51 protein-coding genes (2 of these 51 only partly in view) are annotated in these 56,189 nt (G+C 72.0%); 17 read left to right on the top strand and 34 right to left on the bottom strand.

Annotation, left to right across the window (positions count from 1 at the left end; all coding sequences use genetic code 11):
* From ACIQMX_RS34780 to ACIQMX_RS34800, 5 genes are all read right to left on the bottom strand, one after another.
* Positions 1-1,025: the beginning of a glycoside hydrolase family 9 protein gene (locus tag ACIQMX_RS34780; protein ID WP_402484119.1), read on the bottom strand. It extends 1,402 nt beyond the left edge of the window; the window shows 1,025 of its 2,427 coding nt (coding positions 1-1,025); its start codon is at positions 1,023-1,025; its stop codon lies beyond the left edge, outside the window.
* A 143-nt stretch (positions 1,026-1,168) separates the two neighbouring features.
* On the bottom strand, positions 1,169-1,405 hold the full coding sequence (locus ACIQMX_RS34785; RefSeq protein ID WP_363070166.1) for a hypothetical protein: 237 nt from the start codon (positions 1,403-1,405) through the stop codon (positions 1,169-1,171).
* Positions 1,406-1,412: 7 nt separating this feature from the next.
* Entirely contained in the window at positions 1,413-2,090 is a 678-nt protein-coding gene (locus ACIQMX_RS34790) for a TNT domain-containing protein (RefSeq protein ID WP_363070168.1), read from the bottom strand.
* Positions 2,091-2,312: 222 nt separating this feature from the next.
* Entirely contained in the window at positions 2,313-4,142 is a 1,830-nt protein-coding gene (locus tag ACIQMX_RS34795; protein WP_363070269.1) for a SpoIIE family protein phosphatase, read from the bottom strand.
* A gap of 251 nt (positions 4,143-4,393) precedes the next feature.
* Entirely contained in the window at positions 4,394-4,555 is a 162-nt protein-coding gene (locus ACIQMX_RS34800; RefSeq protein ID WP_187284885.1) for a hypothetical protein, read from the bottom strand.
* Positions 4,556-4,841: 286 nt separating this feature from the next.
* Here ACIQMX_RS34800 and ACIQMX_RS34805 point away from each other — a divergent pair, with 286 nt between their 5' ends.
* On the top strand, positions 4,842-6,743 hold the full coding sequence (locus ACIQMX_RS34805) for an ABC transporter ATP-binding protein (protein ID WP_363070170.1): 1,902 nt from the start codon (positions 4,842-4,844) through the stop codon (positions 6,741-6,743).
* Between the two features lie 106 nt (positions 6,744-6,849).
* Here ACIQMX_RS34805 and ACIQMX_RS34810 read toward each other — a convergent pair whose 3' ends face one another.
* Together ACIQMX_RS34810 and ACIQMX_RS34815 are read right to left on the bottom strand one after the other, a co-directional pair.
* Positions 6,850-7,728, bottom strand: a complete 879-nt coding sequence (locus ACIQMX_RS34810; protein WP_363070172.1) for a PepSY domain-containing protein — start codon at positions 7,726-7,728, stop codon at positions 6,850-6,852.
* A gap of 78 nt (positions 7,729-7,806) precedes the next feature.
* Positions 7,807-9,204 (bottom strand): APC family permease, encoded by a 1,398-nt coding sequence (locus ACIQMX_RS34815; protein WP_402484123.1) that lies wholly within the window; start codon positions 9,202-9,204, stop codon positions 7,807-7,809.
* Positions 9,205-9,572: 368 nt separating this feature from the next.
* Here ACIQMX_RS34815 and ACIQMX_RS34820 point away from each other — a divergent pair, with 368 nt between their 5' ends.
* Positions 9,573-9,890: a hypothetical protein gene (locus ACIQMX_RS34820; RefSeq protein WP_402484125.1), complete on the top strand. Its 318-nt coding sequence runs from the start codon at positions 9,573-9,575 to the stop codon at positions 9,888-9,890.
* A gap of 26 nt (positions 9,891-9,916) precedes the next feature.
* On the opposite strand, the gene ACIQMX_RS34825 is transcribed toward ACIQMX_RS34820, so the two are convergent.
* The 8 genes from ACIQMX_RS34825 to ACIQMX_RS34860 form a co-directional block, all read right to left on the bottom strand.
* Entirely contained in the window at positions 9,917-11,506 is a 1,590-nt protein-coding gene (locus tag ACIQMX_RS34825; RefSeq protein WP_402484127.1) for a hypothetical protein, read from the bottom strand.
* 139 nt (positions 11,507-11,645) lie between these two features.
* Complete coding sequence (locus ACIQMX_RS34830) at positions 11,646-12,371, bottom strand: hypothetical protein (RefSeq protein ID WP_402484129.1); 726 nt, start codon at positions 12,369-12,371, stop codon at positions 11,646-11,648.
* A 231-nt stretch (positions 12,372-12,602) separates the two neighbouring features.
* Positions 12,603-12,797, bottom strand: coding sequence for a hypothetical protein (locus ACIQMX_RS34835; RefSeq protein WP_363070180.1), 195 nt, complete (start codon positions 12,795-12,797; stop codon positions 12,603-12,605).
* Positions 12,798-13,026: 229 nt separating this feature from the next.
* Positions 13,027-13,914: a phosphatidylinositol-specific phospholipase C/glycerophosphodiester phosphodiesterase family protein gene (locus ACIQMX_RS34840; RefSeq protein WP_402484132.1), complete on the bottom strand. Its 888-nt coding sequence runs from the start codon at positions 13,912-13,914 to the stop codon at positions 13,027-13,029.
* A gap of 239 nt (positions 13,915-14,153) precedes the next feature.
* Positions 14,154-15,272: an acyl-CoA dehydrogenase family protein gene (locus ACIQMX_RS34845; protein ID WP_402484134.1), complete on the bottom strand. Its 1,119-nt coding sequence runs from the start codon at positions 15,270-15,272 to the stop codon at positions 14,154-14,156.
* Positions 15,269-16,456, bottom strand: coding sequence for an acyl-CoA dehydrogenase family protein (locus ACIQMX_RS34850; protein ID WP_363070186.1), 1,188 nt, complete (start codon positions 16,454-16,456; stop codon positions 15,269-15,271). Before ACIQMX_RS34850 ends, ACIQMX_RS34845 begins: the two co-directional genes overlap by 4 nt.
* Positions 16,453-17,421, bottom strand: coding sequence for an NADPH:quinone oxidoreductase family protein (locus ACIQMX_RS34855; protein WP_363070188.1), 969 nt, complete (start codon positions 17,419-17,421; stop codon positions 16,453-16,455). Before ACIQMX_RS34855 ends, ACIQMX_RS34850 begins: the two co-directional genes overlap by 4 nt.
* A gap of 178 nt (positions 17,422-17,599) precedes the next feature.
* The gene (locus tag ACIQMX_RS34860; protein WP_402484137.1) at positions 17,600-20,269 is read right to left on the bottom strand and encodes a beta-N-acetylglucosaminidase domain-containing protein; all 2,670 of its coding nucleotides are present in this window, start codon (positions 20,267-20,269) and stop codon (positions 17,600-17,602) included.
* A 212-nt stretch (positions 20,270-20,481) separates the two neighbouring features.
* Here ACIQMX_RS34860 and ACIQMX_RS34865 point away from each other — a divergent pair, with 212 nt between their 5' ends.
* On the top strand, positions 20,482-21,411 hold the full coding sequence (locus tag ACIQMX_RS34865; RefSeq protein ID WP_402484139.1) for an SDR family oxidoreductase: 930 nt from the start codon (positions 20,482-20,484) through the stop codon (positions 21,409-21,411).
* 13 nt (positions 21,412-21,424) lie between these two features.
* On the opposite strand, the gene ACIQMX_RS34870 is transcribed toward ACIQMX_RS34865, so the two are convergent.
* The 3 genes from ACIQMX_RS34870 to ACIQMX_RS34880 all read right to left on the bottom strand — a co-directional run bounded on the left by ACIQMX_RS34870 (position 21,425) and on the right by ACIQMX_RS34880 (position 24,098).
* The gene (locus tag ACIQMX_RS34870; protein ID WP_363070194.1) at positions 21,425-22,282 is read right to left on the bottom strand and encodes an enoyl-CoA hydratase/isomerase family protein; all 858 of its coding nucleotides are present in this window, start codon (positions 22,280-22,282) and stop codon (positions 21,425-21,427) included.
* 66 nt (positions 22,283-22,348) lie between these two features.
* Positions 22,349-23,080: a PIG-L deacetylase family protein gene (locus tag ACIQMX_RS34875; protein ID WP_363070196.1), complete on the bottom strand. Its 732-nt coding sequence runs from the start codon at positions 23,078-23,080 to the stop codon at positions 22,349-22,351.
* Positions 23,081-23,819: 739 nt separating this feature from the next.
* Positions 23,820-24,098, bottom strand: coding sequence for a metal-sensitive transcriptional regulator (locus ACIQMX_RS34880; RefSeq protein WP_148015298.1), 279 nt, complete (start codon positions 24,096-24,098; stop codon positions 23,820-23,822).
* 100 nt (positions 24,099-24,198) lie between these two features.
* Between ACIQMX_RS34880 and ACIQMX_RS34885 the strand changes: the two genes are divergently transcribed.
* On the top strand, positions 24,199-24,771 hold the full coding sequence (locus ACIQMX_RS34885) for a rhodanese-like domain-containing protein (RefSeq protein WP_402484141.1): 573 nt from the start codon (positions 24,199-24,201) through the stop codon (positions 24,769-24,771).
* 66 nt (positions 24,772-24,837) lie between these two features.
* Here ACIQMX_RS34885 and ACIQMX_RS34890 read toward each other — a convergent pair whose 3' ends face one another.
* A complete protein-coding gene (locus ACIQMX_RS34890) occupies positions 24,838-26,133 on the bottom strand; it encodes an alpha/beta fold hydrolase (protein WP_402484143.1) in 1,296 nt (431 codons plus the stop codon).
* Positions 26,134-26,237: 104 nt separating this feature from the next.
* Between ACIQMX_RS34890 and ACIQMX_RS34895 the strand changes: the two genes are divergently transcribed.
* Positions 26,238-27,401 (top strand): ABC transporter ATP-binding protein, encoded by a 1,164-nt coding sequence (locus ACIQMX_RS34895; protein WP_402484145.1) that lies wholly within the window; start codon positions 26,238-26,240, stop codon positions 27,399-27,401.
* Positions 27,402-27,481: 80 nt separating this feature from the next.
* Here the strand turns inward: ACIQMX_RS34895 and ACIQMX_RS34900 are convergent, their stop codons facing one another.
* Positions 27,482-28,630, bottom strand: coding sequence for a serine hydrolase domain-containing protein (locus tag ACIQMX_RS34900; RefSeq protein ID WP_363070204.1), 1,149 nt, complete (start codon positions 28,628-28,630; stop codon positions 27,482-27,484).
* A gap of 361 nt (positions 28,631-28,991) precedes the next feature.
* Here ACIQMX_RS34900 and ACIQMX_RS34905 point away from each other — a divergent pair, with 361 nt between their 5' ends.
* Together ACIQMX_RS34905 and ACIQMX_RS34910 are read left to right on the top strand one after the other, a co-directional pair.
* Positions 28,992-30,143: a Gfo/Idh/MocA family protein gene (locus ACIQMX_RS34905; protein ID WP_402484179.1), complete on the top strand. Its 1,152-nt coding sequence runs from the start codon at positions 28,992-28,994 to the stop codon at positions 30,141-30,143.
* Positions 30,140-31,069 (top strand): PmoA family protein, encoded by a 930-nt coding sequence (locus ACIQMX_RS34910; protein WP_402484148.1) that lies wholly within the window; start codon positions 30,140-30,142, stop codon positions 31,067-31,069. Before ACIQMX_RS34905 ends, ACIQMX_RS34910 begins: the two co-directional genes overlap by 4 nt.
* 64 nt (positions 31,070-31,133) lie before the next feature.
* Here the strand turns inward: ACIQMX_RS34910 and ACIQMX_RS34915 are convergent, their stop codons facing one another.
* Genes ACIQMX_RS34915 through ACIQMX_RS34925 form a run of 3 tightly spaced genes read right to left on the bottom strand, consistent with a single transcriptional unit; the run spans position 31,134 to position 33,438 of the window.
* A complete protein-coding gene (locus ACIQMX_RS34915) occupies positions 31,134-32,090 on the bottom strand; it encodes an ABC transporter substrate-binding protein (protein ID WP_402484150.1) in 957 nt (318 codons plus the stop codon).
* Positions 32,087-32,764: an ABC transporter permease gene (locus ACIQMX_RS34920; protein ID WP_402484151.1), complete on the bottom strand. Its 678-nt coding sequence runs from the start codon at positions 32,762-32,764 to the stop codon at positions 32,087-32,089. Before ACIQMX_RS34920 ends, ACIQMX_RS34915 begins: the two co-directional genes overlap by 4 nt.
* Positions 32,761-33,438: an ABC transporter permease gene (locus ACIQMX_RS34925; RefSeq protein WP_402484153.1), complete on the bottom strand. Its 678-nt coding sequence runs from the start codon at positions 33,436-33,438 to the stop codon at positions 32,761-32,763. The genes ACIQMX_RS34920 and ACIQMX_RS34925 overlap by 4 nt, the downstream gene beginning before the upstream one ends.
* Before the next feature lie 253 nt (positions 33,439-33,691).
* On the opposite strand from ACIQMX_RS34925, the gene ACIQMX_RS34930 reads away from it, so the two are divergent.
* From ACIQMX_RS34930 to ACIQMX_RS34940, 3 genes are all read left to right on the top strand, one after another.
* The gene (locus tag ACIQMX_RS34930) at positions 33,692-34,084 is read left to right on the top strand and encodes a nuclear transport factor 2 family protein (protein ID WP_363070213.1); all 393 of its coding nucleotides are present in this window, start codon (positions 33,692-33,694) and stop codon (positions 34,082-34,084) included.
* A gap of 90 nt (positions 34,085-34,174) precedes the next feature.
* Positions 34,175-34,849 (top strand): formylglycine-generating enzyme family protein, encoded by a 675-nt coding sequence (locus ACIQMX_RS34935; protein WP_363070215.1) that lies wholly within the window; start codon positions 34,175-34,177, stop codon positions 34,847-34,849.
* A gap of 85 nt (positions 34,850-34,934) precedes the next feature.
* Positions 34,935-35,123: a hypothetical protein gene (locus ACIQMX_RS34940; RefSeq protein ID WP_363070217.1), complete on the top strand. Its 189-nt coding sequence runs from the start codon at positions 34,935-34,937 to the stop codon at positions 35,121-35,123.
* Between the two features lie 87 nt (positions 35,124-35,210).
* Here the strand turns inward: ACIQMX_RS34940 and ACIQMX_RS34945 are convergent, their stop codons facing one another.
* Genes ACIQMX_RS34945 through ACIQMX_RS34960 form a run of 4 tightly spaced genes read right to left on the bottom strand, consistent with a single transcriptional unit; the run spans position 35,211 to position 39,614 of the window.
* Positions 35,211-36,356, bottom strand: a complete 1,146-nt coding sequence (locus tag ACIQMX_RS34945) for an enolase C-terminal domain-like protein (protein WP_402484156.1) — start codon at positions 36,354-36,356, stop codon at positions 35,211-35,213.
* Entirely contained in the window at positions 36,353-37,537 is a 1,185-nt protein-coding gene (locus ACIQMX_RS34950; protein WP_402484158.1) for a PLP-dependent cysteine synthase family protein, read from the bottom strand. Before ACIQMX_RS34950 ends, ACIQMX_RS34945 begins: the two co-directional genes overlap by 4 nt.
* Entirely contained in the window at positions 37,534-38,358 is an 825-nt protein-coding gene (locus ACIQMX_RS34955; RefSeq protein ID WP_363070275.1) for a Rossmann-like domain-containing protein, read from the bottom strand. The genes ACIQMX_RS34950 and ACIQMX_RS34955 overlap by 4 nt, the downstream gene beginning before the upstream one ends.
* Positions 38,358-39,614 carry an ATP-grasp domain-containing protein gene (locus tag ACIQMX_RS34960; protein WP_402484160.1) on the bottom strand — a complete coding sequence of 419 codons (1,257 nt, stop codon included), beginning with the start codon at positions 39,612-39,614 and terminating at the stop codon, positions 38,358-38,360. The genes ACIQMX_RS34955 and ACIQMX_RS34960 overlap by 1 nt, the downstream gene beginning before the upstream one ends.
* A 292-nt stretch (positions 39,615-39,906) precedes the next feature.
* On the opposite strand from ACIQMX_RS34960, the gene ACIQMX_RS34965 reads away from it, so the two are divergent.
* The 3 genes from ACIQMX_RS34965 (at position 39,907) to ACIQMX_RS34975 (ending at position 43,550) form a co-directional block, all read left to right on the top strand.
* Positions 39,907-41,187, top strand: a complete 1,281-nt coding sequence (locus tag ACIQMX_RS34965; protein WP_402484162.1) for a phosphoribosyltransferase family protein — start codon at positions 39,907-39,909, stop codon at positions 41,185-41,187.
* A gap of 255 nt (positions 41,188-41,442) precedes the next feature.
* Positions 41,443-42,507, top strand: coding sequence for a tetratricopeptide repeat protein (locus ACIQMX_RS34970; RefSeq protein ID WP_363070227.1), 1,065 nt, complete (start codon positions 41,443-41,445; stop codon positions 42,505-42,507).
* Entirely contained in the window at positions 42,504-43,550 is a 1,047-nt protein-coding gene (locus tag ACIQMX_RS34975) for a polyprenyl synthetase family protein (protein ID WP_402484164.1), read from the top strand. The genes ACIQMX_RS34970 and ACIQMX_RS34975 overlap by 4 nt, the downstream gene beginning before the upstream one ends.
* A 57-nt stretch (positions 43,551-43,607) precedes the next feature.
* Here ACIQMX_RS34975 and ACIQMX_RS34980 read toward each other — a convergent pair whose 3' ends face one another.
* Positions 43,608-44,039, bottom strand: coding sequence for a DUF2000 family protein (locus ACIQMX_RS34980; RefSeq protein ID WP_402484165.1), 432 nt, complete (start codon positions 44,037-44,039; stop codon positions 43,608-43,610).
* A gap of 113 nt (positions 44,040-44,152) precedes the next feature.
* Between ACIQMX_RS34980 and ACIQMX_RS34985 the strand changes: the two genes are divergently transcribed.
* The gene (locus tag ACIQMX_RS34985) at positions 44,153-44,968 is read left to right on the top strand and encodes an AraC family transcriptional regulator (RefSeq protein ID WP_363070233.1); all 816 of its coding nucleotides are present in this window, start codon (positions 44,153-44,155) and stop codon (positions 44,966-44,968) included.
* Between the two features lie 348 nt (positions 44,969-45,316).
* Here ACIQMX_RS34985 and ACIQMX_RS34990 read toward each other — a convergent pair whose 3' ends face one another.
* From ACIQMX_RS34990 to ACIQMX_RS35000, 3 genes are all read right to left on the bottom strand, one after another.
* Positions 45,317-45,826, bottom strand: coding sequence for a DUF664 domain-containing protein (locus tag ACIQMX_RS34990; RefSeq protein WP_363070235.1), 510 nt, complete (start codon positions 45,824-45,826; stop codon positions 45,317-45,319).
* Between the two features lie 279 nt (positions 45,827-46,105).
* A complete protein-coding gene (locus tag ACIQMX_RS34995; RefSeq protein ID WP_363070237.1) occupies positions 46,106-46,423 on the bottom strand; it encodes a YkvA family protein in 318 nt (105 codons plus the stop codon).
* Between the two features lie 194 nt (positions 46,424-46,617).
* Entirely contained in the window at positions 46,618-46,872 is a 255-nt protein-coding gene (locus tag ACIQMX_RS35000; RefSeq protein WP_363070239.1) for a WhiB family transcriptional regulator, read from the bottom strand.
* Between the two features lie 211 nt (positions 46,873-47,083).
* On the opposite strand from ACIQMX_RS35000, the gene ACIQMX_RS35005 reads away from it, so the two are divergent.
* Positions 47,084-49,141, top strand: coding sequence for a SpoIIE family protein phosphatase (locus ACIQMX_RS35005; RefSeq protein WP_363070277.1), 2,058 nt, complete (start codon positions 47,084-47,086; stop codon positions 49,139-49,141).
* A gap of 83 nt (positions 49,142-49,224) precedes the next feature.
* On the opposite strand, the gene ACIQMX_RS35010 is transcribed toward ACIQMX_RS35005, so the two are convergent.
* Positions 49,225-49,689 (bottom strand): hypothetical protein, encoded by a 465-nt coding sequence (locus ACIQMX_RS35010; protein ID WP_363070241.1) that lies wholly within the window; start codon positions 49,687-49,689, stop codon positions 49,225-49,227.
* Between the two features lie 210 nt (positions 49,690-49,899).
* Between ACIQMX_RS35010 and ACIQMX_RS35015 the strand changes: the two genes are divergently transcribed.
* On the top strand, positions 49,900-50,817 hold the full coding sequence (locus ACIQMX_RS35015) for a carbohydrate kinase family protein (protein ID WP_363070243.1): 918 nt from the start codon (positions 49,900-49,902) through the stop codon (positions 50,815-50,817).
* A 93-nt stretch (positions 50,818-50,910) separates the two neighbouring features.
* On the opposite strand, the gene ACIQMX_RS35020 is transcribed toward ACIQMX_RS35015, so the two are convergent.
* Both ACIQMX_RS35020 and ACIQMX_RS35025 read right to left on the bottom strand, forming a co-directional pair.
* The gene (locus ACIQMX_RS35020; protein WP_402484169.1) at positions 50,911-53,910 is read right to left on the bottom strand and encodes a carbohydrate binding domain-containing protein; all 3,000 of its coding nucleotides are present in this window, start codon (positions 53,908-53,910) and stop codon (positions 50,911-50,913) included.
* A gap of 288 nt (positions 53,911-54,198) precedes the next feature.
* Positions 54,199-54,798, bottom strand: a complete 600-nt coding sequence (locus ACIQMX_RS35025; protein WP_363076443.1) for a TetR/AcrR family transcriptional regulator — start codon at positions 54,796-54,798, stop codon at positions 54,199-54,201.
* Between the two features lie 125 nt (positions 54,799-54,923).
* Here ACIQMX_RS35025 and ACIQMX_RS35030 point away from each other — a divergent pair, with 125 nt between their 5' ends.
* Positions 54,924-56,189, top strand: the 5' portion of a protein-coding gene (locus ACIQMX_RS35030; RefSeq protein WP_363076445.1) for a glycoside hydrolase family 3 N-terminal domain-containing protein. The gene runs 1,026 nt beyond the window's last position; 1,266 of the gene's 2,292 nt are visible here — the first part of the coding sequence; its start codon is at positions 54,924-54,926; its stop codon lies beyond the right edge, outside the window.

Genomic DNA, 56,189 nt, shown 5'->3' on the forward strand with positions numbered 1-56,189 from the left:
AGCCAGCGGTTCGCGTCGTCGACGTACTTCTGCTTGCCCGTCAGCTGCGCGAGCAGCACGTACGCCCCGTAGGAGCTGTCGTCCCAGGACAGCGTCCAGCGGTAGGACCGGGTGCTGCTCTGCGGCTCGGTCGAGAGGTTGTCGTAGTACGACTCGGCCTTGGCCAGGTACGAGGCGTCACCGGTGGCCTTGTACAGCCAGATCGCTCCCCAGACCAGCTCGTCGTTGTACCCGCTCCAGGAGTTGTAGTACGCCTGCGCGTCGGTGATGCAGGCGCTGTACTTCCCGCGGTAGGTGTCCGCGAAGGTGTACAGCTGCTTCGCGTGGGTGACCAGCTTCGCGGCGTACGCCGGGTCACTGTCGGCGAACACCATGGACGAGGACGCCAGGGCCGCGGCTGTCTGGCCGGCCAGATCGGTGCCGGGGCAGGAGGCGTCGATCTTGTAGGCGGGCCGCTTCATCGGCATCACCTCGGCCGGGCCCCACCATTTGTGGTCGTCCCCGCCGTTGCCCACCTGCCCGTAGAGGACGTTGGGTGACGGATGCGCCTTGAGGAAGTAGTCGTTGACGAAGCGGAGGTTGTTCTTCAGGTACGGAAGCTGGCCCGAGGCGGCATACGCGTCCTTCAGCTCCGCACCACCCCACGCGAGCATGGTGGTGGAGAAGGCCATCGGCAGACCGAACTTGACGTGGTCGCCTGCGTCGTACCAGCCGCCCGTCAGGTCCAGACCGACGTCCTTGCCGTCGTCGAGCGCGGAATCGCCCCGCCAGCCGACCCGGTTGGTGTCGGGGAGCGTGCCGGACTGCTGCGCCTCGTAGAACAGCACCGACTTCTGCAGCGCCTCGCCGTAGTCGAAGGCCGGGGCGGCAGCCGCGTGGCCCGACAGGGACAGCGGCAGCAGCAGGCCGGCACCGAGGGCGAGGGCCAGAGCGATGGCGCCGGGGCGGCCGGGCCGGTAGGAGGATGGGCCGTCGCCGGCCCCTCGGAGTCGTCTTCGCAGGTCGGCAAAAGTGAGCGGGCGCAACGGAACAGCCCCTTCCGTACGTCGGTGGGGGCGCCGGCACCGCAACCGCGTGGGAGCGCTCCCATAGGCGTTGCTCATAAAGCCAGTTGCCGAGGGAACCTGTCAACACTTCTGACAGGAACACCTCAGCAAATCGGTCCGTCCTACGGAAGGAGCAGCCGGAACAGGTGCGCACACGCCTGCGCTTCAGCCGGATGACGGGCGATCACCTCGTACGCGCCCCGCTCGTACGCACCGGTCTCCCACCCCCCGTCGGACGACTGCCTCACAAACAGGAAGTCGGTGGGGGTGGGGACGGGTTCATGGACCCCTTCGATGCGGTAGTAGCCGTCGGCCACACCCGCGGCACGCAGCGCGTCCCTCAATTCCCGGCGGTCCACGGTCGCGTTACGCGCCGGCGGGCGTCAGGTAGTCGTGCTCCAGCAGCCACTTGACGTTCAGCCGCTGCCCCTCGCCCGGGTCGAGGAAGACGGCGTCGAGCTTGATCTGCTGACCGCCGCCGGGCTGCTCGAACCACGGCGCGATGCTGCCCTGCCACACCCAGAACGGCTTGGCGACCTTGTACACACGGTAGTCGCAGGCGACGGCCGCGTCCCGGGTGTTGAGGTTCTGCGGGGGCAGCGCGCGCTCGGCGTACGCATCGCCGGCCGGGGCCAGGTAGGCGCCGTACTCCGATCCGAAGCGGTCCAGGCGCTGACCGGATCGGAGCTTGACGGGCTCCTTGTCGATCTGGCCGTTGACCTCGCCGAAGCCGTCGTTGGGCGGGTACTTCCAGCTGCCCGTGTCCGCGGGCCCTTCCCAGTACTTCTTCAGGAAGGCCTGCGGGGAGAGGTCTCCCGTGCGCTGGTAGCCCTTGAGGAGCGGACCGACCGGGGCGAGCTTCGCGTTCGGCAGCCACTTCGGGCCGAGGCGTGCGTCGTCGCGGAACTCGCCGGTGCAGGGCTCGTGCCGGGCCGCGACGCCGGCCGCAGGAGCCTCCGGCTTCGCGGCGGCGCCGGCCGCGGGCGCCGTGATCAGTCCGGCAGTGATGCCGAGCGCGGCACATACGGTGCGCATGCGGTGCATTCAGGGGTCCCCTCGGTGCTGATGATCAAAGCTGAGGTGACACAGGGTATCCGCATGATCACCCAACGGGTTCACGGCATGCCGTGCTGCTCTGGGGCGGGGCAGCGCTCTCGGTACGCAGGTGGGGGCACCGTGCCTCGGTGCAAGTCGTCGGCGGGTGTCATCTGCCGGCGACGTCAGCCGTCCGGCGACGACCTGCGCCAAGGCCCCGTGCCCCCGGCGTCAGTCCGTCGCGGTGTCGCCGGCGTCCGCGGGAGGCGCTTCGGTCAGTGCGAACCAGGCCGTCTTGCCCTCGGGTTCGGGGCGCACGCCCCACTGGTCGGCCAGGATGTCGAGCAGCATCAGGCCCCGGCCCGACGAGGCGAGTTCGCCGGGAGTCCGCTGATGGGGCAGTTCGTCGCCGCGGTCCATGACCTCGACGAGCAGCCGGCGATGGCCGGTCTCGCCGGTGACGTACGCGTTGAGCGCGCCGTCCTGGTCGGTGTGGACGAGCACGTTGCCGAGGAGCTCGGTGGTCAGGAGCACCGCGGTGTCCACCTGGTCGGGCCGCGCCCAGTCGTGCAGGAGCGCCTTCAGTTCGGCCCGGGCCTCGGAGAGCCCCTCGCCCTGGTCCTGGCCCACGGTCAGCATCAGCCGGCGCCGGCTGACCTCCGCCCGCGCCTTCCCGGGGTCCCGGCGCAGGAGCAGCAGGGCGATGTCGTCACCGTCCCGTACGCTCTCGCCGTCCCCGGCCCCGGCCCCGGTCTCGGTCTCGGTGCTGAGAGCGGCCGCCATCAGGCGGTCGGCCATTGCTTCGAGGTCTTCGACGGGACCGGGCGAGAACGCGTCGCGCACCCGGACCCAGCCGGTGTACATGTCGTGGCCGCCGTTCTCGATGAGCCCGTCCGTGCACAGCATGAGGACCTCGTCGTCGTGCAGCCGCACGATGTCGACGGGGTAGTCCTCCTCGCCGGGCATCAGGCCCAGCGGCAGGCCCCCGCTGGTGTGCTTGATCAGGCAGGTGCCGTCCGGCGTGCGCAGCACCGGGTGCGGATGCCCGGCCCGTGCGATGTGCAGGTCGCCGGTGGACGGGTCGGCCTCTATGTAGAGGCAGGTGGCGAACCGGTCCTCGTCGAGGGTGGTCAGGAAGCGTGAAGCGCGCGCCAGTACAGCATCCGGCCCGTGCCCCTCCGCGGCGTACGCGTGCACGGCGGTGCGCAGCTGCGCCATCAGACCGGCGGCGTGCACGTCGTGTCCCTGGACGTCGCCGATGACCAGGGCCAGCCGGCCGTTGGGCAGGTCGATGCTGTCGTACCAGTCCCCGCCGACCATGAGCCCTCCCCCGGTCGGCACATAGCGCGTGGCCACGCTGAGTCCGGTCATGGCGGGGCCGTCCGTGCGCATGCTGCGGCGCAGGCCGCGGGAGAGTTCCAGTTCGGCCCTGCTGGCCCGGGCGCGCTCGAGTACCTGGGCGAGCATGCGTCCGGTCAGGGTCAGCAGTGCGCGCTCGGCGGCGGTGAACTCCACCGGCTTGCGGAAGGCCGCGAGCCACACTCCGGTGATCCGTCCGGCGGTCGCGAGCGGGACGAACGCCCACGCCTCACGGTTCTTGCGGGCGGACATCTGCCAGGTCGCCGGGAAGCGGCGGCGGTACTCCTCCTGTGAGGCGAGGTACACGGCCCGGCCGGTTCTGGCGACCTCGGCGGCCGGGTAGCCGGTCGTCATCGGCATCCGGAAGCCGCGGTCGGCCCCGCCCGGCCGGAAACCGTACTGTCCCAGTGTGCTCAGGGTCCGCTCGCCCAGGCCGAACACGCACTGGCCGTCCAGCGGAAATTCGGGGGCGTACAGAGCGGCCACCAGCTTCAGCGCCTCGTCGAGCGAGTCCGCCTCGGCGACGGCGTGCCCCGCGGAGAGCAGGTGGGAGTCGCGCCGCCTGGCATCCTCCGCCCCGTCGGCGGGCAGCTGCGGGTCCTGGAGGCCGGGACGGGGTGCCCGCATGTTGTTCAGGGCATCGATCTGGTCCAGCTCGGCCCCGACCCCGTCCGGCGGCGGCTCATGCCGTTCACCACCCATCCGGCGTCCCTTCGTCGCGATGTCGTCGCCGACTGTTCGTTCCATGCTCCGACGGGAGAGCCCGGTCCGCAGTACGAGGCGTCGCGAGAGCGGCGGGGCACGCGGTGTCGTGCCCCGCCGTGACGAGGGAAATCAGGGGTGCGCGGGAGGGGGCTTCGCCGCGGCATCCGGGGTCGCCCGGAACCGGAACACGCCGCCCGGTCGCCGGTCCGGCGCCGCCCCACGAGGAAGCCGGGTGCCTCCCCCAGCCGCTACCGGTACGCCGCGGCCCTGCGGACGTCACTGAAGTCGATGGCCCGGTCGGCCTCGCGCAGCGTCTCCTCCGCCACCCGGCGCACCTCGGCCGGCACGTCCCCGTGTTCTTCCACGAGTCCGGCGTAGATCGGTGCCTCGGAACTGTCGGTGAAACTCACGTCGCACTGCCTCAATCGGTTGTGTTTGCCATCGTTCGGCCGGAAACAGGGGCCGATTCTACGTGGTCCGCCCGCGCCGTCGCCGACTGCACCGGGTATTGGGCACACACCCCGCCTACCTGCGCTCTTGCCGGAATCATTGATCATGTGAGGCCGGTCTCTCCCTGCCTTGAGCGGAAATCCGTTGACCTCAAGTCCGCTTGAGCTCATAGCGTTCTCCCTGCGCCCCGGTCCGTGTCCGGCCACCGGGAGCCGCACCGGCTTTCTCGCACCCCGGAGGCACCGCATGAGTATGGAAGTCACCGCCTGGTCGTCGCTGCACAGCGCGATGAACGCGCAACAGGACCGCAGACCGTTCTCCCGGGCCACCGTCCGGAGGATCGCCGCCTTCGCCCGGCCGCGCCGGCGGGAGCTGTACCGCTTCCTGTTGCTGAGCGTCGTCATGGCTCTGCTGGCGGTGGCGACTCCGGTACTGGCCGGCCGGGTGGTCGACGCGATCGTCCAGGGCAAGGAGAGCGGCACCGTCACCCGCCTCGCGCTGCTGATCGCCGTCATCGCGGTGGCGGAGGCGGGGCTGGGCCTGCTGACCCGTCTGCTGTCGGCCACGCTCGGCGAGGGACTGATCCTGGATCTGCGTACGGCCGTCTTCGACCACGTCCAGCGGATGCCGGTCGCCTTCTTCACGCGTACCCGCACGGGCGCGCTGGTGAGCCGTCTGAACAACGACGTGATCGGGGCGCAGCGGGCGTTCAGCAACACCCTGTCCGGTGTGGTCTCCAATGTGGTGACCCTGGTGCTGACGCTCACGGTGATGCTGACCATCTCCTGGCAGATCACCCTCCTCGCCCTGGTGCTGCTTCCGGTGTTCGTCCTGCCCGCCCGCCGGATGGGCTCCCGGATGGCGCGGATGCAGCGCGAGGCGGCCGCGCACAACGCGGCCATGGGCACGCAGATGACCGAGCGGTTCTCGGCCCCGGGCGCCACCCTCGTCAAGCTCTTCGGGCGGCCCGACGACGAGTCCGCCGAGTTCGCCGCCCGGGCGAGCCGGGTCCGTGACATCGGCATCCGTACGGCCATGGCGCAGTCCACGTTCATCACGGCGCTCACCCTGGTCTCCGCGCTCGCGCTGGCGCTCGTCTACGGGCTCGGCGGCTACTACGCGCTGCGCGGCAGCCTGGAGCCCGGCGCGGTCGTGGCCCTGGCCCTGCTGCTGACCCGGCTCTATGCGCCGCTGACCGCGCTGGCCGGTGCGCGGGTCGAGGTGATGAGCGCGCTGGTGAGCTTCGAGCGCGTCTTCGAGATCCTCGACCTGAAGCCGCTGATCGCCGAGAAGGCGGATGCGCGCACGGTGCCGGAGGGTCCGGTGTCCGTGGAGTTCGACGGTGTCTCCTTCGGGTATCCGTCGGCGGACAAGGTCTCGCTCGCCTCGCTCGAGGAGGTCGCGACGCTCGACTCCCGTGGTGGGACGGAGGTCCTGCACGAGGTCTCCTTCCGTGCCGAGCCCGGCCGGATGGTGGCCCTGGTCGGCTCGTCCGGCGCGGGCAAGTCGACGATCGCGCAGTTGCTGCCCCGGCTGTACGACGCCGATTCCGGTGCCGTACGCCTCGGCGGTGTCGACGTACGCGATCTGACCGCCGCCTCGATCCGCGAGACGCTCGGGATGGTCACCCAGGACGGGCACCTCTTCCACGAGTCGGTCCGGGCCAATCTGACACTGGCCAGGCCCGGCGCGACCGAGGACGAGATCTGGGACGCGCTGCGGCGCTCCCGGCTCGACGGTCTGGTGGCCTCGCTGCCCGACGGGCTCGACACGGTGGTGGGCGAGCGCGGGTACCGGCTCTCCGGCGGTGAGCGTCAGCGGCTGACGATCGCGCGGCTGCTGCTGGCCCGCCAGCGTGTGGTCATCCTCGACGAGGCGACCGCGCACCTCGACTCCACGTCGGAGGCGGCGGTGCAGGAGGCCCTGGCCGAGGCGCTGGAGGGGCGCACGGCCGTGGTGATCGCGCACCGGCTGTCGACCGTGCGGGCGGCGGACCTGATCCTCGTCGTCGAGGAGGGCCGGGTGGTCGAGCGCGGGACCCACACCGAGCTGCTGGCCGCGGGCGGCCGGTACGAGGAGCTGTACCGGACACAGTTCGCCGCGCCGGAGGCCGGAACGGCGCGGGAGGCGCACTCGGAGTCCGTCTGATCCGGGCGCGGGTCGGGAGCCCGTACCCGGCGCACAGGAATGCCCCCGGTCCGTGCGAACCGGGGGCCTTTCGTGCGTGCGGCGGGGTGCCGGGCCGGGGCCCGGGTCAGTCGGTGTCGGTCTCCTCGGCGGTGACGGAGCCGGTGGCCGCGTCCACGTCCACCGTGGTCTTGTTCCAGCTCTTGTCCACGACGTCCACCGACCAGACGAGGACGTTCTTGTCGTTCTCGTCCAGTTCCAGGGAGGTGACGGTGCCCTTCTTCTTGTCCGTCGCCGCCTTGGCCGCCTGCTGCGGTGTCTGCTTCGCCTTGGCGACCCAGCCGGCCGTGCGGCTCTTGTCCTCGGCGTCCTGACCGGTGTCCTCGGTGGACTTGACGACCTTGCCGGAGACGGCGTCGATACGCACGGTGTGCTCGGTCCCGTCCGTGGCGGCGACCGTGGCGACCCACTCCGGGCCGGTGGCGGCCGGCGAGGCGGAGGCGTCGCTGGGCGAGGCACCGGTTGCCGTCGGGGACGCGCTCGCGCTGCCGGACGGCGAGGCGCTCCCGGACGGGGAGGCGGTTCCGGACGGGGACGCGCTCGCGCTGGGCGACGCGCTCTCCCGGTCGGTGTCGTCGTCCGACTTGCCCGGGCCCCGCAGATCGAGATCGACCACCTTGCCGCCGCTGACGGCGCCTTCGGCCGTCGTGACGGCCTTGTCGAAGGTGATCTTGGTGGAGTCCAGGAGCTTCTTGCGGTCCTTCTGGTCCTGGGTCAGCGCGGCGGTGGCGGACGCGCTCTTGCTCGCGCTGTACGAGGGCGTGGTGGTCCGTTCCGGGACGGCACGCGCGGCCTCCGAGGTGGCCGTACCCGTCGAGGTGTCGCCGCTGTCCTGGCCGCAGCCCGTGAGCAGGGCGGCGGCCAGGAGGACGCCTGCGGCGCCGGCGGCGCGCACGCGCCGGGTGCGGAGGAATCCGGTGTTCTCAGGTGGGGAGTCACATGTCATGTCCGGATGCCTAACCCCATGGCAGGTCCGGCATGACGTGCCACCGCCCGGTGTCACCCGATCACCGGAGAACCTGCCTCAGACCTGCGTGTCCTCGGGGATGCTCACCAGCCATCGGGTCGCACGGCGGGGCCTCAGGTAGAGGGCCCAGTACAGCGTGGCGACCGCGGTGATCCCGCGGGTCCAGAGCAGGTACTCGGCCTCCTGCCGGCTCAGGATGTAGGCGAGGACGAGGATGAGCAGCACCGGAACGGCGGGCCAGAGCGGCATGCGCCAGGCGGGTGCGTCACGGTGGGCGCCGCGGCGGCAGAGCAGCGCGGCGACGGCCACCAGCAGGTACATGGCGGTGACGGAGACGCCGGTCACTCCGTACAGGGTGTCGAGGCTGACGAAGCAGAGGGCCGCTCCCGGAATGCCCACGAGGAGCGTCGCCACCCACGGCGAGCCGAAGCGGCCGAGCCGGGACAGGGCCCGGTTGACCGGGGCGGGCCATGCCTGGTCCCGGGCGGAGGCGAACAGCACCCGGGAGTTCTGGATGACCATGACGATCCCGGCGTTGATGATGGCGAGGGCTACGCAGAGGCTGACGAACGTACCGACGGCCGGGTTGGACCACGCCTCGACCATGCCGCTCAGGTCGCCGGAGGTCAGGGCCGCGAGGTCGGGGGCGCCCATGGTGATGGCGATGACGGGGACGAGGATGACGGCCGTCGAGATCGCGAGCGTGGCGAGGACCGTACGGGCCACGTTGCGTCGCGGGTTCTCCAGTTCCTCGGAGAGGTAGACGGCCGTGGAGAAGCCCTGGGTGATGAAGAGGGCGATGGCGAGCCCGGAGACGACCGTCATGGCGGTGACGGTCGAGCTCGTGCCGCCCGGCGAGGCGACGGAACCGTGCACCAGCGCGTCGGCGCCCCGCTCGGAGTGGGCGAACCCGAGGACGGCGACGACTCCGGCGGCGATCACCTCCAGGACCAGGAAGATGCCGGTGATCCAGGCGTTGGCGCGCAGGTCGAGGAGGCCCGCGAGGGTGGCGAGCAGCATGACGCCCGCTCCGGCCAGGGAGGCGGGGATGTGTACGAGGGGTGCGAGGTAGTCGGCGGTCCCCATGGCGATGACCGGGGGCACGATCATGACGACGAGCAGGGAGAGCACGAACACGAGCCAGCCGGCGAGACGGCCCGCCATCGTCGACACCATGGCGTACTCGCCGCCTGCGCTGGGAATGAGGGTGCCCAGCTCCGAGTAGCAGAAGGCCACCGCGATACAGAGCAGCGAGCCGATGGCGATGGTGAGCGCGGTGTAGGTGCCGAGGCCGGCGAACAGGTCCGGAACCACCACGAAGAGGGTGGAGGCGGGCGTCACGCAGGACAGCGTGAGCAGGGTCCCGCCGACGACGCCGATGGAACGCTTGAGCTTTTGCGGGGTGGGTCCGGTCGCGGGGGCGAGTGCCTGTGGAGCGCTGAGCGTGTCGGTCATCGAGTCGGGTTCCGATCAACAGGTGCGGTGTCAGAGCGCGGGAGCGGTATCGCCTCCGGACAAGGTGTGGTGGATGGTTCCGGTGCTCCCAGCGCGTCATGCAATACCGACGCGTTCCGCAGGTCAATAGCAGTTTTCCTACGGAATTCGTCGCCTGGAGATGGTTCATCAACGATTTGACGCCAAGAGCGAGGCAGGGCAACGGGATAGGCGGCTGCGGGAACCGCAGTGCGGGCGCGCGAAAAAGTTCGCTGGAATCCACCCGGGTTTCGCCGGCCGGACCTGTGGTCGAGCCCTGCGGGCCGCGCGGTTCGGGGACTTGTCACCCGTGGGTCGCGATACGCCGGTTTTGGTGCGAGCCTGGACGTATGACCTGGGCGTCCTGGACGACACGCGGAGTTTACTCGGGGCACGGCGGCGTGCTCACCGAGGAGGTCGGGCCGCTGTCCGGCGACCTGACCGTGCACACCACTTGGGCGGAGGGCACGGCACAGATCACTGTGCAGTACACCGATGCCGCCGACTGGTTCACGATGGCGGGGAGCCCTGTGCCCTGCCCGTCGGAGGAGGCCAGCCGTTCGCTGCACGAGGCGGTGGTGGAAGCCGTCCGGCGGGGTGCGGCGGCCACGGTTCCCACCACTCTGCCCGGGCCGGACCGGGCGGCGGGGGAACCCGCCGCGGAGTAGCCGGCCCGGGCAGCCTCGCCCGCGCGTCATCCGGTGTCGCGGACCGCCACGATTCCGTTGAAGACGCCGACGTACGCCGTGCCGTCGGGACCGATGGTGACCGGCGCCCAGTTGTTGTCGTACGAGAGTCCCGTGCCGGTGAGCTTGGACCAACGGCGTTGTCCGGTGCGGTAGTCGACGGCGGTGAGGTACCAGGCGTCGATGCCGAGAGCGTTGGGCTGCTTCTCGTAGAAGTAGAGCAGGCCGTTGGCGGTGGACAGTTTGGGCACGGTGGAGGGTGAGCGGACGGCGCTCTCCCAGACCGTGTCGCAGCCGCTGCCGTCGGGACGTACGTCGATACGGGCGACTCCGCCGACGACGCTGCGGCCGAGAAGGAGCGTACTGACGTTCTCGTAGCCGTAGTTGTTCTCGACGACGAGGCTGTTGCCCCAGCTGATCATGGAGTTGTCGGTCGTGGAGGCTCCGGAGCCGAACACCGGGACCTTGCAGACGAGCCGGCGGTCGTCGGGGACGTCCGGGGCGCGGCGGTAGACGAGTACGTTCATCCGGTCGTCGGCGTTGTCGGTGATGGCGACGTAGTCGTCCCCGTCGCCGAAGAGGTCCGGGGTGGTGCCCGAACCCTGGTTCACCGAGCCGGGCTTCGTGCCGGTCCCGCGGTCGTACGTCTGCCGCCACTGCACGCGCGGGGTGCCGTCGGACGCCGCAGCGAAGCTGTAGAGGGCGTGATCGGTGACGATCGAGACGCCGTCCTCGGCGACGGAGAACGAGTTCTGGATCTCCTCGCCGGTGAGCTGCACGGACCGGATGGCGGAGGTCTGCGGGTCGACCGTGCCGACCCTGCCGAGACGGGTCACCCACCAGACGCGTCCCTGCCAGTCGGGCATGACGGAGGTGACGGGGTCGCAGGTGCCGCTCGGGTAGAGGTTCGTCCAGCTGACGCAGTCGTGCGGCACCTGGCCGGTGAGGTCCCAGTCGTCGACGACGGTGAACCGCCAGCTGCCGTCGGCCGCCTGTTCGTGCGCGATCCGCTGGATGTGCTGGCGGGAGTCGGCGAGAACCACCCGGTCCTGGTTGTCGAGGTAGAAGTAGGCGCCGCCCGAGGTGTCCTTGAATATCTTCGAGAAGTCGAGCCGGGTGATGGCCTCGACGGTCGAGGATCGCTGCGGCAGCGCGTACTCGGCGAGGGTGTCGAGGGTGCGCGGGTCCAGGAGCTTGAGCAGGAATCCGGTGAACGTGCCGCATACCGTGATCAGCCGGCCCGCCGCGTCGAAGGTGGCGGTGGCGCACTCGCCGCCCAGCGGAGCGATCTGTTCGCTCCTGACCTCGGGGTCGCGGCCGAGCGGACCGGAGTACGGGTGCGTGCCGCTGCCCGCCGCGTCGCCGTGCATGCCACTGCGGCCGTTCGGGGCGAGGAAGGGGTGCTGGGGCGGGGCCTGCCCGGGCACGGGCGCGGCCGTGGCCGGGCCGCCCGTGTAGTCGCTGACCAGCCGGTGCCCGGGGGCGCGGGGTATCTCGGCCGCTGCGGCCGGCGCGCCGGAGACCATGAACGCCGAGGCGCAGAGGGCAAGTGCCAGGGCAAGCGCGCGGAAGGGTCTGCTTCTGGGCTGCGGGGACATCGGACTCCTCGGTCGGGGGCGGGGGGTCGCGCCGCCGACCGACGCTAGGACGAGGCCCTTGAGGTGTCCATGGAAATGCCCTGTGTTTCATGGACGCTTCACGCGGGCGCAATGCCACCGGCCGGTGCCACGCCGGAACTCAGCGCCGCCCGCCGGTACGCCGGTCGAGCATCTCGCGCCTGATCACGGCCGCTGTGCTTCTGGCCCGGTCCGAGGCGGCCCGGCGGTCGGCCTGGGCGGGCACGAAGCGATGCAGCGGATTCACGCAGAGCGCGCAGGGCGAGTCGGTGGTGATCAGCCTGCCGTCCTCGCACCTCGGTTCGGCGCAGAGCCCCGGCCGGAGCAGCTGCTCAGCGATGTCCCAGGGCTGCCTGCGGCGCCCTTCCTCGTCCTTCTCCTGAAGCGTGTGGGACCAGCGGGCGTTCCACCGGCGCTCGACCCGGTCCAGCAGCTGGTCGGGGGTGCGCCGGCCGAGCTCCCGCCGGATCAGCGCCACGAGTTCGCCCGGAATTCCGCTGCGGAACTCCCGTATGAGCGGCGGCGGCATCGCGTGCAGGAGGTATCCGACCGGATCGGCCCCCGGTCGCTGCCATCGCCTGCACTGGCAGTCGCCGTCGGCCGCGAGCGGCGTACCGCAGCGGGCGCACACGCCGCGGCAGTCGCCGCAGATCCCGCCGTCGAGACCGTCCAGGTGCCGGGCCGGCGCCCGACCGCACTCCTGGCAGCACGAGGCGCAGAGTCCGCAGAGGCGTTCACTTCCGCGGGCCGTCGTCCAGGGCCGCTGCTGACAACGGCAGCAGCGGCTGCTCCTGCAGTGCTCGTGATGGACGGCGCCCGGATCGCGTCCGGGAAGAGGGAATGACATGGCTGCGCTCTCCGGGGCCCGGCTCGGTGCGACGCCCGGCGGACGTCCCAGGTCCGGGCGAGGCCACGGTCCGGCCCGGCCCGTGCCCCACCGGACCGTTTCACACCCGGATGTCCCTGGTCACCGCATGGGCGCAGGATGCGCGCTGTTGACCGTAGTGATCATGTTCCGGTCCCGGCCCGGACCGTTCGTGCACGCTTGAGGGTCACTGCTTGACCCCCGCCCCCGAGGTCAGGGCCTGATGCTGCTGACGACGTCCGCGGTGGCCGTGATGCCTTCCTGGATGGTGGGGGCCATGCTCGTGCCTGCGAGGAAGAACCCGAGGAGGGCGCAGACCAGCGCGTGCGAGACCTTGAGTCCGCCGTTGCGGAGGAAGATCACCGCGAGAATCAGCAGAAGCAGCACCAGTGAGATCGAAATGGCCATGGCCAACCTCCTCCGCCGCGCCGGAATTGCGGCATTCGGCGTCAGTTTGGCGTAGCGGAGGAGCCATCCGGCGCACTGGCGTGTCCGCCAAACGGGTACGCCTGCGGCGGGCCGGTCCGTGGTCGCCGGCACGGGGTCATGCGTGTGGATCATGCCGGCCCCGCGAGCCCGGCATGATCCGAACGCGAAGTCCCTGGGGGCCGTCCCGCGATTCCCGGTGGTACGGCCCTCAGCGGGCGTGCCGGTCGTGGGCACGGAGGAAGCGGGCGAGTCCCGTGAGGTCGTCGGTGTTCAGGTGGTCCACCCCGGCGGCCAGCAACTCCGCCCAGACCGCTTCGCGTTCGGGTCCCGGGGCATCGGGTGTGGCCCAGAAGCGCACGCGCTGCCCCGCACCGTGCGCGGCGGCGGTGATCGCGCGCAGGGCGTCCCGTTCGGCGGGCGGGACGGGGCCGGCGCCGAGCCAGCCGAACGTCCCCGTCCAGCTGCTGCTGACGAGCGGGACGAACGAGGCCGTGGCCGCGGTACCGAGGTCGTCGAGCCGGCCGTCGTAGAAGGCGTACCGGGTGCGCTGGGCCTCCATCGGGGCGCGTGCGGCCCGGTCGCCCGAGATCACGGCGGTGACGGCCCCGGGCCGTACCCGGCCGTGCTGGAAGGAGGTCAGCATCTGCCGGTGGCGGCGGAGTTGGCGGTCGAGCTCCGCGTAGGCGGCCGCACCGTCCGTCTTGATGTCGATCAGCAGCTGCACCGGCGTGCGGTCGCCGCGGAACACGGTCCCGTGGTTGGCCCGCACCCGGGCGAGGAGCGGACCGAGGTAGAGCGCGGAGAGTGTGCGGGCGGGGTCGAGGCCGGTGGCCTCGTGGGCGACGAGCAGTTCGCCTTCCACCAGGAAGATGTCGGCCTCGACACTGGTGAAGCCCTGGGCCAGCGCGTCGTGGAGCGGGCGGGGGTGCAGGTAGTCGTTGTGCGCGTGCGCCCTGAGCAGCGGCGGGGGGCCCGGGACGCCGGTCCGCGGGCGCGCGGCTTCGTTCGCGGTGGCCGGCTGGTGGGGTACGAGGGTGGCCGCGGCCGCGGTGGCCAGGGCGGTGGTGACGACGCGGCGACGAGTGGGGAACGCCATGGAATCTCCCGGTTGCGAGGCGTGCCGGATGGGCGGACGCGACCGAGTATGGAAGCGTCGCGCCGCAACAGGGGTGCCGGCGAAGAGAGTTGGCTCGATCGCCGCCCACCGGTCAGCCTGTGTTCCGCCCACCGTGACCGGTTCCGCACGATGCGGGCCCGGCCGCCTTCGCCGGTGCGCGCGCACGACGGAGCGGGGGTACGTGAGCACGTACCCCCGCTCCGGTCCGGACGATGCCGCTACGGCGCCGGCAGCTCCATCAGGGCGGCGACGGTCTCGCGGTGACGGCCCGCCGTCCCGAAGGCGTTCGCGTCCGCCTTGGCGCGCTTCAGATACAGGTGCGCCGGGTGCTCCCAGGTCATCCCGATGCCGCCGTGCAGCTGGACACACTCCTCCGCCGCGTGGACGGCGACCTTGGAGCAGTACGCCTGCGCCACGGCCACGGCCAGCGGCGCGTCGGGGCTGCCCGTCGCCAGCGCGTCGGCCGCGTTCCGTGCCGCGGCCCGGGCCGACACGACCTCCAGCCAGAGCTGCGCCATGCGGTGTTTCAGCGACTGGAAGGATCCGACCGGGCGGTTGAACTGATGGCGCTCCCGGGTGTGCCGGACCGTCTCGGTCAGGCACCATTCGGCCAGTCCGAGCTGTTCGGAGGCGAGCAGCCCGGCACCGGCCAGCAGCCCCCGGTCGACCGCGGACCGTGCCGCGCCGGCGTCCGCGAGGCGGGTGCCGGCGGCGCCGGTGAGGGTGACGGCGGCGAGCGGGCGGGTGAGGTCGAGCGGGACGAGCGGCTGGACGGTGACACCGGGTGCGTCCGCGTCGACGGCGTAGAGGCCGTCGGTGGTGGGGACCAGGAACACGTCGGCGGCGGCCGCGTCTGCGACCGGCCCGAGTGTCCCGTCGAGCGCGGCGGTCACCACCGGCGTGTCGGACGCCGCGGCGGAGAAGGGCACGGCGAGCACCGCGACCTTGCGGCCCGCGGCCAGTCCGGCGAGGAGTCCGGCCACGGCTCCGTCTTCGGAGCCGAGCGCCAGCAGCGTCTCGGTGGCGGCGACGGAGCTGGTCAGGTAGGGCGCGGGGGCGACGCTGCGTCCGAGTTCCTCGACGACGACGGCGGCCTCGCGATGGGTGGCGCCCTGTCCGCCCAGCTTTTCGGGCACCAGCAGGCCGGCGGCTCCGATGCCGGTCGCGAGAGCCTTCCAGAGCTGCGGGTCGTACGGCGTGTCGGACTCGGTGCGGGCGATCACCGCCGGCGCGTCGGCACGGTCGGCGAGCAGGGAGCGGACCGCGGCCCTCAGATCCTCCTCAGCCTCCGAGTACAGGAGGTCGGGCGCCTGGGTCGGTTCGGTCTGTACGGTCATCGGGACAGGTCCTTCCAGGCGACGTCCTTGTCGTTGCGCGGCTCGGCAGGCAGACCGAGCACGCGTTCGGCGACGATGTTGAGCAGTACCTCGCTCGTACCGCCCTCGATGGAGTTGCCCTTGGAGCGGAGGTAGCGGTAGCCGGCGTCGCGTCCGGTGAAGTCCACGTGGTCCGGACGCCGCATGGTCCAGTCGCTGTACAGCAGCCCGTCGTCGCCGAGGAGTTCGACTTCGAGGCCGCTGATCTCCTGGTTGAGGCGGGCGAAGGCGAGCTTCATGCCGGAGCCCTCGGGGCCCGGCTGTCCGGCGACGAGCTGCTGGCGCAGGCGTTCACCGGCCAGACGGGCGACCTCGGCCTCGACCCAGAGGGTGAGCAGGCGCTGGTGCAGGTCGTGGGTGCGCAGTTCGGGGCGTTCGCGCCAGGTCCGCGCGATGGGGCCGATCATGCCGCCCTCGCGGGGAATGCGGGATCCGCCGATGGAGACGCGTTCGTTCATCAGGGTCGTCTGCGCGACCTTCCAGCCCTCGCCGACCGCGCCGAGGCGGCGGCTGTCGGGGATGCGCACCCCGGTGAGGAAGACCTCGTTGAACTCGGCCTCGCCGGTGATCTGGCGCAGCGGCCGCACCTCGACGCCGGGGTCGGTCATGTCGCAGATGAAGTAGCTGATGCCGCGGTGCTTGGGCACGTCCGGGTCGGTGCGGGCGATGAGGATCGCCCAGCGGGCCACATGGGCGCTGGACGTCCAGACCTTCTGTCCGTCGACCACCCACTCCTCCCCGTCGCGCACCGCGCGCGTGCCGAGGGCGGCCAGGTCGGAGCCGGCGCCCGGCTCACTGAAGAGCTGGCACCACACCTCCTCGCCGACCCACAGGGGGCGCAGGAAGCGCTGTTTCTGCTCGTCGGTGCCGAAGCCGAGGATGGTCGGGGCCGCCATGCCGAGTCCGATGCCGATGCGGCGCGGGTCGTTGTCCGGGGCGTTCGCCGCGGCGAGTTCGGCGTCGACGACGGGCTGGAGGGAGCGCGGCGCGTCGAGGCCGCCGAGTCCGGCCGGGTAGTGCACCCAGGCGAGTCCGGCGTCGAAGCGCGCCTTGAGGAAGTCGGTGTGGTCCGTGGTGGCCGGGGGGTACGCGGCGAGCAGTTCCCGGGTGAGGCGGCGCAGTTGCGCGGCGTCGGGGGCGGTCATCGGGCGGCTCCTGACGGGAGGACGACGATGCGGCCGGTACTGGTGCCGTCGGCGACGCGCTGGACGGCGGCCGCTGCCCCGTCCATCGGGACCCGCTCGCTGATGAGCGGCTTGATGCCACCCTGCCCGGCGAGCCGGGTGAGCTCCTCGTGGCAGTCGCGGACCGCCTGCGGGTCCTTGGTGTTGTACAGGCCCCAGTGGAGACCGACGACGGAGTAGTTCTTCACCAGGGCGTGGTTGAGTCCGGGGGTGGGAATGTCGCCGCTGGCGAAGCCGACGACGATCACCCGGCCCTCGAAGGCGATGCACTTCACGGACTTGGCGTACGCCTCGCCGCCGACCGGGTCGTAGACCACGTCGGCGCCACGGCCGCCGGTGAAGTCCTTGACCGCGGCGACGATGTCCTCGGTGCGCCGGTCGATGACCAGGTCGCAGCCGAGTTCGGCGGCGGTCTTGGCCTTCTCGGGGCCTCCGACCACACCGATGACAGTGGCGCCGGCGGCCTTGCCGAGCTGGACGGCCGCGCTGCCGACGCCGCCTGCCGCGGCGTGGACGAGGAGGGTCTCGCCCGCCTGGAGGCGCGCCCGGCGGTGCAGTCCGAACCAGCCGGTCTGGTAGCCGATGTGCAGGGCCGCCGCCTCCGCGTCGTCGAGCCCCTCCGGAGCCGGCCGCAGCGTCGCCTCGTCCGCGACGACGTACTGGGCGAACCCGCCGTCCGGCAGGGCGGGCGTGGCGAGCACCCGGCGCCCGTCCTCGGTCCGGCCGCAGATCTCCACGCCGGGGGTGAACGGCAGCGGGGGCCGTACCTGGTACTGGCCGCGGCAGAGCAGCGCGTCGGGGAAGTTGATGTTCGCCGCGAGCACCTCGATGAGCACCTGCCCGTCGCCGGGCGTCGGCCGGTCCGTTTCCTCCAGCCGCATCACCTCGCTCGGCTCGCCGTTCCGGTGCACTCGCCATGCCTGCATGAGGGGCCTCCACAACACTGTCGGCATTACCACTGCTCCGCCGCATACTAAGCGGTCGCTTGCCCCTGTGGGAACAACCTGCGGGTGGTCGATTCGACCGCGGGCCGACATGGGTGTGCGCCCGGCCCCGCCCCTGGAGGTGCGGCGGCGCCGGGCGCACTGGGCAACCGTGCGGCCGCTACTTCCCGACCACGACCTCCGCGATCACGGGCGCCGCGGAGCCGGTGTGCCAGGCGAGGCGTACCGCGTCGGCGGTCCGGCCCGCCGCGTCGACGCTCGTGTACGGGCCGTCGAGTGTGCCGATGGTCTGCCAGCTTCCGTCCGCGTTCCGCAGCTGGATGTCGGCGGCGGCCCGTGAACCGGCCGGCTGGAGGACGGTGACCGAGCCGACCGCACGTGCGGCGACCAGACCCACCTCCAGCGTCTCGCCCGGCTCCGGTGCGCGCGCGGCACGGTACGCGGTGGCCGGGTCGCCGTCGGCCGCCGAGCGCAGCGCCGATCCGTCGGCAGCCGGCGGGTTGCCCGTGATCTCCCCGTCCGTGGTCGCCACGTGGAACTCACGGACGACGAGCCAGCTGTTCTGTCCGGCGGTCGCGCGGGCCCGGACATAGCGGGCCTCGGTGCCGGCGGGGACGGCCGCGGTGACGTCAGGCTTGCCGGAGAACCCCGTCAGCTGCGTCCAGTTCTGCCCGTCCACCGAGTACTCCAGCACTCCCGCGTGGAGGTAGTCCTCGGTGCTGCCGGGCTTGCCCATGGCGAGCGTGACGTCGCCGATGTCCCGGGCCTCCCCGAGGTCCACGGTGAGCTGGTCGCCCGCCGCGGGCGCCCCGTCGCTCCAGTAGTAGGTGGAGTCGTCGCCGTCGAGCATCCGGGCGAGGGTGTTGCTCTGGTATGTGCCCAGGCTCGTCGACGCCGTGGGCCGGCCGCTCACGCCGAGGATCCGGTCGTGCGCGGCGGTGGCCGCCTCGATGAACCCGTCCAGCTTCCCGTCGCCGACGAGGACCGGCACCTTGCCTCCGCCGAGCCCGGTGTACGTGAACGACTTCGCGCGCTCGACCTGCGCGGGCAGCTGCTGGCGGAGCGCCCAGGCCCGGTCGCCGTCTCCGCCGCGTGCCGCCTCGACCATGCTCAGGGCGGTGCGGGCGGCGGTCGCCCAGGACGCGGTGGCGTCCAGCCAGGGGCCCGAGTCCGCGATGAAGCCGCGGTCCGGAAGGTCCGCGCGCAGCCGCGCCGGGGCGGCGCCGAGGCCGGCGAGCACCGAGGTCAGCCGCTTGGCGTCCCCGGACTCCCAGTAGCGGGCGAACTCGGCGGACAGTTCCGGCGCCTTGTCGGTGTTGAGCGCCGAGCTGTAGTTGACGTCGGCGAAGGCGCGCAGGGCCTGTTCGGTGCGGGCGTCGCCGCCCGCGTACTCCTTGAGCCCCTTGCCCCACGAGGTGCGCGGGTCGTAGGCCGCGTCGTTCCAGGCGTAGTCCGCCACCGTGTACAGCGAGAGCTTCGAGGCGTACGGCTGGATCATCGGGTTGGCGGTGATCCCGGCCAGCCAGCCCGGCAGGCCCTTCTCGCGGCCGTTGAACGGGCCGAGCAGCAGCCGGTTCGTCGCGTAGTCGTTGACGGGGTAGTTGTCCCAGGTCAGGATCGGGTGGCCGAACACCTTGCGGGCCGCGTCGGCCTGGGCGACCGTCATGGTCGGCGCGACCACGCCGACACCGGTCCACTCGACCAGCACGTCCGGGTCGAGCTGCTCGGCGAGAGCCGTCTTGTACGGGGACGGACTGACGTTGTAGTACTCGGTGGGGACCATCTGGAGCGGCTCGGCGCCGGGGTGGGTGGCGATGAACTCCTGGTTGACCTTGTTCAGGAGGTACGCCTGCGCGGCGCCCGCCGCACCGCCGCCGGTGCCCCATTTCGCCTTGTCGGCGTCACAGTTCCAGTCGGTGTAGCTGATGTCGTCGAGCGGCACCGCGAAGGTCCGCACACCGATGTCCCAGATCGTCTGGAACTTGTCGACGAGCGCTTTCGCGTCCGCGTCGGAGCTGTAGCAGACCGACAGGCCCGGCGAGAGCGCGTAGGTGAACTCGACGTGCCGCTGGACCGCCCGGTCGGTGAGCTCCTTGATCTGCGCCAGCTGGTCGGCGGGGTAGGCGTCGCGCCACTTCTCGCGCAGGTAGGCGTCGTCCTTGGGCGAGTACACGTAGATGTTCATCTTGTGCTCGCCGTAGTAGTCGAGCTGGTCCAGGCGGGCCTCGTGGGACCACGGGGTGCCGTAGAAGCCCTCGATGACACCGCGCAGCGCGGTGCCGGGCCAGTCGCGCACCGCGATTCCGCCGACGCGGGCCCCGGGCTGCGCTCGCTGCGGGAGGATCTGGCGGAGGGTCTGCGCGGCGTAGTACGTCCCGGTGCCGTCCTTGCCGGCGAGGACGATGCGGCCCGCCCCGATGCCGAGGACGTACCCGTCGGCGGGCAGCCCGGACGGCCCTTCGAGCTTGAGGGCGGCCAGCGCGCCGGCGTCGCCGATGTGGACGTTGAGCCCGGCGGGGGCCGGCCGCGTGGAGCGGACGACCCGCCGTGCGCCCGCCTTGCGCAGGGCCGCGGTCACCACGGCGAGGGCCGGCTCGTCGGCCGCCTGCCCGGTGACCAGGGTGACGGTGGGCGTGATCGTGATCCGGTCGGACCGGTTCCTGACGGACTGCGGGGTGGGGGTGATGGCCGGGGCGTCCTGGGCCTTGGCCGGGACACCGCCCGGTCGGTTACCGGCCGCCTGGGCGGCGGGCCCGGTGGTCAGCAGACCACCGGCGAACAGGGCCGCCGCCGCGGCCATCGCGGTGAGACGGGGTGGGCGAGGCGTCACAGATCCTCCATCGGTCACTCAAGTCACCAGAGTCGCGCAACACAACATCACCGAATTCAACATCCTGGCACTTACATGTCAATGGTCTGGACAACATCAGCGCTTGGACCTGGACTTTCATCTCGGATGCCTGGATTTTTGTCTCACAGAAGCCAGGCTTCGACCCCTCACAAGCCTGGCCCCGTCACGGCAGAAGCGGTACTCATGCCTCCATGACGGAGAACATGAACACCCCCGGAATCACCGCTCCGCCCCCGCTCGGCGCGAGCGCCCTGCCGCCCGGTACGTACGACGGGAGCGTGGTGCTGGTGACCGGCGGCGGCTCGGGCCTCGGCAAGGCCGTCGCGGCCGAGTTCGCACGGCTGGGGGCGCATCTGGTGCTCGTCGGCCGCAACGCCGGACGGCTGAGGGCCGCCCGGGAGGAGCTGGCGCCGCTGACCGGGGGCCGGATCCTGGCCGTTCCGGGCGACATCCGCGATCCGGAAAGAGTCGCGGATGTCTTCGACGCGGCCGAAGCCGAACTGGGCCCGCCCGACGTCCTCGTCAACAACGCGGCGGCCAACTTCCCGTCACCCGCCGAGGACCTGTCCCCCAACGCCTGGCGGGCCGTACTGGACATCACGCTGACCGGCACCTGGTTCATGACCCGGGAGTTCGGGCGACGCCACCTCGCCGCCGGGACCGGTGGCTCGATCGTGTGCGTCGGCGCCTCGTACGCCTGGACGGGCGGCCCCGGTTACGCACACTCCGCGGCGGCGAAGGCCGGGGTGAAGAACCTGGTCGAGACCCTTGCCGTGGAGTGGGGGCCGTACGGACTCCGCGTCAACGGCCTGGTGCCGGGCCTGATGCCGCACGAGGACATGACCGGCGACATCCGCGCCCACCTGGACCGGGACGGCGCGGCAGAAGGCACCGGGAACGGGGAACTCGCCGCGCGCCAGCCCGCACTGCGGGTGGGCCTGCCACGCGAACTGGGCTGGGCGGCCACCTTCCTGGCCTCGCCGTACGCCTCGTTCATTTCCGGCCATTCGCTGGTGGTGGACGGGGCGAACTGGCAGCGGCGTTCGCTCGTCGCACCACCCGTGGTGCCGGTACGCGAACAGCTGGGGCGCGGGCCCTTCACCCTGCCCGGCATCGCGTGAGCGGAGTTCCGGGTCAGATCCCGTCGAAGTGCGGCGGGCGGCGGGCCGCCTTCGCGGCGTAGCCCTCGGCCGCGTCCTGCGAAGTGAGGGTGAGCGCAGCCGCCAGGGCCGTACGGTCCAGCGCCTCGCCGAGGCCGGCGTCGGCGTACGCGTCGACGGAGCGCTTGATGTGACGTACGGCCAGGGGCGCGTTCGCCGCGACCGCCTCGGCGACGGACCGGGCGGTGCGCTCCAGTTCGGCGAGCGGCGTGACCGTCTGGAGCAGCCCGATCCGCTCCGCGGTCGCCGCGTCGATCCGGCGGCCGGTGAGCGCGAGGTACTTCGCCCAGCCCGCACCCGCCTCGCGGGCGATCCGCATGTCGCCACCGGCGTCGACCGCCACCCCGATCCCGGCCTCCGGCAGCGCGAACACGGCGTCGTCTGCGGCGATCCGGATGTCGGCCATGAGCGCGAGCTCGAAGCCGAAGCCGAGGCAGTAGCCCTGCACGGCGGCGATCACCGGCTGCGGAAGCCCGGCGAAGGCGGCGAAACGCTCGTGCACCCAGCGGATGCCCTCGTAGTAGCGCTGGGTGCGCTCGGCTGCGGTACGGCCCGTGATGTCGCCGCCGGGCGCGGTGACATCGATCCCGGCGCAGAAGGCCCGGCCCTCGCCCCGCAGCAGGACCGCACGGACCGAGTCGTCGAAGCGGATCCGGTCGGCCATGATGCCGAGCTGTCTGCTCGACTCCCAGCTCCAGCCGTTGAGCTGCCGCGGCCGGCACAGCGTGAGCAGGCCGACGCCGTTCTCGATCCGGAGCGACATCCGCTCCTGGCCGTGCGGGATGTCGTGGTCCAGAATGTCGAGCACGGCCGCCCCCCGATAGGCTGACACATCGTCAGATCTTCTCGCGCGGCACAGGGTACGGCGACGCGCCTTCGGTGGCCAGAGGGCCCGCACTCAGCGCGCGAAGAGCTCGAACGTGACCGCCGGGCGGCCTCCGAAGCGCTCGGCGGAAGCCTGCGCGTTACCGGCGAGGAAGGTGCGGCAGTACGCCTCGGGGTCCTCGTCCGTGAGGGCCTCGATGTACGTACGGTGCGCGAGCAGCGACTGCACGGACCGTTCGAGGCCCGCCGTCGCGTCGACCGCGTGGGTGGGCGTGGACGATCCGGCGACGGCCACCCAGCGCACACCGTCCCACGGCGCGAGGCCCTGCTCGGTGAGCTCCGGGAAGATCCAGCGATTGCCGGCGTCGGCCGCCGCGTCCAGTACGGCGCGCCCGACCGCACGGTGATCAGGGGTGTTCCAGGCGACACCGCCCCAGGTATCGCGGTGGTTCAGCGTGATCACCAGCTCCGGCCGGTGGCGGCGGACGGCTGCCGCGATGTCCCGGCGCAGACCGATGCCGTACTCGATCACCCCGTCGTGGTGATCGAGGAACTCGACGCGGGCGACCCCGACGGCCGCAGCGCTCGCGCGCTGCTCCCGCTCGCGCAGCGGCGCGCACTTCTCCGGTTCGAGCGTGTCGATCCCGGCCTCTCCGCGCGTGACCAGGAGGTAGGTGATGTCACGCCCCTCGTCGGTCCAGCCCGCGACGGCCGCCGCGCAGCCGTACTCCAGGTCGTCGGGGTGGGCGACGACGGCGAGGGCGCGCCGCCAGTCCGCGGGCATGGGTTCGAGCTGCTCCGTCATGTCGGCAGGCTAAGGGCTGTCCCGCGATTCCCGGTGGATCAGCGCGCGGCGTCGGACGCGGTGCGTCGCACGGCGGAGAGGCGCGCGCATGCCGGAGGCATTCGGGCGTTCCGACAACACGCCACGGTGCGGCATCCGACGCCGCGCGCCCGCCGGGACCTCCGCGAATCCGGGGACAGCCTCCGACCGCACGGCACACCTGGTACGGGCCTTCCGCGGGGCACGCCGGGCATGGACCCGGCGCCGCGCACCTGCCGTTGTCCGCGCTCGCGGACGGTACCCCGCTGCCCGCACCCGCCGGCCTGCCGGTAGTGGCGATCTGCCGCTCCGGCAACCGGTCGCGCCGGGCGGCCCGGATCCTCGCGGGCCACGGGGTGCCCGCCGTCGGCGCCCACGGCGGGATGACCGCCTGGGCCGCCCCGGAATTCCCGGTGCGGGAGCGGCGCGGAGATTCGGGCGGGCACTGGACCGGGCGCTCGTCGCCCCGCTCACGGCGACGGCGGTACCGGGGCCCGGGACGGGCAGCGACCGGCCGCCAAGGTCTCCATGGAGTCTCCGCAACGGATCTGCGGCGCCGCACTGCCGGCGGCCGCCGCCTTCGCGCTCATCGGCTCCGCCGTCCGAACGGTGGCGGCCCGTCGCGCAGAACGCCGCCGGTCCGTCGCACAGGACGGCTTCCGCCTGTCGGTGGGCAAGTCCCCGGGCGGTCGTCCGAACGGTGCGGGACGCCCGCACCGCCTCAGGCCAGCGAGAGGAAGAGCTTCTCCAGCCGGGCGCGCATCTGGTCCCGGTCCGCGGGTTCGCTGCCACCGTCGGCCATGCAGTGCTGAAGTCCCGTCGCGATGATCGCGAAGCCCGCGCGGTCGAGGGCCCGCGAAACGGCGGCCATCTGGGTGATGACGTCCTCGCAGTCGCGCCCTTCCTCAATCATCCTGATGATTCCGGTGAGCTGACCCTGTGCACGGCGCAGGCGATTGAGCACCGACTTGAGTTCATCGGCCGCCATGTCGAGTTCCACACATCCTCCTTTTTATACCCCAAGGGGTATTCTAGCCCGTCCGGGGCAGGAGAGACGGAGTCTCTGCCTCACACCCGGTGAACGAAAGGAAACACTGCTCGTGACCAGCCCCGTATCCCTCTCCCCCACCCAGGCCGCCGCCCGTCTCGCGGAGTTCACCGTGATCGACGTGCGCGCCCCCGGCGAATACGCCTCGGGGCACGTCCCCGGCGCCCTCAACATCCCGCTCGACCGCCTCTCCGAGGCGGTGCCCGCTCTCAAATCGGCCTCTGCCCGCGGCGCCCTGCTCGTGGTGTGCGCCTCCGGCGTCCGCTCCACGCGGGCCTGCGACATCCTCTCGGCGGCCGACATCGACGCGGCGACACTGTCCGGCGGCACCTCCGCCTGGGAGGGCGAGGGCCACGGCCTGGACCGCCCCGAGGGCGGCCGGACCACCTGGCCGATGGAGCGCCAGGTGCGACTCGCCGCCGGCTCGCTCGTGGTGGCCGGACTGCTCGCGGGTGTGCGCAGTCCGGCCGCGCGCTGGCTGTCCGCCGGTGTCGGAGCCGGTCTCGTCTTCTCCGCCGTGACCAACACCTGCGGCATGGCGGCGGTGCTGGCGAGGCTCCCGCACAACCGCGCTCCCCACGCGGCCGCGAACCTCGACGCGACACTGGACGCGCTCCAGGGCTGAGTCACCACGACGGGTACGGGCCGGCCGCGCGTCCGCCGCGGCCGGCCCGTACCCGTGACGGAGGACTCAGACCTCGTCGCGGACCAGGGCCAGGAGCCGGTCGAGCACGCGCGGTCCGCCGGCCCGCAGTCCGTCGTGCTCGAACTCGTCGGTCACCCAGGTGCGCAGCCCCCGGATGGCGGCGGCGGTGCGCAGCGCGTGCGCGGTGTCCACGTACATGTCGTCGTGGTACACGGCTGCGGCCACCGGGACCTCGTTGGCGGCCAGGCGCTCGGTGTCGTACAGCGGCTCCCAGTCACCGCGGGTGGCGAGCAGCTCCGCGGTCTCGCGCAGCGGGCGCAGCGCCGGGTCGACGTCGAAGTGCCAGGGGTGGATGCTCTCGCCGGTGAACAGGACCGGGCCGTCGCCCTTGAGGGCGGCCTCCGCGTCGAACTGCGGGAACTCCGCCCGGACCCGCTCGGCCGCCCAGCCGGTGGGACGCTCGTCCTGGCCGTAGATGGCCTCGTGCAGGACCGCGTACAGCGGGTGCCCTGCGAACGAGTTGGCGGTGCGCATGGCCTCCTGGAACGTGTCGGAGAGTTCGGTCCCGTGCGCGGTGGTGACGAAGGCGTTCTCCATCAGGTAGTGCAGCTGGTGGCTGCCGTTGCTCCCGCCGAGCATGATGCCCAGGGACTGGAACCCCTCGGGCGTCAGCCGGTGTCCGGCGCTCTCCGGCCGGTGCTCCGCAAGGTGAGCGGTGATCTCCCGGGCGCGTTCGACGTCCTGCGGGTAGCGGCGGTAGTGCGCGGCGACCTTGCGCTCGATCCGCGGGTACGCGGCCCGGTAGACGTCGTCCGCGTGGGCGTCGAGGGAGGGCAGACCGCCCGTGATCAGGACGGCGCTGAGGCCCTCCGGCGCGGACGACAGATAGCGGACCGCGCAGAAGCCGCCGAAGGACTGGCCGAGGACGGTCCAGGGTGCGCCGCCCGTCAGCTGCGGGCGGATCAGCTCGCAGTCGCGCACGATGCTGTCGGACCGGAAGTGCGCGAGGTAGTCGGCCTGCTCACGCGGACCGCCGCGCAGCGGCAGGGTCTGCCGGTTGGCCGGGGTGGACAGGCCGGTGCCGCGCTGGTCCAGGAGCAGGACCCGGAACTCCTTCACCGCCCGGCCCAGCCAGGCCTCCGCCCCGGTGAAACGCCGGGCGCCGAAACCGGGGCCGCCCTCCAGATACACCAGCCACGGCAGCTCCTCACCGGCCCGGGAGCCCGCCACCACCTCGCGGCCGAAGACCTCGATCTGCTCACCGCCCGGGTCGGTGTGATCGAGCGGAACCGTGAAGTAACGGTCGGTGAGGACGAGGCCGGGCAGGCGATAGCTGTTCAAGGGGGCTCCTGTATCGATGGTTCACGGACAGTTCAGCACATAGCCGTTCCCCGGACGGCCCCGGCCCGTGTGCAGCGGCCCCGTGCGGCTCCTACCGTTCATCCATGATCCGGTTCGAGCAGGTCGGCAAGGTCTATCCGGACGGGACGACCGCGGTCGACGAACTGTCCTTCGAGGTCAACGAGGGTGAACTGGTCACCCTGGTCGGACCCTCGGGCTGCGGGAAGACCACCACGATGATGATGGTGAACCGGCTGATCGAACCGACCTCGGGCCGGATCCTGGTGGACGGCGAGGACATCGCGAAGGTCGACCCCGTGAAACTGCGCCGCCGGATCGGCTACGTCATCCAGCAGGTGGGACTCTTCCCACACCGCACCGTCCTCGACAACACCGCGACGGTCCCGGCCCTGGTCGGCTGGAAGCGGTCCCGGGCGCGGGCGCGAGCTGCCGAGCTCCTCGATCTGGTGGGCCTGGACCCCGGTACGTACGGCTCGCGGTATCCCGCCCAGCTCTCCGGCGGCCAGCGCCAGCGGGTCGGGGTGGCACGCGCCCTGGCTGCGGATCCGCCGGTGCTGCTGATGGACGAACCGTTCGGCGCGGTGGACCCGGTGGTGCGGGAGCGGCTGCAGAACGAGTTCCTGAGCCTGCAGGCCACGGTCAGGAAGACGGTCCTGATGGTCACCCATGACATCGAGGAGGCGGTGCGGATGGGCGACCGGATCGCGGTGTACGGGGAAGGGCGCATCGAGCAGTTCGACCGCCCGGGCGCCGTGCTCGGGTCACCGGCGACCCCGTACGTGGCGCAGTTCGTGGGCGCGGACCGCGGGTTGAAGCGGCTGTCCGTCACCACGATCGAGCCGGAGGACCTGGAGGAGCCGCCGGTCGCCCGGCTGGACGAGCGAGCCTCGGTGGCGGCGGCCCGGCTCGGCGCCACCGGTGCGCGATGGGCGGTGGTGCTGAACGGCGACGGCGAGCTGCACGGCTGGGTGGCGGCGGACTCGCTCCGTATCGCCGGTGAGCACGGAACAGTGGCGGAACTGGCCCGCCGGATGGATGCCTGGGTGCCGGTGGGAGCCCCGCTCAAGCAGGCCTTCAGCGAGATGCTCCAGCATGACGCCGGCTGGGTGGCGGTCCTGGACGGGGCGCGGTTCCTGGGAGTGCTGACCCCGGCCAAGCTCCATGAGGCCCTGCGCCGTTCGGTGGACGCGGACGCACAGGGCGTGGCACGTGACGAGGTGCGGTTCGACTCGGTGGCGGACGCCTGAGGGGCCCACGGGCCGCGTGCTGGGGTGGCGGGTTCACTCCGTGGCCGAAGCCCGGCAGGGCCCGCCCGGACGCAGACGGTTCACTCGGCGGCGACGTGGCTCCAGAAGTCCCGCATCGTGCGGGGATGCCTGGGGCCGGCCATCTCCACCTGGGTGAGCATGATGGCGACCGTGCCGGTGGCCGGGATGATGTGCGCCGCGGTGCCGGTCCCACCGACCCAGCCGTAGCGGCCCGGTACGTTCCAGGATTCGGTCCGCTCGACGTCCACCGAGCCGCCGAACCCCCAGCCCTGCCCCTCGGTGAACAGTCCGCTCGCCTCGCGCTGGGCGGATGTCAGGTGGTCGGTCGTCATCTGCCGCACCGACGCGGGTGTCAGCAGAGCACGGCCACCCACCGTCCCGCCGGCGAGCAGCATCCGGCCGAAGGCGCACCAGTCGGCGGCGGTCGAGACCAGGCCGCCGGCCGCCGAGGGGAAGGCCGGCTCGCTGCTCCACTGCCCGTCGGGTGCATCGACGCGTTCGAGGTCCCCGGCCTCGCCGGCGCGGTAGTAGCCGGTGAACCGGTGGAGCCGGCGCGCGGGCACGTGGAAGCCGGTGTCGGTCATGCCGAGCGGTTCACACAGCCGCTCGGCCAGGAACTCCGGCAGCGGCTGCCCGGAGACCCGGGCGATCAGGACGCCCAGGATGTCGGAGCAGGCGTTGTACAGCCACGCCTCCCCCGGCTGGTGCAGCAGCGGGATACGCGAGAGCGTAGCCATCCAGGCGTCCGGGGCCACGACGGCCTGCGGCTGCGGCGGGCCCTGCTTCAGTTCGCTGACCAGGGGCTCGACGGCCGGCAGCGAGAAGTCGGACGGGAATCCGTATCCGGCGCGGAAGGTCAGCAGGTCGAACACGGTGATGGGCCGCGCGGCCGGGACCACGTCGTCGACGGGGCTCCCGGGGGTACGTACGACCATGGGTGAGGCCAGTTCCGGCAGCCAGGGGGCGACCGGGTCCTCCAGCCCCATCCGGCCGTCCTCGATCAGCATCATGGCCGCCGCCGCGGTGATCGGTTTGGTGAGGGAGGCGATGCGGAAGATCGAGTCCGGGGCCATCGGGATGCCGCCACCGGTCTCCGCGTCGCCGACCGCCTGGAGGTCCACCCGGTCGCCCCGGGCCACGAGCCCCACGGCTCCCGGCACCGATCCGTCGCGTACGTGCCTCTCCAGTACTTCGCGCAGGGTGCTCATCGCTCCGCCTTCTCGCGTCGAGGGTCAACAGAATGACTCCCGCGACGGTGCGAACTCATCGGGCCGCGCCGGGCCGTCCGCCGCACTCACCCCGCCGCGCCGGGCCGTCCGCCGCTCACTCCGTCGAAACGGGCCCGCCACCGCACCCACCCCATCGAACCGGGCCGTCCGCCGCACCCACCCGTCGCTCCAAGTGCTCCACCGCTCCCGCCGGGGCGTTCCGGGCGGCGGGCCGTCGTCCGCCGCCCGGCGGAGAACCGTGGCGGCCATGTGGCAGGTCTCTTGACCCGAACCGTTCGGAAAGCCTAGGTTTCCGCACGGAGAAAGCGCTTACTATCGGGTGGGCGCCCGCACTGTGGAGGTGTTTGTCACGCCCAGCCAGGCTTCCCCCAGCCGGCCGATCCGGGTCGCGATCGTCGGTACCGGCGCGATCGCGCGCGTGAGTCATCTGCCTGCCCTGCGCGCACTGGCCTGCGAACAGCCCCTGGAGATCGTCGCGGCGGTCGACGTCGACGCCGCGTCCGCCGAGGCGTTCTGCGCCGAGGCCGGCGCCGGCCGGCCGTACACGGATCTGGACCGGATGCTCGCCGGGGAACGACCCGACCTCGTCACGCTCGGCACCCCGCCACGCTTCCACCGCGACCAGACGATCGCCGCGCTGCGGGCCGGGGCCTGGGTGTGGTGCGAGAAGCCCCCCTGCCCCTCCCTGGAGGACTTCGACGCCATCGAGGCGGCCGAGGCCCCTGACCAGGGCGGGCCGTTCGCCGCGATCGTGTTCCAGCACCGGTTCGGGTCCGGCTCGGACCACGTCCGGACGCTGCTGGCCGAGCAGGCGATGGGACGGCCCCTGGTCGCCCACTGCCAGACCACCTGGTACCGGGACGAGGCCTACTACTCCGCGCCCTGGCGGGGCCGTTGGAGTACGGAGGGCGGCGGCCCCGCGATGGGCCACGGCATCCACCAGATGGACCTGCTGCTGGATCTGCTGGGTCCCTGGTCGGAGATCCGCGCGATGGCGGGACGGCTGGTGCACGACGTGGAGACGGAGGACGTCTCCACGGCACTGGTCCGTTTCGAGAACGGGACCATGGCCACGATCGTCAACAGTGTCCTCAGCCCGGACGAGGTGAGCCGGATCCGGATCGACTGCGAGCGGGCCACGGTCGAACTCACCCATCTGTACGGCCACCGCAACGCCGACTGGCGGATCACCCCGGCCCCCGGGGTCACCGCGGAACAGCTCGCCGTCTGGCGGGACTTCGGGGCCGATGTGCCCAGCTCCCACGAGGCCCAGCTGCGCGGTCTGCTGCGCGACCTGCGGGCCGGCCGCCGGCCGCGCAGCAGCGGCGCCGACGGCCGCACCAGCCTGGAACTGGTCGCCGCCCTCTACAAGGCGGCCTTCACCGGAGGCACCGTCCTGGCCGGCGAGATCGGCCCCGGCGACCCGTACTACAGCGCCCTGCACGGCAACGCGCCCGGCTGGGCGCCCGCTCCGGCGGAGACCTCCGCGTGACCGGCCGGACCACGCTGGTCCACCGCCACGGCGACCACATCGCCGTGGCGACGGCGGACAGCGGGGTAGAACTCCTGCGGTACGTGTACCGGCCCGAGGCGGCCTGGGAGGCGCCGAAGCCGTACATCCATCCGCTGCGCACCCTCCTCGGCCGGGTGGTGACCGACTACCGGCCCCACGACCACCGCTGGCACAAGGGACTGCAGCTGACCGCCTCGCATCTGTCGGGGCAGAACCTGTGGGGCGGCAACACCTATGTGCGGGGCGAGGACTATCAGGCACTGCCCGAGCGGGTGGGCTCCATGGCGCACCGCGGGTTCGACGAGGTGTCGGCGCGCGAGGACGGGGCCACGGTCGCCGAGCGGCTGAGCTGGCATCCGTACAGCGGCGAGCTGTGGGCCGACGAGGCGCGCCGGGTCGAGGTGCACGACGTCGACCCGGCATCCGGCAGCTGGGTTCTGACGTGGTCGTCGGCCGTCACCAACCGTCGGGACGAACCCCTGCGGTTCGGCAGTCCGGCCACCCACGGGCGCCGGGGCGCGGGCTACACGGGCCTGTTCTGGCGCGGCCCGCGCGCCTTCCGTGACGGCCGGATCCTCACTCCGGACGGCGCGGGCCCCGAGGTGATGGGACGGCAGGCGCCCTGGCTGGCGTACAGCGGCGAGCACGACGGGGCGGACGGCCACGCGACGCTCGTCTTCGCCCACGCGCCGGAGAACGACCACACGGGCGCGGGCGGTGAGCACCCGGCGCACTGGTTCGTCCGCAACGACCCCTTCGCCGCGGTCGCCCCGTCCTTCGCCTTCCACGACGAACTCGTCCTGGAGCCCGGCGCCACATTGACCCGGCGCTACCGGGTGGTCGTCGCGGACGGGGTGTGGGGCCGTGAGCGGATCGAGGACCGGCTTGCGGCGCTGACCTGGTGAATCCGCGTACGCCGCGGCCTGGCCGGTGAACCCGCCGGCCGCGACGGCGCTCGCGCCGCCGCGGTCAGCCGCCGGGGACGAGGCCGTGCGACCGGAGGTAGGTGCGGGCGACGTCCTCGGGAAGCCGGCGCCAGCTGTCCACCTGTTCGTTCAGCCGGGCCAGGTCCCCGGTCGTCAGCACGGTGTTCAGCTTGCCCAGCGCCGTACGGACGCCTTCGCTGCCCGCCCGGGAGCGGTTGACGACGGGCACCAGGTAATCGGCGTTCTGCAGGTGCTTGTCGTCGGCGAGCAGGACGAGGCCGAAGTCGTCCAGGGTGGCGTCCGTGGTGGTGGTCAGCACCATCTGGTCGCGGCCGCTCTGTACGGCCTGCTTGGCCTGGGTCGTACCGACGCCCTTGGGGTCGACCCCGGTGACGTCGATGCCGTACGTCTTCCTCAGGCCGGGGGCGCAGTAGGGGCGCTGGACACATTCGTCGCCCGCGGCCAGGCGGACCGGGAGCCCCGACCTCCCGAGTTCGCTCAGCGACTTCAGGTGGTGCTCGGCCGCGTAGGCGGAGGTGACGGCGAAGGCGTTCTGGTCGACGGCACGGCCGGGGTCCAGGACGGTGAGACCGCGGGGCGCGGCCAGGGCGCGCAGCGCCTTCATGGTGGTGGCGAGGTCGGGTGAGCCGACCGGGGTGGCGTCGGCGCCGTTCTTCTTGGCGTTCAGCCAGTCGGCGAAGGTGGCGGCGTACTCGGGGACGACGTCGATCTGACCGTTCTCCAGGGCCGGTTCGTAGATCTCCCGGTTGGTCACGGAGATGATCTTCGTGGAGTATCCGGCCCGGTCGAGCAGGAGCGCGTACATCTGGGCGAGCAGATCGCTCTCGGTGAATCCGGCCGAGCCGATCGTGAGGTGCTTGCTGTCGCCGGGCGGGGCGGTGACCTGTCCCTGGTTCTCCAGTGTGGGCCCGGTGGTGCAGGCGCAGACGCTTGCCAGCAGCAGGAGCAGGGCCGGGGCTGCCGTGTGCCGGGCCCTCATCCGCTGTTCCCGCCGCGGACCCGGTCCGGGGCGAGCCGCTGCGCCAGCTCGAAGAGACCTTCCACGATCAGGGCGAACGCGGCGACCAGGACGGCTCCGGCGACCACTTGGGCGGTGGAGGCGAGGTTGAAGCCTGCGGTGATGATGCGGCCCAGTCCCCCGCCGCCGGCCAGCGCGGCGATGGTGGCGGTGGCGACGAGCTGGACCGCCGCGATCCGTACGCCGGTCATGATGAGCGGCAGCGCGAGCGGCACCTCGACCTGGAGGAGCATCTGCCGGCCCGTCATGCCCATGCCGCGGGCCGCCCGTACGACGTCCTGGTCGATCTCCCGCATGCCGACGTAGGCGTTGGTGAGCAGCGGCGGTACGGCGAACAGGACGAGCGCCACCACGGTCGGGCCCTCTCCGAACCGCCCGATCGGGGTGAGCAGGAGCAGGACGAGGACGGCGAAGGTCGGGACGGCTCGGCCGATGTTGGAGATGTTGACGGCCAGGGCGCCGCCCTTGCCGAGGTGGCCGAGGACCAGGGCGACGGGCAGCGCGACGAGGCAGCTGATCAGCAGGCAGACGACGGTGAGGACGAGGTGCTGGGCCAGTCGTGTCCAGATGCCGTCCTCGCCGTACCAGTGCGCCGAGCTGGTGAGCCAGGTCCAGGCCTCGGAGAGGGTGTTCACGACTGCCTCCGCGTCCAGGGGGTGAGCAGGCGCTGCGCGAGCAGGAGCAGCAGGTCGGCGGCGACGGCGATGACGACGCACAGGACGGAGGCGGTGAGCACCTGGGCCCTGAAGTAGGTGTTCATCCCGGAGTAGATGAGGTTGCCGAGTCCGCCGTATCCGACGATCGCGCCGATGGTGACGAGGCTGACGGCGGAGACGGTGGCGATGCGCAGGCCCGCCATCGCGGCGGGCAGGGCGAGCGGGAGTTCCACGGCAACGAGCAGCCGTACGGGGCCGTACCCCATGCCGCGTGCCGCCTGCCGGGTCTCCTCGGGTACGGCGCGCAGCCCGGCCAGGATGTTCCGGACCAGCAGGGTGAGCGAGTACAGGACGAGACCCGCCACGACGAGCGACGCGGAGAGTCCGTACACGGGGAGCAGGAGCGAGAACATGGCGAGCGACGGGACGGTGTAGAGGATCGTCGTCACTCCGAGCACCGGGCCCGCCGCCCAGCGCAGGCGGCGGGCGACGAGGGCGAGCGGCACCGCGATGACGAGTGCGACGAGCACGGAGACCGCGGTCAGCTGGAGATGTTGCAGCGCGGCGTCCCAGAGGATGTCCCGACGGCTGCTCAGATAGGCGCCGCAGATCCACTCGTTGCGCGCGAGGCAGTCGTCCGGGGGCGCGGTCACCCGCCCATTGCAGCCCGGAGCGGCGCGTGGGTGCCCGTCCGGCTCACCCGTCCGGGCGGACGTGCCCCCCGGACGGGTGACCCGGAGCGGGGGCCGTCAGGGCGCGGCCGTGCCGGTTCGGCCCTCGGAGACGGCGACGCGTCAGCGGCGGCCCGGCCGTGCCGTTCGGCGGAGCCGGAGACCTCTGGACACACAGCCCTCCCTGTGATTAATCTCTTTCGCAATTATTCAATTACTTGACTATGGAGTCGGAATGCATCCCTTCCGCAAGGCCGTCGAAGCGCACGACCTCGGCGCGGTCGAGGCGCTGCTGGCCGAGGACGTCGTCTTCACCAGCCCGGTGGCGTTCAAGCCCTACCCCGGCAAGGCGCTCACCGCCGCCATCCTGCGCGCGGTCGACCAGGTCTTCACGGACTTCCGCTACGTCCGGGAGATGGTGAGCGAGGACGGCCGCGACCACGCGCTCGTGTTCGAGGCGAAGGTGGGCGACCGGGAGATCAGCGGCTGCGACTTCCTGCACATGAACGAGGCAGGCGAGATCGACGACCTGATGGTCATGGTCCGGCCTCTCTCCGCCGCGCAGGCGCTGGCCGCGGCCATGGGCGCCAGGTTCGAGCAGATCGGCCGTGAAGCCTCCGCGGGCTGAGCCCCGGTCCGCCAAGCCCTCGCGGCGCAGGGCGGTCGACCCGGTTCAGCTGGAATCCGCCGGTCGGGTGATGGGTAGGGTGGCTGCCCTATGGACACCAGCACCGAGTTCGCCATGGTCGACGTCCCGCCCGGCCGGGTGACCTTGTCGGACCGTCGAACGCAGCGCAGCTGGGCGGTCGATCTCGCACCGTACCGGCTCGCGGCGTTCCCGGTCACCCAGGCTCAGTACGCGCAGGTAACGGGCGAACGGCCGAGTACGGCACAGGGCGGACTGCTTCCCGTAGAGGGCGTTTCCTGGCTGGACGCCGTCCGGTTCTGCAACGCACTGTCGGTGCGCGAGGGGCTGGCTCCCGCCTACCGCCTCCACGACGATGCCGCCGGCACCGAGTGGGACACGGCCGCCGACGGGTACCGGCTGCCGGCCGAGGCCGAGTGGGAGCACGCGTGCCGCGCCGGCACGACCGAGGCGCGGTACGGGCGGCTCGACGACATCGCCTGGCATCGTGGCAACGCACGGGACCGGCCGCACGAGGTGGGCGGCCGGCAGCCCAACGCATGGGGCCTCTACGACACGTTGGGGAACGTGTGGGAGTGGTGCTGGGACGTCTACGACGCCGAGGTGTACGGCACCTACCGGGTACTGCGCGGCGGCGGCTGGTTCGACGAGCACTGGAGCTGCCGGGCCTCCGTACGGCGGCGCAGTCACCCCACGTTCCGGATCGACGACACCGGATTCCGTGTCGCACGCTCCGGTCCGGGCTGAGCCGCCTCCCGGAGGTTCGGCCGGTCAGCCATCGGCGCTTCCCCCGCATCCACCGTGCTGCGACGGCCGGTTCGGCGGTGAAGGCGTGGTCCGGCACGTTCAGTACGTCGCGCGCCGCACCCGTCTCGGCCATCTCACCGTGCTCCAGCACGGCGATGCGGTCGGCGAGGGCCGCCGTGTCCAGGTCGTGCATGATCAGGACCGGGGCGGGGACGGCGCCGGACCGGGGCAGCTCCGCGAGCAGGCCGAGGAGCGAGCGCCGGGCGAGGCATGAGCAGGCAGGAGCCGGTGTTGCCCCCGAGCCGGTTGACGAGCAGGGGGCGCACGGCCGGGGGCAGGGCGCCTATCTCGCGCCAAACGCTCACGACCGCGCCTGACCTGCATGGTTACGTCCCGGGACGGTGCTGCCCGCCCTGATGCGCGATCGGTGTCCGTCGAACGGAGTGCGCGGGCGTACGCCCAGGCCCGGGTGGCCGCTCGCCCGCACGGTGCCCTCGGTTCCGCCGATTCCCGTCCACGGGTCGTGGGCGAGCAGCAGATGTCCGTCCAGATCGGTCCACCGGGCACGGTCGGCGAGATGCACGGCCGGGGCGACGCCGAGTGAACTGGCGGTGAGGCAGCCGAGCATGAGACCGGTGCCGCTGCCGGCGATCAGGGCGGCGATGCGCAGGGCCGCGCTCACTCCTCCGCACTTGGCGAGTTTGACGTTGATGCCGTGGACCCGGCCGGCGAGCCGTCGGGCGTCCTCGATCCCGACGGCGTCCTCGTCGGCGATCACGGGCAGGGGCGAGCGTGCGGCCAGCCGGGCCAGAGCCTCGGGGTCGCCCGGAGCGACGGGCTGTTCGACGGCCTCGACGCCGAGTTCGGCGAAGCGGCCGAGCAGGGCGGGAGCCGCCGTGCTGCTCCAGCCGCCGTTGGGGTCCAGGAGCAGCCGTACGTGTGGGGCGGCGGCGCGTACGGCGCGCACGCGTGCCACGTCGTCCTCCGGGTCGGGCGAACCGGCCTTGACCTTGATGACGGTGAACCCCTGCTCCGCCAGGCGGGCGGCGAGGGCGCCGGCGTGACGGGGCGAGCTGATCCCGATGGTCCTGGCGGTCGCGGCGACGGGCGCGGTGGCCGTGCCGAGGAGGCGGTGCACCGGCGCGCCGGCGCGCTTGCCCACGAGGTCGAGCAGCGCCGACTCGACGGCGGCCGTCACCGCCGGGGGTGTCCCGGGCGCGACCGCCCCGCCGACGTCTGCGAGACCGTCGCGGGCCTGCCCGATCAGGGTTTCCAGGGCGGTCTCCGGGTCGGGGAACCGCGCGAGAACGCGACCGCAGCGGTCGAGCCAGTGGGCGACGGTCGCGGTGTCGAGGCCGTAGTACACGCTGGTGACGGTCTCACCGTGGCCGTGCAGCCCTTCATGCTCGACGGTCAGCCGGACCGCGTCACGGGCGGTCGTGGTGGAACGGGAGATCCGCAGCGGCTCGGCCAGCCGCAGCCCGACGGCACGCAGGCATGTCCTCATCGGGACTCCTCCGGTGCGTACGGCAGACGGACGCCGTACGCGCGGGCGCGCGGCGAAGTGCTCCCTCCGGGCATGCGGGCCGTCGTCGCCCCGGGCCGGCGGGATCCCGGTGGCCGTGCGGGCCGGCGGTGCCCGGCGGCCGCGCGCCACCGCGTCCAGCCGGTCGCTTCCACGGCCTGTGGGTGGCGGATCTCCACCGGGCGGGTGGCCGCGGTCTCCGGGCCCAGGCCGTGCAGGGCGTTGAATCCGTCGTCGAAGACGCTGCCGAGGTAGCGGTGCGGCCCGTCGGGGAAGACGGTCGCGACGACGGCGCCCGGGTGGACACGGGCCGCCCAGGCTGCGACGAGCGCGACGGCACCGGTGCTCCAGCCGCCGCTGACGAAGTTGTCCCGGGCCAGCCGCCGGCAGCTGTCCGCGGCCTCCGCCGGACCGACCCAGTGGACCTCGTCGAACTCCTCGTGGGCCACGTTGCGCGGATGGATGCTGCTGCCCAGTCCGCGCATCAGGCGGGGCCGGGCCGGCTGTCCGAAGATCGTCGAGCCGGTGGCGTCGACGCCGATCAGCCGCAGTCCGGGCCAGCGTCCGCGCAGCGGGCCGACGATTCCGGCGCTGTGCCCGCCGGTTCCCACACTGCACACCAGGACGTCCACATGGTCGAGGCGGGCGGCGATCTCGGCGGCGAGCGACGCGTAGCCGGCGGTGTTGTCGGGGTTGTTGTACTGATCGGGCCAGTAGGCGTCCGGCAGTTCGGTGCGCAGTTCCCGGAGTCTGGCCAGGCGGGCGGCCTGCCAGCCGCCCTCGGGGGCGGGACGGTCCACGAGTTCCAGCCTGGCGCCGTGGGCGTGCAGGAGGCCGCGCATCGACGGTTCGAGTTCCGTGTCGCCGACCAGCACGACCGGATGGCCGAGTGCCTGGCCCGCGAAGGCGAGACCGATACCGAGGGTGCCCGAGGTGGACTCCACCACCGGTGCGCCGGGGCGCAGTTCGCCGCGCCGCTCGGCGCCCAGCAGCATGGACACGGCGGCGCGGGCCTTCATCCCGCCCACGGCGAAGCCTTCGAGTTTGGCCCAGAAGCCCGGGTGCGGGCAGGGCAGATCGGCGGTGATGCGGGCGAGCGGGGTGCCGCCGACGAGCCCGAGGAGTTCCCGGTTGCCCGCGGGGCGCAGCAGTGCGGTGGTCACAGGGCGCCTCCGTAGTGGTGAACCGTTCCGGCGCCGCCGTCGAGCCAGAAGAAGGGGTACGGCTCCGCGGAGACGGCGCTGACCCCGGCGCCGATGAGCCGGGGCAGTACCGCGCTGCCGGTCTGGGCGAAGACGACGAGGGGCTTGCCGTGCCGCAGGGCGTGCTCCCGCAGCGGTTCGAAGCTCCCGTTGCCCAGCGTCATCCCGGAGGCCAGGATCGCGTCGCAGTGCTCCAGTTCAGTGGGCGCGTCGGTGTGTACGGGCTCGTCCCACTCCGTCGTACCGCCCCTGAGGTCGCACGGCACGTAGGCGAGACCCCGCCACCGCAGCGCCTCCAGCAGTGAGTTGACCACTCCGACGACGAGCACGGTGGAGCCCGGCGGCGCGTCGAGCAGACCGACGACGGCGCGTGCCCGCGCCCGGGACCTCTCCAGCGAGTCACCGGCCAGAAGCGGCCACGGCCGCGCACCCGATCCGGGTCCGTGGGGCAGCACCTCCATCAGATACGTGTCGAGCGCGGCGACCCGGACCGGGAGCAGCCGGTGGCCGAGCAGCGCGGCGACATCCGCGCCGACGCAGTCGTCGACGACCCCGGGAGGCAGTTCCCCCGGCTCGACCGCGCAGGAGCCGACGGCGGCGCCGAGGCGCAGGCTGAGCACCTCGTTGCGGTATCCGCTCCCGCGCCCGGGGTGCCTCACGGACTGGCGGGTGGTGAACGCCATGGCGATGTGGCGGGTTCGCGGGTCGGGTCCGAAGCGGCCGGCCAGGACCCCGGCGACCAGCTCCTCGTACGAGGAGGCGGCGAGGACCGGAGTGGTCATCATCGGTTCACCACCCGGGGGCGCAGCCGGGCGAGGTGCGCCTCGGCGCCGGCCCGGGCGCCCGGGCCGGCGGCGTCGCCGGCCATGACGTGTCCCAGGTACGCGTTGTTGCTGCTCGCCACGGCGGCCCGGGTGCCGGGTGCCGCGACGCTGAGTTCCAGAACGTCGGCGGCCTCTCCCACCTCGTCGACCCCGTCGACGCCTTCCAGCACTCCCCCGGCCCCGGGCACCAGGAAAGCGATGGCCGCGCTGTGCAGTCCGGTGGCGCGTGGGCGCAGGTCCGGTGCGTGTCCGAGTGCCACGTTCACGCAGGCTGCCGCGAGGTCGATGCCGGTCACATGGCGGACCAGTTCGGTGATGCGATTGCCGGCCGGGCGGGGGTTGACCTCCACCACGCGCGGGCCGTCCGGCGTCAGCTTGATCTCGGTGTGCGCCACCACGGCGTCCAGGCCGAGCGCCTCGACGGCGCGCACGGCGGTCTCCCGCGCCGCGCGGTCGTCCTCGTCGGTGAGTGCCGCAGGGAACATGTGGCCGGTCTCCACGAAGGCCGGGGCGCCTCCAGTGCTCTTGTCCGTCACGCCGACGACCTCGGTCCGGCCGTCGAACGTCACGGTCTCCACGCTGACTTCGGGTCCGTGGAGGAACTCCTCCAGCAGCGCCACAGGTGCCCGGGTCTGGCCCCTGGCGTTGACGGGGAAGTCCATGAGCGCCCGGTGGGCCTCGGCGAGGCCCGGCTCGTCGTCCACGCGCCGTACGAACATCCCGGCGCACAGGTCCACGGGCTTGAGGACCAGCGGCAGCCCCATCTCCCGGGCGGCCCGCACGGTCTCGGCGTGATCCCGGCAGAGGGCGAACCGCGGTCCGGGCACGCCCGCTTCGGCGAGGACCCGCCGTGCGAGGTCCTTTCGGCAGGCGTTCTCCACGGCAGCGGGGGCGGGCCCCGGCAGGTTCAGCCGGGCGGCGATCCCGGCGGCCACCGGAAGGTAGTAGTCGCAGGAGCTGATCACTCCGTCGAACCGCAGGGCCGCGTGGGCCCGTTCGGCGAACGGCAGCAGGAGGCCGGCGTCGTTGGTGTCCGCCGTCAGCACGTGGCTGGCCGAGAGCAGCGGATGCGCGACGCCCTCGGGTCCGGCGCGCAGGTAGTGGTGGAGGTCCCGGGTGAGGAGGGTGAACGTGTGCCCGCTCTCCCGGATCGCCCGTGGCAGAAGCCTGCTCATCGATCCGACCCAGCTCTCGACCATCAGCAGATGTGCCACGACTACCCCTTTTCGCCACGCAGTTCAGGACCCGGGCAGGCGGCAGGCCCCGTCCGGGGGCCGCCGCCCGACTCGCCACACGTTATCGACAATCGTTTTCATTGTCATCTAACGTCAGGGTCCTCCCGGCCGCTGCCGGACCACCCCGCGGGCAGGCTCCCGAAACGCCGCTCCGGTTCGGATCACGGCGACCGGACCGTCCCCGGCGGTTGCGGGCGCGCGGCGCACGGTGTTGATTCGAAGGAGACGCACCCCGTGGCCGCCCGCTTCCTCGATCCGGGGGTGAACCTCCGTGCTGTTCGCCGACCGTGCCGACGCAGGCCAGAAGCTGGCCGAGGCGCTCCGACCGATGGCGTCCTGCGATCCGGTCGTCCTGGGCCTGCCGCGTGGCGGCGTACCGGTGGCCTTCCGGGTGGCCGAGGAGCTCGGCGCCGCTCTCGATGTGATCGTGGTGCGCAAACTCGGCGTCCCCTACCGCCCGGAACTGGGTTTCGGCGCCATCGGGGAGGGCGGCGTACGGGTCATCAGCGAGGACATCGTGACCCGCGGCGGATTGTCGGAGGCGGATGTCGCCGCGGTCGAGGAGGCGGAGGAGGCCGAACTGCAGCGCCGGGCCGGGGCGTTCCGGGGCAACCGGCCTCGTATCCCGCTCGCCGGACGCACCGTGATCGTCGTCGACGACGGCATCGCCACCGGCGCAACCGCCCTGGCCGCGTGCGAGGTGGCCCGGGCCCAGGGCGCGGCGCGCGTGGTACTCGCCGTGCCGGTGGCGCCCCCGGACGCCGCCGAAAGGCTGGGCGACCGGGTCGACGAGCTGGTCTGCCTGTCGGCTCCGCCGGGGTTCTCCGCCGTGGGTGAGTGGTACCGGGACTTCGGCCAGACGCCGGACGAGGAGGTCGTCTCGTTGCTGACCCGGGCCGCGGCCCCGGACTCCTCGCGGACCGCGGCGGAGGTCGCGGTGGAGGCGGGCGGCGTGACACTGCCGGGTGAGCTGACCCCGGCCGGGGGTACCGGAGCACTCGTCGTGTTCGCGCACGGTTCCGGCAGCAGCCGGCACAGCCCGCGCAACCGCTCGGTGGCGGCGGCCCTGAACCGGGCAGGACTCGGCACCCTGCTCTTCGACCTGCTCACCCCGGCCGAGGAGGCCGACCGCGCCAACGTCTTCGACATCGGGACCCTGGCCGGCCGGCTGGTGGACGCCACCGCCTGGGTGCGGCGCCGCACACCCGGCCCCGTCGGCCTGTTCGGCGCGAGCACCGGGGCGGCAGCGGCCTTGCGGGCCGCCGCGACCGCTCCCACGGGGATAGGCGCCGTCGTCTCCCGGGGCGGGCGGCCCGACCTCGCGGGCGGCAGCCTCGGCGACGTACGGGCCCCGACCCTGCTCATCGTGGGCGGCGACGACACACAGGTCCTGGAGCTGAACCGGCAGGCACAGGACCGGTTGCGCTGCGAGAACCGCCTCGACGTCGTCACCGGCGCCACCCATCTCTTCGAGGAGCCGGGCGCGCTGGACGAGGTCGCCGAGCTGGCCCGGGACTGGTTCACCGGCCACCTGGCGGCAGGATCCGGCTGACGCGCCACCGGCCGCCGAGGGCTTCACCCGGTCCGCGGGCACGGCCACACGGTTTCCCGGTCCGCCGGGCAACCCTCCGCACGCATTCACCGTCTTGATCCACAGCAAGGCCGCACGGCCCGCACGACCGACCTCGATCCACCCCCCCGCCAACGCAACGCGACGGGTCCGGCGAACGCACCTCTATACCCATGATGTATACACAAGGCGTATAGAGGATGTCTCCGCTCACCCGCGCACGCACGGAAGGCTCCCATGCACAGCAAGGCAATGGCGCCCGAGTACCAGGGCGCCCTCACCAAGATGTCCGTGAACGCATCCCTCACGGACGTACTGGCCGAGGGGCAACGCCACCTGAAGGAGGCCGAACTCGCCGGCTCCCCGCAGGAAGTGGCCCGCACCGGGCTCGCGGTGGCCGAGGCCCACCGCAGACTGGGTCACGTGCAGGAGGCTGACCGCGCCTGGAAGGCAAGCTACCGGGCGGCCCGCTCGGCCGGTGCCACGGGGGCCATGGCCTGGGCGCTGTGGAGCGGCGGGACACTCGCCCGGCAGCGCGGCGAACTGCGCCTCGCCTTCCGCCTGCTGAGGCTGGCCGCGGACCTTGGGAAGGCGGGCGGGGACGTGGTCGCGCGCGGCTACTCACTCGCCGGCCTCGCGGAGACCGGACGCATCCAGGGCGACTACCGGACCGTCGCCGCGCTGCACGAGCAGCTCCTCGCCGAGGCCCGGGCCCGCGGCGAGGCCCGGCACACCGTCTGGGCCCTGGAGGGCATCGCCCAGATCCACCGCAACACCGGTTCCTTCGACACCGCCCTGGAGATGTTCGAGGAGGCGGCCCGGCTCGCCGGGGACGCCGACGACCGCCGCGGGCGGGCCTGGGCACTGCGCGGGATGGCCGACATCATCTCCGTACGCGACAACGACCCGGAGCGGGCACTGGACCTGCTCTCCGAGGCGGAACTGACCTGCCGTGCGATGAAGTTGTCGAGCGCCCTCGCCTACAACCACAAGATGCGCGCCAACGTGCTCTACCGTGCCCGGCGGTACGAGGAGGCCCGGACGGTCTACGAGGAGGCGCTGGCGGAATTCCGCGCGATGACCGAGCCCCGGGGCGAGGCGCTCGCCCGGCTCGGGCTCGTGAAGTCGCTCGCCCGGCTCGGCCGCGACCGGGCGGCAACCGCAGCCGAACTCGACGAGCTGCGGGGCACGCTGGACCGGATCGGACTGCTCAACGCCCGCGACATGGTCGACAAGGCGTACGCCGAACTCGGCGTGAGCCCGGCCGACGGCACGACGCCTCCGGCGGGCGGCAGCCGATGACCCCTCCTGTGGCCCAGCGGACCGAGGCGCCGCAGATACTCGCCCGTTGCCGCGACCTCGTCCGTCCGGCGCTCGGCCGGGCGGTCGGGCAGCTGCATCCGTGGCATGCCGAGATCACCGCGTTCTCCCTCGGCTGGGACGGGGCCGGGCGCGCCCTTCCCGGCGCGCAGGGGAAGGGGGTCCGGCAGGCCCTGGCGGTGCTCGGCGCGGAGGCGGTCGGCGCGAAGGCGGAGAGCGCGGTGCCCGGCGCGGTCGCCGTCGAACTGATCCACACGTTCTCCCTGCTCCACGACGACATCATGGACGGCGACGAGACCCGCAGACAGCGGGCGACCGCCTGGAAGGCCTACGGGACCGGACCCGCAGTACTCGCCGGGGACGCGCTCTTCGCGCTCGGCGTCCAGACCCTGGCCTCGGCACCCGGCGGCGCCTGCGCCCCGGCGGTCCGGCTGCTGGCCGGGGCGCTCAACGACCTGGTGCACGGTCAGGCCGACGACCTGCTCTTCGAGTCGCGGCCCTGGACCGGGCCGGATGCCGTGCAGCCGCACGAGTACCGGCGGATGGCCGAGCAGAAGACGGGCGCCCTGCTGGGCTGCGCCACCGGCCTGGGCGCGGTCCTCGGTGGCGCCGGCCGCTCGGAGACCGATGCGCTCACGGCGGCCGGCCGGCATCTCGGTGTGGCGTTCCAGGCCGTGGACGACGTGCTCGGGATCTGGGGCGACCCGGCGGTCACGGGCAAGCCGGTCCACAGCGACCTGCGGCGCCGGAAGAAGACATACCCCGTCCTCACCGCCCTCACGGCCGGCGGCCCGGCCGCTCTGCGCCTGGGCGCGTTGCTGCGTACCGGCGAAGCACTGGACGAACGCGCCGCCCGGCGTGCGGCCGGGCTGATCGAGGAGGCCGGCGGGCGTGCGGCGGCGCTGGCCGAGGCGGACCGGCACCTGGAGAGCGCGCGTGCCTGTCTGGAGAGCGTCGCCCTGGCGCCGGAACCCCTCGCGGAGCTCCTCGCCCTGATGCCGTACTTCGCCGCCCGCGCCCGGTGACGCCCGGCGCGGTCGGCCGGCTGCCGCCCGCCGGACGCAGACCCGTCTCGCGCACGGTCAGGGATGCATCGACGCGCCCTTGAGGATCTTGTCGACGGCGTTGCGGGGGCCGTACACGGCCAGGCCGACCAGGTCCATGCCGTCCCGCCGCACCGCGCGGACGGCGGCCCGGTTGTCCCGGTCGTTGCCCGTCGCGAAGAGGTCGGAGGTGAACACCGAAAGGGCCGCTCCCCGGCCGACCGCGCGGGCGTGGGCCGTCGTCAGCAGTTCCTTCGATCCCTCGAAGACCAGCACCGGCTGGCGGAACATCGGCAGGTACGGGGTGCCGTCGGCGTCGGCGTACGGCTCGCCGATCACCTCGGGCACGGCCGTACCGAGCCCGCTGACGAGGAAGGCCGTCACATTGAGCCGCTGCCACGTCTCCAGGTCGTCCCGGAGCAGCACGGCGATCTTGGTGTCGAAGCGGACGGGGGCGAGTTCGTCTGTCATGGCCCCGAGCCTGCCCGGCCGCACGATGCCCCGTCTTGTACGAACTTTGCACGGCCGCCCCGGGCACGGGGCAGCGGGCCGGGGGAGCAGGAGGCCGGGCGTACGATCGGATCATGGCTGCACGTCCCGACATCACCGCCTGGCGTCCGTCGGTGGCGGGAATCGAAGAGGTCTTCCACGCCCGCTTCACCGACCACACCTACCCGATGCACACCCATGACGCCTGGACGCTGCTCATCGTGGACGAGGGCATGGTCCGCTACGACCTGGACCGTCATGAGCACGGAGTACTCACCGACGTGGTGACGCTCCTGCCCCCGCACATCCCGCACAACGGTGGCGCAGCCACCGCCGCCGGGTTCCGCAAGCGCGTCCTGTACCTCGACGTCGCCCAGGTCGACGAGGGACTCGTCGGCATGGCCGTCGACCGGCCCGTCCTGCGTGATCCGGCGCTGCGCCGCCGGATCGGCCGCCTGCACACGACGCTCGCCGGACCGGGCGACGAGCTGGAGGCGGCAAGCCGTCTCGCGCTGGTCGCCGAGCGTCTGGACCGGCATCTGCGCAGCCGTCCGGAACCCCCGCGGTACGTCCATGACCGCAGGATCGCCCACCGGCTGCGGGACCTGCTCGACGAACGGTTCGTGGAGGGAATCGCGCTTCAGGAGGCGGCGCTGCGGCTGCACGCCCATCACGCGCACCTGGTGCGGGCCTTCAGCCGGGAGTTCGGCATGGCGCCGCACCAGTACGTGACGGGTCGCCGAGTCGATCTCGCCCGCCGGCTGCTCCTGCGGGGGATGCCCGCGTCGGAGGTGGCGGGCGCCGTGGGGTTCTACGACCAGTCGCATCTGACGCGCCACTTCAAGCGGGTCGTCGGCACCGGCCCGGGTCATTACGCCCGCACCCGCGGCGCGTCCGCCCGGCCGGCCTGACCCCGCGGCCCGTCCCGCTGCCCCCGCGGCCATGCCGATGTCCCGGCGATCCTCGACAGCACCGAGTCCGCGAGCCGGCAGCAGGCCCACCGGGCCCGACCGGGGTCGCAGCCGAGCGCGGCCGCCGGAAAGCGGGGGCACGTCGTCGGTGAGCAGCTCAGCCAGCCGCTCGCAGCGCCCCGACGTGGCGACGACGATGCGGGGCTGAGCATGGGACTGTTGCGGTTCAGGAGGCGCGAACGCCTCTCGGACTCAGGAAGGTCGACTGGGGTCACGTACGTGATGTCTCGGACCCAGCGGGGGCCGAGGGCTGCGGGACCCCGTTGACCGCCGGTCCCGGCGAGAGCCTCAGCGGCGTTCCAGGCAGCCGCGCACGAAAGCCGCCTGTCCCGCGTGCTGGAGGTCGTCCGCCAGGACGCTGATCAGCCGGACGCCCAGGGTGACGGGCGGCGACCACGCCTCGTCGACGACGCGGTCGAGCGCCTTGCCGTCGAGGCCGGAGATGAACTCGGCCGAACGTGCGTGCACGGCGTCGTAGTACCCCAGCAGCAGGTCCGCCGAGCCGACCCTGACCGCGCCGACTTCCTTGCTGCTGTGCCCGTAGCCGGTGGCGCCCTCGGTGAAGGGCAGATCGAATCGCGTCGCCCAGTCCTCGCTGAACCAGACCTGCTCGGTGCCCGCCGCATCCGCCAGGTGGTCGTCCTGCACACGGGTCAGGTGCCAGACGAGCCAGGCGATCGAGTTGGCGCCGTCGTCCAGGCGGGCGTTGAGGTCGTCGGGTCCGAGACCTCCGACGGCCGCGTGCACGGTCTCCCTGATGCGGGCGTATCCATCGGTGAGCATGTCTGCGACGTTCATACCCTCACCTTGGCCGCTCCCCCGCCCGCGTCCTGCCACCGACACGCCCCCGCCGGGCGAAGCGCCCCGGACCATCGGCGCATGTCCGTCGCGGCCGCCGGCGTGGGCGCTGGCGCTGGTGGCGGGGTATCCGGACCGCCCCTTGCCACCGAGGCCGGGACCCGTGCGCCGTACGCCTGGGCACAGGGCTGGTTCCCACGGCGGGTCCGGCCATACGCACACGAGCGACGCCCGGAACCCGGACGCCGCTCCCCGCACGCGGGATGCACCGCCACGGCCCTACGGCACGAGGCCCCGGGTCTCCACCGGCCGTTCCGCGTGCCGGCCCACTCCGGCAGCCCGCGCGGCACCGTGCAGCGAACGCAGGGCCAGCAGCAGGAAGCCGATGTCATCGAGGTAGACGGGGTCCGGCACCAGGTCGACGGGCGACACCGTGTAGATCACCGCGGCCCAGAACAGCGCCTTGTCGCGCAGCGGGATGCCGGCGTCGGCCAGCAGCTTCCTGGCGCGCAGGACCCGGACCAGGAGAACCCCGGCGACGCCCACGGTGAGCAGCACGAAAGCCGCGCCGATGAGGATCCAAGCCGTGGTGTCCATGCTTCATCGTGTACCCGGCTGCCGGAGAAATACCAGGGTCTTTCGTCTGGATCATGCCGGGCTCGCGGGATCCGGCACGCGCATCTGCGGCGCTGTCGTCGGCCGCCGATGCTCCGCAGCGACTCGCTCCTCCGCCCTGCAGCCGCACGCACCGGACCCCGCTCCCCGACCCGGCCTGATCCAGACGCGAGACCTCAGTGGGCATCCTTGGCCTGCCTGCGCGAACGGCGCTTCAGCGCGCGCCGCTCCGTCTCGTCCAGGCCACCCCACACACCGGCGTCCTGGCCGTTGTCCAGAGCCCATCGCAGGCACTCCCGCCGTACGGGACAGCCCCGGCACACCGCCTTCGCCTCCTCGGTCTGCACCAGCGCGGGGCCGGTGCTCCCGATGGGGAAGAAGAGATCGGGGTCGTCCTCGCGGCAGGCCGCGCGCATGCGCCAGTTCTCCATGGGTTCTCACTCTCCTGACGGTCGTCTTCCGCTCTTCGCCTCCGTACGCTGCGGGTGACCGCCTTCGGGCTTCCGAAACCTCCGCGGCACACCGTGCTCAGCCGTCGAAGCTGCGGGGGTGGTGGCTCCGGGGCGACCATGGGAGACAGCGGAACTGCGTCCGGGCGCGAGGACTGCGTGGGAAGGATCGTCTGTGGGCGGCACTGAGGACATGCGGACCGGCTGGGGCGATGCGCGCAGGGAAGGCGTGCACCGTTCCCCGGAAGGTGGCCTGCTCGACGTCCTCGGTGTGGGCGCGATGGTCCTGGACACCGAGGGGCGCATCGTGCTGTGGAGCCCGCAGGCGGAGGCGCTGCTCGGCTACGCCCCCGGAGAGGCGCTGGGCCGGTTCGCCGCACAGGTCCTCGTGGACGAGGAGCACTTCGAGCTGGTGCTGAGGCTGTTCACCGAGGTGATGAGCAGCGGCGAGGCGTGGGCGGGGGTCTTCCCCGTGCGGCACAAGGACGGCACTTCCCGGCTGCTCGAATTCCGCAACATGAGGCTGCAGGACGACCACGGCGACTTCTTCGCGCTCGGGCTGGCGGCGGACGGGGCGACGCTGCGTGCGGTCGAACGCGATCTCGCGCTGTCCGTGCGCCTGGTCGACCAGTCGCCGATCGGTCTGGCGGTCCTGGACCACGATCTGCGCTATCTCGCCGCCAATCCCGCGCTGGAGCGGATGGACGGGCTCAGCGCGGGAGGCCATCTGGGCCTCCGGGTGGGCGAGGCGCTGCCTTTCCTGGACTCCGACACCATCACGGCGGCGATGCGCGAGGTGCTCAGGAGCGGAGTGCCGCAGGTGTCGCACGAGGTCGTGGGACGCACTCCGGCCGATCCGGACACCGACCGTGCGTGGCGGGTGTCGCTGTACCGGCTGGACGACTCCGGAGGCCGGGTGCTCGGGATCGCCGTTTCGCTGATCGATGTGACCGACCGCTACCGGGCGGGTGCCGAGGTGGAGCGCGCCCGGAACCGTCTGGCGCTGATCGCCGATGCCTCGGTGCGGATCGGCACCACGCTGGATCTGGAGCAGACGGCCCGGGAACTGGCGGAGGTCACCGTGCCCGAGCTCGCCGACGTCGCCGCGGTCGATGTCCTGGACAGCGTCCTGAAGGGGCGCCCGGGCCTGACGGAGGGGCCGCTCCTCATCCAGGCGCTGGCCATCGTCGCGGCGCGGCCGAACCCCGTGGTGGAGGCGGCGGATCCGCCCGGTCACGCCGCCCAGTACGGGGCCGACCGGTTGATCACCCGCTGTGTGCGGACGGCCCGGCCGGTCCGGGAGCCTTACCTCGACGCGGGGATACTCGCGCGCATCGCCCGGGACAGCCGTTCGGCCGCGCTCCTCGCGCAGGCGGGCGCGCACTCCTACCTGGCGGTGCCGCTGATCGCGCGGGGCGAGGTCCTGGGCGCGATCGACCTCATCCGCACGGACAATCCGCTGCCGTTCACCGAGGACGACGAGCTGATGGCGTGCGAGCTGGCCGCCCGTGCGGCGATCGGCATCGACAACGCGCGGCTGTACCGGCAGCAGCGGGAGACCGCGCTCACCCTGCAGCGCAGCATGCTGCCGCGCGACCACCACGATCCGGTGGGTCTGGAGGTGGCGTCCCGCTACCAGCCGGCCGCCTCGCGGTACGAGGTCGGCGGGGACTGGTTCGACGTCATCGGGCTGCGGCACGGGCGGACCGCGCTGGTGGTGGGCGATGTGATGGGCAGCGGGATCAACGCCGCCACCACGATGGGACGGCTGCGTACCGCCACGCAGACGCTGTCCAGGCTCGCTCTCCAGCCCGCGGAGGTCCTGGGCCACCTCGACGAGATCACCGCCGACCTGGACCCGCCTTTCGCGACGTGTGTCTATGCCGTGTACGACCCGGAGGCCGGCCGGTGCCGGATGAGTACCGCAGGTCATCTCCCGCCGGTGGTGGTTCCCCGGGACGGTGCGCCGCGTCTGCTCGATCTGCCGGCCGGGGCGCCGCTGGGTGTGGGCGGTGTGCCGTTCAGCGACGTCACCGTCCCGCTCGGACCGGGCGACCGGCTCGTGCTGTACACGGACGGGCTGGTGGAGACCCGGGACGACGACATCGACAGCCGGCTGGACAGCCTGCTCGGGCTGTTGCGCGATCCGGATCCGTCCTTGGAGGAGTCCTGCGACCGGTTGCTGCGCGAGCTGCGCGCTCCCCAGGACCATGACGACGTGGCCCTGCTGATGGCCCGGGTGCGCGGCTGAGATCGGGGTGGTGGCACGCTCCCCGTAGTGGCATGCGGAGCGTGTGCCAGCACCTCGCGTACGGACCGGGCGGTCCGGGTGGGTCAGCGTGCGCACCCACGGTGCCGGCGGCAGCGGCGTGCCGTGGCTCCGGCCCCGCGGGTGCCCGCGCCGAGGAAGCCCAGCCCGATGCCGAACATCCAGGAGTCCTTGGCCAGCGCGACGCCGTCCTGGGTCGGGCTCAGACTGCCGGGTTCACGCATGCCCGGCACCCGCAGATACAGACCGACCAGCCCTCCGGAGAACCCGGTGAGCGCCAGCCCGGCGACCCTGGTCGGGACGAAGGGGACCAGCAGACTGCCGCCCACCGCGATCTCGGACCAGGCGAGCAGCCGGGTGAACCGGCCGGCCTCGATCTTCTTGAGGAACGGGTAGGCGGTGCAGGCCATGCCGTGCAGTCCCTGCTGGGTCGCCTCGTCCGCCTTGAGCTTGCCCAGACCGGAATTGAGGATGAACGCGCCGGTGGCGATGCGCGGCGGGAAGTCACGCCGTTCGGGCAGCGACAGCATGGGTGCCTCCAGGTGAGTCAGGTCGTCGGCCCCCGGTCGAGCATAGCCAGCGGGCCTCCCGGCCGCGCGCAGAGAACGGCCGACCGTGCCCGGCCCGCCCGGGAGTGCCCGGGGCCGGACTCATCGCCCGGCATCCGCGCCCGGAACGGGCCGGACAGGCGTACGGGGCCTCCGCCATACTGATCACGGCGGGAACGGAGAGGCGGAACAGTGGTCCAACAGCAAACGGAGTACGACGTCTTGGTGGTCGGCGGCAGCGGGGTGGACACGATCGTCCGCGTCGACGCCCTGCCGGTCCCGCTCGCCGACGCGGTGATGGTCGGCCCGATCGAGGAGTGGCCCGGTCAGACCGGGGGCAACGTGGCGCTCGGCGCGCGTGCGCTGGGGCTGGAGGTCGCGCTCCTCGACTGCATCGGCGACGACTGGACCGGTTCGCAGGTGCGCGAGCGGCTGGCCAAGGGCGATGTGGAGTTCCATCCGGTGATCTCGGCGGCGGGCACCCGCCGCGCGGTGAACCTGGTGGACGCGACGGGGCGGCGGATGTCGTTCTACGACGCCCGCGATCCGGAGGACCTGCGGATGCCGCAGGACTTCTACCTTCCACGGCTGCGGCGCGCGCGCCATGTCCATCTGTCCATCATGAACTTCACCCGCTTCCTGTACGACGACGTCGAGGCCCTCGGTGTCCCGGTCTCCACCGATCTGCACGACTGGGACGGACTGGCCGACCATCAGCGGGAGTTCGCCCTCCGCTCCGATCTCGTGTTCTTCAGCGCGGCGGTGACCGGTGACCGTACGCCCGCGCTGATGCGGGAGATCCTGCGCGAGGGCCGCGCCGGAACCGTGGTGGCCACGGCGGGCGCGGAGGGCTCCTACGTCCTCACCCGCGACGGCGGCCCGGACCCGCGCCATGTCCCGGCGACCGTGCCGCCCGCACCGGTGGTGGACAGCAACGGCGCGGGCGACGCGTTCGTCACGGGGTTCCTGTACGGACGTCTCGAAGGACGGGACGCCATCGGCTCCGCCCGGCTGGGCGCGGTGGCAGGTGCCTTCGCCTGTACGGCGCCCGGCTCCACCGCCATGATCGGCCGGGAGGCCCTGCTGGCGGCGGACGGCAGCGGTTCGTAGACGGCCGCTCCGGTCACGCCTGCGCCCCGGCGGCCCGGTGATCCCGGGCCGCCGGGGCGCTCGCTTGGCGGGCGGCTGCCCGCTGCCGTCCGGCTACTTCAGGTAGGGACCCGCGGTCCCGATCATGCCCGGGCCGTTCAGCACGTAGACGCGCATGTTGCCCTTGCCCGGGGCGGCGACGGTGAGCTTCCCGTCGGTGACGACCCGCGTGTCGCCGGTGACGGCGTCCTTGTACGTGCCGTTGGGGATACCGGTGTACGAGGCTCCGCCGGTGACCGTGACCAGGGCGAAGCTGTCCGTCGCGCCACTGGTGTAGCGGCGTTTGTACGCCATCTGGCCGGTGATGCCCTCGGTGGAGTACTGGCCCATCTGCAGGGCGGGCACGGCCCGGCGGATCTCGTTGAGCCGCTGGACGTGCTTGACCAGGGGCTTGGACAGCGTGTTGGCGACCTCACCGTCCGCGGAGTCGACCTTGGAGAACTCGGAGGACGTGACGTTCCCCGCGAGGTGGTCGCCGTAGTAGGCCCGTCCGGTCGTGGCCAGCGGGCAGGTGGGGCCGCAGTCGATCTTCTTGCCGGCCTGAAACTCGATCTCCGATCCGTAGTAGAGGGTGGGGATGCCGCGGAAGGTCCACATCAAGGACATGTTCTCGGCCCAGGCGTCGGTGCCGCCGGTGTAGCGCTCGCTGCTCTTGTTGGGGCCGTAGTCGTGGCTGTCGACGTAGACGACGTTGTAGGTGGCGTCGTTGGTCGAGTCGTCGGAGTCCTTGCCGTTGTTGTACGCGTTCGTGGCGTCCCCGAAGTTCATGTGCATGCGCATGTCGATGATGTTCATGCCGGAGAACTTGCTGTGGTCCGGTACGTGGTACGTGTTGCCGTTCAGGAACGCGTTGTCCGAGGTCGGCTGTGCCCCCGTGCCGAGCTGCTGCTCGTAGTCGTACATCTCCAGCGCGGCCTTGGCGTCGTCGGCGGCGTACTCCTTGCGTTCCTTCCAGGTGAAGAACTGCGCGGAGTGGTTGACCGAGCCACGGTTCCACTTGTCGTTGACGAACGCGCCGACCTCACCGAAGACCAGGAAGTTCTTCGCGGCCTCGGCGCCGAACTGCTGGGTGACGCGCTCCTGGATCGCGGGCAGGAAGCGGCGGTTCCAGGTCGTGCGCGGGACATGGACGGCGGTGTCGATGCGGAAGCCGTCGACGCCCATGTCGATGTACTTGTTGTACGCGCCGATCAGGTAGTTCTGGACCGGTGCGGACTCGGTGTTGAAGTCGGCGAGGTCGTCGTGCAACCAGCACGACCGGGAGTCCTCGCCCTCCCAGTTCCCCAGCCAGCAGTTGTGGTAGTACTCCTTCGGGAACATGCCCGACGTGGGGTTGGGCCACTGGCAGTTGTAGATCTTGTAGCCCTCGGGCGAGGTGGCCCCGGTCGCCTTGCCCCAGTTGAGACAGGTGTTGCCCGCGGGCTCGGCCGTGGACCACAGGTCGCCGTTGTAGTACGACTTGCCGCTCTTGGGGTCGACGGTCAGTCCGTCGTACTCGAAGCCCTCGTTCTTCTCGTCGTAGTACCAGCTCCACTGGCTGTCCCGGACGCCGTAGACGGTCGGGGTGAACAGGCCCTTGGCGCCCCAGCGCGAGGAGTGGTTGTAGACGACGTCCTGGTAGATCTTCACGCCCTTGGCGTGGGCCGCGTTGATCAGGTCCTGGTACGAGGCTCCGGCGGACTCCAGGCGGGGGTCGACCTTGTAGAAGTCGTAGCCGTGGTAGCCGTGGTAGTCGTAGTCGGACCGGTTCAGGACGACCGGGGTGATCCAGATGGCGGAGAAGCCGAGCCCCTTGATGTAGTCGAGCTTCTTGACCAGGCCCTTGAAGTCACCCCGGAACATCGGGTCGTTGTTGGCGGCGTTGCCGGACTTCACGTCCTGGCTGCCACCGCGGTTGTTGCTCGCGTCCCCGTCGTTGAAGCGTGCGGTCAGGACGAAGTAGATCGGGTCCTTGCGCGGGTCGGTGCCCAGTGGCTTGCCCTGGGCGGCCGTCGGCGGCCTGACACCCGTGGTCGCCTTCGCGACGGCGGAGGCGGCGGAGGTGTTGCCCGCCGCGTCGACCGCCTTGACCGTGTAGGTGTAGGCGGTGTTCTCCTCCAGGCCGGCCTCGGAGAGCACCGTCGAGCTCACATCGGTGACGACACTTCCCTTCGTCCCCCCGGACCGGGTGACCTGGTACTTGGTCACCTTCTTGTTGTCGGAGGAGGGTTCCCAGGTGACGATGACGGCCACCCCGTCGGCCTTGGCCGTCACCTCGGTGGGCACGGTCGGCGCCTCGGTGTCCGGCGGCTCGGCGACGCACGGGTCCTTGGCGTCCTTGGCCACCGTGCGGTTCTTCACGGTGCTGACACCGGCCGGGATCGTGTAGTTGCCGCCGTTGTTGTTGTCCCAGACCCCGTTGCCGTTGTTGAACACGGCCTGCATCGAGGTGGCGGTGCCGAGGTCGACGGTCCTCTTCACCCAGCCGGTGCAGGCGGGTTCCATACCCACGCCCGGCACGGCGGTCCAGGAACCGCCCGCGGGCTGGTAGTGCAGATTGGTGGTGGTCCAGCCGACGGTGGCCGTCGAGTAGTACACCGAGGCGGTGTTCGCGCCGTCGTCGGTCGGGCTCGGGCTCGGGTCCGGGCCGGTTCCCGCACACGGGTCGCTGTGGGCCACGACCCCGTCCTTGACGGTGACGTTCCCGCTGCCCAGGTCGTAGTTGTTGCCGGCGTTGTTGTCCCAGACACCCGAGCCGTTGTTGAAGGTCGCCTGCAGTCCGGCCGCACTCCCGAGAGAGACGGTCTTCTTGACCCAGTCGGTGCAGGCGGCCTCCATCGCCACGCCCGGAACGGAGGTCCAGGAACCGCCGTCCGGCGCGTAATGCAGGTTGTACGCAGCCCAGTTCTTCGTCTTGGTGTAGTAGAAGACGGTCGTGGAGGTCTCGGCGGCCGCGACGGGCTTCGCGTCGAGGTCGGGGGTGCCGGGCAGTGCGGCGAACAGGCCGAGCACTGCGGCCGCGGCCGTGGCTGCCGCCAGGGGGCGTCTCAGCAGCCGGTGAGGGGTGCGTTTCATCGGTGTCTCCAGGGAAGGGCCACGGCGACGGCGAAGCCGTGGCGTCCAGGACGCAGGGATCGGGGACCTGCGCCGTCCCGCCGGAAACCCTGACGCGCCTCAAGGTCCGAGCGATGGGGGCGTTCCGACTGAAATGCCAGCCGGAATATTGCTGCAATCTCTTGCAGTCCGGAAGTTACCGGCACATGACAAGGCCGTAAAGAGGTCCGGCACCACGCAGTTGGCCCTCCTCATTCGGAATGAAGAGTTCCGGGCACTCGTACCGTCCGCGCCCGCCCCGGGCGTTCCTCAGAGCGCCACGCTCAACTGCGCCTGCAGGTGGGCGCGCATCACGCCCGCCATGTCCGTCGCGCAGTCGCTGAGGAGCCACTGCGTCTGAAGGCCGTCCATCAGCGCGACCAGCTGCTGCGCCGCCAAGCCGGGGTCGACCCCCTCCCGCAGGGCCCCCGCGTCCCGGGCTTCCGCGTAGGAGATGGCGGTGTTCCGGACCAGATTGCGGTACCGCTCGACGAAATAGGCATGAGCCGGGTGCTCGGCAGAGGTCGCCTCGGCGGCGAGCACGGAGAACAGTTCGACGATTCCCCGCCGTTCGGCGTTCAGCACGGCAAGGTCGACCAGTCGGCGCAGGCAGTCCACACCCCTGGGCTCGCCGACGGAGAACCACTCCCCGTCCACCTCGTCCCGGCGTTCGAGGACCGCGAGCAGCAGTGAGCCCTTCGTGGGGAAGTGGTGCAGCAGGCCCGGGTGCGAGATGCCGCAGCGGGTCGCGATCAGACGCAGCGAGGCGCCCCGGTACCCGGCCTCGCCGAACATGGCCATGGCCTGGTCCAGGATCTCCACACGCTTCGCGCGGCCCTTCGCGTAACCCCGACGCGCCTCACCCGTCACTCGCCACTCTCCCGGTCATGTCGGACGGCACCCCGGCGTGCTGTCACACCTACATACTTACCACTCGGTCGGGATTCAGCGTACGGTGGTCCCAGAACGTCACCGACGTTGTGAAAGGAACTCCCGTGGGCTCCTCCCTGCCCTATCTCGACCCGTCCCTGTCCGTCCCCGAGCGCGTCGCCGACCTGCTCGGCCGGATGACGCTGCCGGAGAAGGCCGGCCAGATGCTTCAACTGAACGCGAAGGACGGGGTGCGGCACCTCATCGAGGAGTTGCACGCGGGGTCGATCCTCCACGCCTCGCCCGACCGGGTGCTGGAGGCCGCCGCGCTCACCGAGCGGACCAGACTGCGGATCCCGCTGCTCGTCGCGGAGGACTGCATCCACGGCCACTCGTTCTGGGAGGGTGCGACGATCTACCCCACCCAGCTCGGCATGGCGGCCACCTGGGACCCGGAGCTGGTGGAGCGGATCGCCCGGGCGACGGCCGTCGAGGTGGCCGCGACGGGCGTCCACTGGACGTTCTCCCCGGTCCTGTGCATCACCCGGGACCTGCGCTGGGGCCGCGTGAGCGAGACGTTCGGCGAAGACCCCTTCCTCATCGGCGAGCTGGCCTCGGCGATGGTGCGCGGCTACCAGGGCGACGGTCTTGACGACCCGACGGCGGTCCTGGCGTGCGCCAAGCATTTCGCGGGCTACTCCGAGACCCAGGGCGGCCGGGACGCCAGCGAGGCCGACATCTCCCGGCGCAAGCTGCGTTCGTGGTTCCTGCCGCCGTTCGAGCGGGTCGCCCGCGAGGGCTGCCGGACGTTCATGCTCGGCTACCAGTCCATGGACGGGGTGCCGGTCACGGTCAACGACTGGCTGCTGAACGAGGTGCTGCGCGGCGAGTGGGGCTACACCGGCACGCTGGTGACCGACTGGGACAACGTCGGCCGCATGGTGTGGGAGCAGCATGTGTACGCCGACCACACGCAGGCGGCCGCCGCCGCGGTCCGCTCGGGCAACGACATGGTGATGACGACACCAGCCTTCTTCGAGGGCGCACAGGAGGCGGTCGCCGCCGGCATGCTCGACGAGGCGGAGATCGACGCGGCGGTCCGGCGCATCCTCACCCTCAAGTTCGAGCTCGGGCTGTTCGAGAATCCGCGCCACCCCGACCGCGAGCGCCAGGCCGCGGTGATCGGCAGCGCGGACCACGCCGGACTGAACCTCGAAGCGGCGCGCCGCTCGCTGGTGCTGCTGGCCAACGACGGCACCCTGCCGCTGGCCGGCGGCTTCGGGGCCGGTCCCGACGGCCGTGCGGTCGCGGCTGCCGGATCGGCGCCTCGTACGGTCGCCGTCATCGGGCCCAACGCCGACGACGCGCAGACCCAGCTCGGCGACTGGGCG

Source organism: Streptomyces sp. NPDC091416 (assembly GCF_044756845.1).
GTDB lineage: Bacteria > Actinomycetota > Actinomycetes > Streptomycetales > Streptomycetaceae > Streptomyces.

Excerpts from the sequence above, each read along its gene's own strand:
- ACIQMX_RS34790 (WP_363070168.1), bottom strand. The coding sequence starts at position 2,090 with ATGCACCGCATGCGCACCGTATGTGCCGCGCTCGGCATCACTGCCGGA.
- ACIQMX_RS34795 (WP_363070269.1), bottom strand. The coding sequence starts at position 4,142 with ATGGGTGGTGAACGGCATGAGCCGCCGCCGGACGGGGTCGGGGCCGAG.
- ACIQMX_RS34805 (WP_363070170.1), top strand. The coding sequence starts at position 4,842 with ATGAGTATGGAAGTCACCGCCTGGTCGTCGCTGCACAGCGCGATGAAC.
- ACIQMX_RS34810 (WP_363070172.1), bottom strand. The coding sequence starts at position 7,728 with ATGACATGTGACTCCCCACCTGAGAACACCGGATTCCTCCGCACCCGG.
- ACIQMX_RS34815 (WP_402484123.1), bottom strand. The coding sequence starts at position 9,204 with ATGACCGACACGCTCAGCGCTCCACAGGCACTCGCCCCCGCGACCGGA.
- ACIQMX_RS34820 (WP_402484125.1), top strand. The coding sequence starts at position 9,573 with ATGACCTGGGCGTCCTGGACGACACGCGGAGTTTACTCGGGGCACGGC.
- ACIQMX_RS34825 (WP_402484127.1), bottom strand. The coding sequence starts at position 11,506 with ATGTCCCCGCAGCCCAGAAGCAGACCCTTCCGCGCGCTTGCCCTGGCA.
- ACIQMX_RS34830 (WP_402484129.1), bottom strand. The coding sequence starts at position 12,371 with ATGTCATTCCCTCTTCCCGGACGCGATCCGGGCGCCGTCCATCACGAG.
- ACIQMX_RS34835 (WP_363070180.1), bottom strand. The coding sequence starts at position 12,797 with ATGGCCATTTCGATCTCACTGGTGCTGCTTCTGCTGATTCTCGCGGTG.
- ACIQMX_RS34840 (WP_402484132.1), bottom strand. The coding sequence starts at position 13,914 with ATGGCGTTCCCCACTCGTCGCCGCGTCGTCACCACCGCCCTGGCCACC.
- ACIQMX_RS34845 (WP_402484134.1), bottom strand. The coding sequence starts at position 15,272 with ATGACCGTACAGACCGAACCGACCCAGGCGCCCGACCTCCTGTACTCG.
- ACIQMX_RS34850 (WP_363070186.1), bottom strand. The coding sequence starts at position 16,456 with ATGACCGCCCCCGACGCCGCGCAACTGCGCCGCCTCACCCGGGAACTG.
- ACIQMX_RS34855 (WP_363070188.1), bottom strand. The coding sequence starts at position 17,421 with ATGCAGGCATGGCGAGTGCACCGGAACGGCGAGCCGAGCGAGGTGATG.
- ACIQMX_RS34865 (WP_402484139.1), top strand. The coding sequence starts at position 20,482 with ATGACGGAGAACATGAACACCCCCGGAATCACCGCTCCGCCCCCGCTC.
- ACIQMX_RS34875 (WP_363070196.1), bottom strand. The coding sequence starts at position 23,080 with ATGACGGAGCAGCTCGAACCCATGCCCGCGGACTGGCGGCGCGCCCTC.
- ACIQMX_RS34895 (WP_402484145.1), top strand. The coding sequence starts at position 26,238 with ATGATCCGGTTCGAGCAGGTCGGCAAGGTCTATCCGGACGGGACGACC.
- ACIQMX_RS34900 (WP_363070204.1), bottom strand. The coding sequence starts at position 28,630 with ATGAGCACCCTGCGCGAAGTACTGGAGAGGCACGTACGCGACGGATCG.
- ACIQMX_RS34915 (WP_402484150.1), bottom strand. The coding sequence starts at position 32,090 with ATGAGGGCCCGGCACACGGCAGCCCCGGCCCTGCTCCTGCTGCTGGCA.
- ACIQMX_RS34930 (WP_363070213.1), top strand. The coding sequence starts at position 33,692 with ATGCATCCCTTCCGCAAGGCCGTCGAAGCGCACGACCTCGGCGCGGTC.
- ACIQMX_RS34935 (WP_363070215.1), top strand. The coding sequence starts at position 34,175 with ATGGACACCAGCACCGAGTTCGCCATGGTCGACGTCCCGCCCGGCCGG.
- ACIQMX_RS34945 (WP_402484156.1), bottom strand. The coding sequence starts at position 36,356 with ATGAGGACATGCCTGCGTGCCGTCGGGCTGCGGCTGGCCGAGCCGCTG.
- ACIQMX_RS34955 (WP_363070275.1), bottom strand. The coding sequence starts at position 38,358 with ATGACCACTCCGGTCCTCGCCGCCTCCTCGTACGAGGAGCTGGTCGCC.
- ACIQMX_RS34970 (WP_363070227.1), top strand. The coding sequence starts at position 41,443 with ATGCACAGCAAGGCAATGGCGCCCGAGTACCAGGGCGCCCTCACCAAG.
- ACIQMX_RS34975 (WP_402484164.1), top strand. The coding sequence starts at position 42,504 with ATGACCCCTCCTGTGGCCCAGCGGACCGAGGCGCCGCAGATACTCGCC.
- ACIQMX_RS34980 (WP_402484165.1), bottom strand. The coding sequence starts at position 44,039 with ATGACAGACGAACTCGCCCCCGTCCGCTTCGACACCAAGATCGCCGTG.
- ACIQMX_RS34985 (WP_363070233.1), top strand. The coding sequence starts at position 44,153 with ATGGCTGCACGTCCCGACATCACCGCCTGGCGTCCGTCGGTGGCGGGA.
- ACIQMX_RS34990 (WP_363070235.1), bottom strand. The coding sequence starts at position 45,826 with ATGAACGTCGCAGACATGCTCACCGATGGATACGCCCGCATCAGGGAG.
- ACIQMX_RS34995 (WP_363070237.1), bottom strand. The coding sequence starts at position 46,423 with ATGGACACCACGGCTTGGATCCTCATCGGCGCGGCTTTCGTGCTGCTC.
- ACIQMX_RS35000 (WP_363070239.1), bottom strand. The coding sequence starts at position 46,872 with ATGGAGAACTGGCGCATGCGCGCGGCCTGCCGCGAGGACGACCCCGAT.
- ACIQMX_RS35005 (WP_363070277.1), top strand. The coding sequence starts at position 47,084 with ATGCGGACCGGCTGGGGCGATGCGCGCAGGGAAGGCGTGCACCGTTCC.
- ACIQMX_RS35010 (WP_363070241.1), bottom strand. The coding sequence starts at position 49,689 with ATGCTGTCGCTGCCCGAACGGCGTGACTTCCCGCCGCGCATCGCCACC.
- ACIQMX_RS35020 (WP_402484169.1), bottom strand. The coding sequence starts at position 53,910 with ATGAAACGCACCCCTCACCGGCTGCTGAGACGCCCCCTGGCGGCAGCC.